Origin of the sequence: Maribacter aquimaris, assembly GCF_014596745.1 — a bacterium.
GTDB lineage: Bacteria > Bacteroidota > Bacteroidia > Flavobacteriales > Flavobacteriaceae > Maribacter_A > Maribacter_A aquimaris.
On sequence record NZ_JABTCF010000005.1, the window covers coordinates 230,685 to 288,355 of the forward strand.

The following is a 57,671-nucleotide window of genomic DNA, read 5'->3' on the forward strand; positions in this document are numbered from 1 at the left end:
TAATAAAAAAAGCATGAAAAATATATTTAAAATCAATCTGAAGAACCCCAGCCTGCTCATCGTAGTATTGGCGTCTTTACTGCTCTGCAATTGTAGTGACTATTTGGATGTAAATACAGATCCGAACAATCCAACGGTTGCTCCCTTGGACCAACTTTTGACGGACACACAGAGAAACTTCAACAGCATTACCGAATTTAGGTTGTATATGGCCGAGGTGCTTTCTACCTATGTACATCAACTTACATCCAGGGAGGAACAGGATCAATACGGCACTAAGCCAGACAATGCCAATATCCATAATTCATGGGACGATGCGTACTCTATAATAACCGAGGCAGATATCATCATTGAACAAGGTACCACTGAAAACGAAATGATCATTGTTGGTATGGCCAAGGTCCTCAAAGGATACACCGCAACCATTATTGCCGATATTTGGGGCGATGCCCCCTTTTCTGAAGCTTCCAAACTGGCCTCAGGAACAGTTAGTCCAGTATTCGATGACCAAAACTCCATTTATGCGAGTGCCCTTTCACTAATTGATGAAGGTCTCGCCAATATCAATAGTGGACAAGGATCGAATCCCGACACACAGGATTTATTTTATAACGGAAGTATCCCCCAGTGGAACAAATTCGTTAACACCCTAAAATTAAAATTGTATAATGAGATTCGGTTATCCCCGATGTTCGATGCAAGCAAACTAAATACCTTACTAGCGGCCAACAATTTCATGGAGAGCAGCAATGATGATTTTGAATTTCCTTATTCCACCACACAATCACCTGCAGAGGAAAGAAACCCACTTTTTAGGGCGTCTTATTTAACAGGACAAACCACCCACTATGCCAGTCCATGGTTCTACGAAATCCTAAAAGGATGGAACCCCAGCATACACAATGGCATTGAAGACCCCAGGCTTCCTTATTATTTCTTCAATCAACTAACCCCTGGCCAATTACCCCCCGATGCCGGAGACCCTGAAACAGGTGACCCAAAAGCCGATTACTGGGACAGAAGCACTGGTTTTCATTCCATTAGATTTGGAAGTGTGGGTCCAAACAGGGACTTTTCCAGTAGAAAATCATCTACCTACCCAGGAATATACCCTTGCGGGGGAAGATATGACGATGGTTTAGGTGGTGATGCCGATGTTGACGCTGGGACCGGTGCTGCCCCCCATAGATTGCTGACCTATCACGAATCTTTGTTTATCATGGCCGAATTAATACAAGCCGAGGTAATCCCAGGTGATGCTAGAGCCACTTTGGAAGAGGCTATGACCGCGGCATTCAAGAAAGTGGATGATGTAGTCGCAAATTCCGAAACCACGCAAACAGTACCTAAACTTATTGGGTCCACTGCCGTAGATGATTTTATCACAGGAATTCTGACAGAATTCGATGCTGCTTCCGCAACCAAGAAAATGGAGATTATCATGACCCAAAAATGGGTGTCTACTTTTGGCGACCCATTTGATCAGTACAATGATTACAGGAGAACAGGGTTTCCTATATTGGCAGACCCACTTGGCACCTCCCCGGAATACCAATTGGACAATGGGGACGACTGGCCCTTGATCGATAGTGAAACCACATTGACAAGACCCTTTCAGGCCTCCTTATTCTGGCCACAATCCGAATTGAACGTCAATGAAAACGCACCTGCCCAAAAAGATGCAACCGCCTATAAAATATTTTGGGACAATTAATCCATAAAAACCTCATAATGAAAAATCTATATATTTTAAGTCTCCTTTTAGCCCTATTTGCGCTCAACATATCCTGTGATGACGATGGGGGAACTTCATCGAAAAACTTAAGCAAAGGGGCATTAACCAATCTCACCTTGGCAAACGGGAGCCCTGAATTCATTATTAATAGCACTTTTGCCAATACCGAACTTAAGTTCAGCGTGGATTTAAGTTTCGGCGACCCAGAATCCTTTGATTTAAAAGCACTCTACAAAACTTTTGGTGGGGAGTTCTACGGGCCTGTAACCATCGATGCCAATGTAGGCAGTTTCCCAAAAGACTATGTGCTTACGGGATCCGAAGTCATAAGTGCCTTTACCGAGATCAATTCCGTATCCGATATGAATGCCGGGGATAACATATTTTTCTATGCCGCATTCACCATGAAAGATGGCACAGTCTTGGAAACCCTAAATACTAAAGGAGAACCGAATTACTACGCCGCTGATTTCAATCAAATTGGAGACAATAATTATTTCCTTGCCTATCCTGTGACTTGCGCACCACAACCTGGGGTCTATAGAATTGAAATGCATGATGCGTATGATGATGGATGGCAGACTAATGATGACAACGGTGGAAACGGAATCCAATTGATTTTGGATGGTGAACTTACAGCAGAAGTTGGACTGTGCAATCCGTATGTAGATAGCCCTTATAATTGTGTAGGGGATTATACCGATGGTATTGACACGGTAACTATCCCGGAAGGAACAGCCATAGCCATATGGCAATTCCCAGGGGACCAATATGGTGAAATCAGTTTTGAAATTTACGGCCCTAATGACGAGCTACTATTGGCATCCGGACCAGGTGAAGCCGTATCGGGCCCCTTAACGGTGATTTTATGCGCTGAATAACCAAATTACCTTTATTTTATTTACAAAAACCACCTTGGATAAGGTGGTTTTTTATTGCTTTTTACTTAAGGCCTAAGCAACCCGAATAAACCATTCTAAACAACCTTCAATAGCGTAAAAGAAGCTATAAATCTAAAAAAGCCAAGTTCCCAAATTAAGCGAAACCAATCATATTTCAAGTCCACAAAGATGTAATGAAAGAATGAATACCACTTTAAATAAAGCTTGATATCATCTAAAAGGCATTCTAGCAGGGCCAATTATTTTTCCTCAACTATAATCCCAACACTACTAATTACCTATTACATTTTGAATAAAACCCATCACAATAAAGGTTGCCATCAGGCCTTTTTAGAATCGAAAAGTCAGAATATTCGTATTAAAATCAAACTCGAATTATTAAAAAGGGAGATTTATAAATTATATGAGGCAATTCCAGTTACTTAAAACACAACCTCTCAAATTGATGACGATAACCGAAAAAACGATTTAAAATAAAAGAATCGCCCAATGGCGATTATAGGTCACAAATAAGTTTTAAGCCACTTAATTTTTGAATATCAACAACTTAGAATCGACTTAAAATCACGTTTAGATTTAAAAGGAAAAAACAAAAAAAATAGAACGTAACAAAAACCACTTGATATTGAATATTCCATGACCTTTGAATACCCGAATTCAATTTATTTCAACAACCATGCCACTATTGTAATTTTTCTGAACCCGAAAATCTATTTTATTGCTTTTTTTTAATGTTTTATGTTAAATCGCGCTATTTTTGTCATTTTTAACATTATCATATTCTTACTTTTTCGTCGATATAATTTAACATACTGTCCATATCCACAATTTATCATAGTATTTTTTTTATTATATTCACTGTTTTTAATTTTTAATAACAATACCGTAACACAAAACACATTCTACTGCAGTTGTTATAATTTTTACAACAATTCCTTAAAGTTTAGCTAACATTTATTGGATTATTAACATGAAATTGTGAATTTTGCCTTTGCTAAATCAAATAATTATAGAGAAATGAAAACAAAATTAAGTGGAATCTTCACGCTATTATTAGCGTTCGTTGTGCACATTTCGTTTGCACAGGAAAAATCGATTTCCGGTAATGTTACAGACCCGGATGGTCTTCCGTTGCCAGGAGTCAACATTTTAATTCAAAACACCACTCATGGTACCCAAACCGACTTTGATGGTAATTATGATCTTAAGGCAAGTGTAGGCCAAACATTGGTTTTTACCTACATTGGGTTCAAAGAAGCGACAAGAACGGTTGGCAGCTCCAATACCATCAATCTTCAAATGAAGGAAGATGCGCAAGCCTTGGATGAAGTCGTTGTAACGGCCTTAGGTATTTCCAGAGAAAAAAAATCGCTCGGTTATGCCACACAAGAATTGGACAACTCTGAAGTTCAGTCCTCATCCGATGCGAACTTCATAAACAACCTTTCTGGGAAGGTTTCCGGGTTAAGCATTAGAAAAAGTAACAATATGGGAGGGTCTTCGAATATCATAATTCGCGGCGCAACTTCTTTGACAGGAAACAACCAAGCGTTGTTCGTGGTTGACGGGGTACCAATTTCCAACAGTAATACAAACACAACTGATCAAAAGACAGGTGCTGGAGGTTATGATTTTGGTAACGCTGCTTCTGACATCAACCCGTCCGACATTGAATCGGTCACCGTTCTTAAAGGTGCAGCCGCAACTGCACTTTACGGTTCAAGGGCTAGTACCGGAGCTATCGTGATTACCACTAAAAAAGGTAAATCTGGAGATAAATTAGGCATTACAATCAATTCATCCGTAACCATTGGTAAATATGATAAATCAACCTTTGCCGAATACCAAAAAGAATATGGCCAGGGCTATTATGGAAACTATTTCACTAAAAATCTAGGCCGTGAAAATAACTTCCGCCAAGTTGATGTCGATGGTGACGGAGTACTGGATAACACCACATACACCCAACATGACGCCAGTATAGGGGAAGCATTCAATGGTCAACAAATCTACCAATGGGATGCTTACTACCCTCAGTTAAGCAACTACAAGACCTTAACGGAGTATAAATATGCAGATAATGATCCTTCTTATTTTTTCCAAAATTCGGCCACTTATGAAAACAACATTGCTGTTTCTGGTGGAGGTGAAGGATATAGTTTCAGAGGAGGGTTTGGAAACCTACAACAAGAAGGAATACTTCCCAATAGTTTGATCAGAAGGAATTCCATGTTCTTGAATTCCGACTTTGACCTATCAGATAAATTAAAAGCTTCATTTAGAGGAAACTTTATTAAAACTGATGGTACCGGTCGTTACGGTACTGGTTATAATGATAACAACCTTATGGGGAATTTTAGACAATGGTGGGCCACTAATGCAGATCTAAAAGACCTTAAAAATGCTTATTCCTCAACTGGAGAAAACATTACTTGGAATCTCAATGGCTATGACGCAGACACCGACGAAATGGATTTAACCCCAGCCTATTGGGACAACCCTTATTGGACAAGATATGAAAATGCTTCCAAAGACACAAGAAATCGCTTTATAGGAAGTGGCGCTTTAAGCTATGATGCTTATGACTGGTTAAATCTAACCGCTCGGGCCTCAGTAGACACCTATGCTTCTATTCAAGAAGAATTCGTTGCCGTAGGCAGTCACGATATACCTGCCTATGAAAGATATAATTACAATTTTTCAGAGTTTAATTACGATTTCCTTGCAACTGCCAATAAACATTTTGGCGATAATTTTAATATTACAGGTTTATTGGGCGCCAACTATAGACAGACTAAAATCAATAGCATACGGGCCATCACGAATGGAGGACTGGTAATCCCCAATGTCTATGCTTTATCCAATTCAGTGAACCTTATCGAGTCACCAGACGAAACTGAAACTACTGAAAAGGTCTATGGTATATTCGCCAGTGCCTCATTAGGATACAAAGACATGTTATATTTAGATGTTAGTGGTAGAAACGATGTCTCTTCAACTTTACCTGACGGAGACAACTCTTATTTCTATCCTTCCGTATCTACCAGTTTTTTATTCTCTAAATTAGTTGATAAAGATTGGATGAGCCTAGGTAAATTACGTTTGAACTATGCGGAAGTAGGATCTAGTGCCCCCACCTTAAGCCTTCAAAATGTCTATATTGCAGAAGCTCCTTTCGGTGGTTCTTCCTTATTCAGAAATCCGACGACGTACAACAATGCAGATTTAAAACCGGAAAGAACCCGTTCTTATGAAGCTGGTTTGGAAATGCGATTTTTACAAAACAGAGTTGGTTTTGACTTTTCGTACTATAACACCGAAAGTGACGACTTAATTGTGCCTGTTTCCATTTCTACTGCATCGGGTGGATATTACAAATACTTTAACACAGGTAAGATCACCAATGAAGGTTTTGAAGTTTCAGCCAACTTTGTTCCAATTCAAACCAATGACTTTAAATGGAATATGATTTTAAACTGGTCGAAAAACGAGAACACCGTCAACAGTTTATTTGAGGATAACACGAACTTGGTTATTGCTAGCCTACAGGGTGGTGTATCCATCAATGCCACAGTAGGTCAACCTTATGGAACAATTAGAGGCTCTGCGTATGATAGGGACGAGAATGGAAACAAACTTATTGATACGGATACAGGGGGCTACCAAATTGTAGACAACCAAGTAATCGGTGATGCCAATGCCGATTGGATGGGAGGAATCACCAACCAATTTACCTACAAGAACCTATCTTTTTCTTTCTTAATCGATATTAAGCAAGGGGGAGACGTATTTTCCTTGGATCAATGGTATGGACAGGGCTCTGGGCTTTATCCTAATACAGCAGGTCTAAATGATCTTGGAAACCCACAAAGAGCATCATTAGAAGAAGGTGGTGGTGTAATCTTACCAGGGGTAAAACCCGATGGGACCGAAAATGACATTAGATTGGATACCGGTGATGGCGCAACAAGTTTTGTCTACGGTTATTACCAAGGTGACTTCCCTAACGAGGAGTATGTCTACGATGCTTCCTATGTTAAATTGAGAGAAGCTACCTTAACTTATAAATTCCCTGAAAAGTTATTTAACAAACTTGATGTATCATGTAGTCTAATAGGCAGAAACTTATGGATTATCCACAAAAACCTACCTATGGCCGACCCAGAAGATGCTTTAAGTTCAGGAAATGTCCAAGCATATCAATCCGGAGCATATCCGTCGGTTAAGGAATATGGTTTCAACTTAAAAATTGATTTTTAAAAAAAACAACATGAAAAAAATATTTGTCCTATTAATGGTTTTTACAGGTCTAATGTCCTGTAATGACGATATTACCGATGTAAATGTTGACCTAAAGAATCCATCAGAGGTTCCCGGCGAATATACATTTACTTACGGCACAAAAGAGCTGTTCGATCAAATGGTCAACACAAATTCGAACCTCAACCCTTTTAGGCTTCTTTCCCAACAATGGACAGAGGTTCAGTATACCCAAGAGGCTAATTATCAATTTAGCGATAGGGATGTAATGGGAAACCATTGGAATTACCTATATGCAAGGGCTTTAGGAAATTTGAATTCTTCAATTCTTACACTGGAAGAATTAGGTGTCCAGGTTACTGATGAGGGTGAAGCCACACGACAAAACCAAATTGCCATGGCCATGACGCTAAAGGTTTACGCTTTTCAAGTTTTGGTAGACACCTTTGGTAATGTTCCCTTTTCTGAAGCTTTGGATACAGAAAATGTTACTCCTGTATATGATGATGCTGCCACAATTTATTCCAGTTTGCTTTCTCAAATAAATGAAGCCTTAGGAAAATTTGATTCTGCAAACGATATTTATGGAGGGGACCTTATCTATAGTGGTGATATCTCCAAATGGATTAAATTCGCCAATAGCCTTAAACTTAGAATGGCGATTAGGCTAGCGGATGTAGACCCTACAACATCCAAGTCCATGGCAGAAGCAGCCATAATCGATGGTGTAATGACCTCTAATGATGACAACGCTACCATTATGTACGAATCCGCTTCCCCAAACACCAATCCATTATGGGAAGACTTGGTTGAAAGTGGCCGTGATGATTTTGCACCGGCAAACACCATTGTTGATATTATGAATGATTTGGATGATCCACGAAGAACCGTATATTTCACAGATTTGGATGGGGAATACGTGGGTGGCGAATATGGATTGGTTTTGGATTATGGAACCGTTTCCCATATAGGTACGTTATTTTTAGACCCAGAACTACCAGGGGTAATCATGGATTATAGTGAGGTAGAGTTTCTTTTGGCCGAAGCTGCTGCCAGAGGCTATTCAACCACTTCCAATGCTTCGGTTCATTACGAAAATGCAATTAGAGCCTCTTTTGAATTTTGGGACCTGGCTGATGACGCTGATACCTATCTCCTAAATGCAGACGTGGCATATGATGCCTCTAATTGGAAAGAATCCATTGGAACCCAAAAATACTTGGCGCTTTACAATAGGGGCTTCGAGGCTTGGTCTTCATGGAGAGCTTTGGATTACCCCCAATTGAACCAAGCTGCTGGAACACCTTTAGCTGTACCAGTAAGATTGGTTTACCCATTGGACGAACCATTGGTCAATGGCGAAAATTATGACCAAGCAAGTTCAGCAATTGGTGGTAATGAATATGAAACCAAAATTTTCTGGGATGTAAACTAATTTCATCCTTTTGATATTATTAGAAGAAAACCACCTCAATTGAGGTGGTTTTTTTATTTACCTTTGCCCCATGGAAAAACCCACCCAAATTTACGGTATCAGAGCCATCATCGAAGCGATCAATGCCGGTGAGACCATTGATAAGATCTTTATACAAAAAGGACTTAAAGGTGATTTATCCAAGGAATTGGAAGGCTTGATTCGAAAAAACGGTATCAATGTATCCTATGTTCCGCCTGAGAAATTATACAGACTTACCAAAAACAACCACCAAGGGGTTATTGCAAACATTTCACCGATTACCTTCTACGAACTTGAAACCCTTGTAGAAAAGGTAATCGAAAACAAAGAAGCCCCTCTATTCCTATTGCTCGACCAACTTTCCGATGTTCGTAATTTCGGAGCCATTATCAGGACCGCTGAATGTACCGGTGTTGACGGCATCATTATCCAAAAGAAAGGTGCTGCGCCCGTGACTGCCGACACCATCAAAACATCTGCCGGTGCAGCCTTTAAAGTTCCTATTGCGAAAGTAGACCATATTAAGGATGCCGTCTATTATCTTCAAGCTTCCGGAGTCTCAGTAACGGTTGCCACTGAAAAAACCACCAACACCGTTTATGATGTTTCTTTTAAGGAGCCTACTGCCATTGTAATGGGTGCCGAAGACAAAGGTGTTTCCCCTTCTGTGATCAAAGCAGCCGACCAAACCGCCAAGCTTCCATTGCTGGGTGAAATAGGATCATTGAATGTTTCCGTGGCCTGCGGTGTATTCCTTTACGAAGTGGTTCGCCAAAGGATGGATTGATCAATCTTTTGTCACATCCCTTCCTTCTTCCGGCTTGTAATGATAGGTAACCCGAATGGGTTCATCTCCCTGGTCCATTATTTCGGGCTTTGTTTCAATAAAATTTCCGTCTTCATCAAAATGTTTTAAAAACTCGTCGGCCTCCTCATTATAATCCTCATGTTCCCAATCGAACTTTTTAGGCGAGGGTGTTTTGGCCTTCATGAAAAAAGCCAATAAAAGTCCGGCAATGAATCCGCCCAAATGTCCTTCCCAGGATATACCATCCTCAATAGGAAAAACATACCACAAAAGACTACCATAGATGAATACAACGACCAGTGAAAGTGCCACCAATCTGTAGTACTTTGAAAAAATACCCTTGAAAAATATAAAACTGGCCAATACGTAAATCATACCACTAGCCCCAATATGGTACGAAGACCGCCCAACAAACCACGTAAACAATCCCGAAAACAACAAACCATATACCAACACCCTAATAGCAATATCCTTGTAGAAATAAAACAAGGATGCCGTTAATATGGCCAGCGGTATGGTATTGTTGTACAAATGTTCGACCGAACCATGGATAAACGGACTTAGGAATATCCCCCTCAAGCCTTTCAAGGTTCTAGGATATACCCCAAATTCATTAAAATTGGTATGTAACTGTAGTTCTAACCAAAAAACGGCCCATATCAAAATGACCCCTACCAAAGGAGCAACTACGACCGAGTTGGTGAACTTAAAATATTTACTATCAGACATTCCTTCTATATAACCTCATCATATTCAAAAAACCTACCACAATCCACAAACATGTTAAATTGTCATTTATTCACTATCCAATCCTTAATTTGTTTACAATACCATATACTTAGAAACGGCTCAATCACAACTTTGTTTTAAATTTACCTTATGAATGAACCATTGGCAGAAAGGGTACGCCCAAAAACCTTAGAGGACTATATTAGCCAAAACCATTTGGTCGGTGAGCAGGGTTCTTTGACCCACCAAATTAAAAAAGGAATAATTCCATCCTTAATATTATGGGGGCCTCCAGGAACCGGAAAGACCACCTTGGCCAATATCATAGCCCATGAGAGCAAAAGACCGTTCTATACCCTGAGCGCCATCAATAGTGGCGTTAAGGATATTCGTGAGGTTATTGATAAGGCCAAACAAAGTGGTGGACTCTTCACGTCTAAGAATCCTATCTTATTTATTGACGAGATCCACAGATTCAGTAAGTCACAACAGGACTCCCTATTGGGCGCAGTTGAAAAAGGCTGGGTAACCCTCATTGGGGCCACTACGGAAAATCCGAGTTTTGAAGTAATTCCCGCCTTATTGTCCCGTTGCCAAGTGTATGTTCTGAACGCCTTTGGCAAAGAAGACCTAGAAGCCCTTCTGGCAAGAGCCATGCAACAGGATACCTTCCTGAAATCAAAGAAAATAAAGCTTAAGGAGACCGAGGCATTATTGCGATTATCAGGTGGTGATGGCCGAAAACTATTGAACATCTTTGAATTGGTGGTGAATTCAGAACAGTCCGACACCATTACCATAACAGACAAGTCGGTATTAAGTAAAGTGCAAAGTAATACCGTGCTTTACGACAAAACAGGGGAACAGCATTATGATATTATCTCAGCCTTTATCAAATCAATTCGGGGAAGCGACCCCAATGGTGCCGTGTATTGGTTGGCGCGAATGATTGAGGGCGGAGAGGACATCAAGTTCATTGCCCGAAGAATGTTGATTTCCGCCTCCGAAGATATAGGTCTTGCCAACCCTACTGCTTTGGTTATCGCGAATAACACCTTTCAGGCCGTAACGACCATTGGTTACCCAGAAGCACGGATAATCCTAAGCCAATGTGCCATTTATCTTGCTACTTCAGCAAAAAGCAATGCCAGTTATATGGCCATCAATACGGCCCAGCAGGCCGTTAAACAGACAGGCAACCTATCGGTTCCCCTACCCTTGCGTAACGCACCGACCAAATTGATGAAAGATTTGGGTTATGGCAAGGATTACAAGTACGCCCATGAATATGAAAACAATTTCGTGGATGAAGAGTTTTTACCAGAAGAGCTAAAAGGAACAAGCTTCTACAAACCGGGTAAAAACCCACGGGAAAATGCCATTGATGATTTTTTGAAAAAACGTTGGAAAGGCAAATATGATCTTTAGAATTTTATATTCAATGCCTCAGTTGTCATGGTACCGTTGGTATTATACTCCAAATACCATTTCCCTTCTTTTTTGAATACCATACCATTCTTTTCATTGGCCACTGTAAAAACATCGGGGATGGAAGTTCGATATATCTTTAAACGAATTTTAGGGGTACTATCTACCAGCTGAAAACCGTTTTCTATTTCCTGAGCGTACAATATGCCGGAATAATCTTCCTTTTCTGCCATTACCACCACTTCTACAGGCTCCGCTTGTTCAATATTTGACACTACAGGCTCCTTACTTCCATACGCTTGGTTTTCAGGGGTAGCAACCTGCTGAACAACCCCTACGTTAGGCTTGTTCTTAGGTTCAATTTGCTTTTCAACAACCTCCGTAACAACAACTGGCACGGAAACTTCCTCCGTTTCTGAAGGTGAATAGGTATAATTGGAGGCTTTGATCGTTGTAAAGGCCTCTGTCAATGCTTCCCTATATGAACTCTCATATTGTTTCTTCTTACTGGTTCCCATCATCGTCGTCAACACTTCCTTCGAAGCACAGTCCTTCAAGGTCAACGATGTTTTAGTGGTGAACATGGAGGACTCATCATTCAACAAGACCTGTAATCCCAAACAACGATTCCGTTCCAGATCAGGTGGTAAGGCATCATCATAAACAGCATCAAAACCATTCTGGGTGAATAAATATTTGATCAACGTACTGGTTTTATATTGGTTTTCCTTTTTGAAGGCATCGAATTTTTTAGGTACGATGATATATTTATAGGCATTTAAATTTTCTTGGGAATACCCATAGGATATACCAAAAACAACAAGTAATACGATAAGTTTTTTCATGAAATCCGTTCTATCATTTCTTACCCCAAGATATGATATTTAATCCGAATTGGAAAGATGTATAATTACTATCTGCTATATTCCTATAAGCGAGTAAATTATCCGCCATGAGATAGAAATTAACAGGTCCGGCCTGGATGCTTGCCCCTAAACCTATATTGGTGAACGTGAATTTATCGGCAGTATAGGTAGTCTTAATGGCCATAAAATTTCCAAACCTACGCTGATAAAATGCCGTAATGGCACTTTGGGGACCTCTGGGCCTATTGATGACATAAAGTTGGCCACCCACACTATTGCGATATTTGACCGTATTGGGGCCTTTGCCACTCGTACGATAATCACAATCACATTGTGCAGAACCCTGCATGGGTTCCCCAAAATTATAACGAATTGAACCGTATAACTTGGTAGGCCTAAAAGTGAGATAGCTTGTCGTTTCCTTCTCAAAAGGAATGAACCCTTCTACATCATCCACAAGATTTTGCCAAAAATCCTGATTGGGATCTGACAAGGCATCCGGCAATATAATTTCCATGCCTTCAATCGTTGCACTTCCTTGCAACGCAAAATTCTCAACATCGTTTGCATGATAAACGAACCCAAGATCCAATAGGCTACCGGTCAATACCGTCTGGGAATTTAAATAATAGGTGAAACCCAGGTCAACCCCCAAACCAAGATCACCTCCAAAAAGCCCCCTTTTGATCACTGTTGCAGGTATATTATCATCATCATGGGCATGATCAATGGCATTTACCCCGGAAGTCCTAAGCTCCAAATCAGCATTAAGCGTACTTGCAAAAGTATTGTTCTGACCTTCAGTGGTTACAAAATAGCCTTCATTATTGACCGAATTAAAATCGAATATACTGGAGTAAATCTTTCCCCTAGCCCCTAGAATCAGATCACTGCTTACTTTCTTGTTGACCCCAAAATGAAAAACATTGAGCATTTCACCACGTGTCTTCAAATGGCTCAGGTCAAATCGTTGATTAAGTCGATCTGCATTGCCTTCGTAACCTAAAATAGCATAATCCCGGAACCAATATCCTATGGCATCCCCTTCATTGTACAATCCAAAAGAATAAAAAACACTTGGATCCTTGCCCCGGAACCCCCCATTGAAGATTTCCACTTGATAGGTCCCACTCAACTCATCCTGAACGGACATTCCGTATATGGCCCTATCACGGACTTTATCATTGATATTGAGCCCATCATCCGCAAAAATATCATTGACCGAAATACCGCTGGATCCGGCTTGAAACGAAATTCCGGATAAAGCAGGAATCCCGGCATACCATGAAAAATCGGTTTCCATACCCGGATTGATCATCAAAGCTTGGGGCACTTCCGTGAAATCATATAATAATTGTTTGTTCTGGGCATGCACAAATAGTCCAGCCCATAACGCGGTTATGATAAAATATTTCCTTGCTATCATTCTTTTATTCGAACCTTGAATTTAGCGCTACTCTTAAGGGTAACCATAGGATTTGCCTGGGAGGATGTACTTAAAGTATCCCCAAGGTTCGTGGCAGTCACGAAAATACTGGAGGTATTTTTAATAATATTGATATCCTCACCATAAGGACCATAGTAGGTTTCATTGATCAAAACCGCAGTAGGCTCCGGACCCAAAACAAATTGTTCGGTATCCAAGACGGTTCCTGCCTCATCCAAAAACTGGATTTTCACCTCCAAAGGTTTGCTTGTCGTATTCTCGACCTCATACGTAAGCACGCCATCAATCACCCTTTTTGAAAAAACATCCTCTGAAAAAGCATCAAAATTAAAATCGCGGGAGTAGACATTCGTTCCGGTCAATTGGTTGATCGATCTTTCCGGAACCTCCAAATAAAGTATACTGGCCTCATAGGTCGGGGTCACACTAAGGTCTTCATATTGATCAAAATCCTGTTCCTCAACACATGACATAATCATTAGGGTTGCGAATACAACCCACAAATAAGTTCCAATCCTTTTCATTCCTTCATCCCTTTAGCGATAAAAAAGCTTATAATGTTATACTATGATAACTCTACAAATATCTTTTTATTTCACTTAAATCATGAATCATTTGACAAATTTCGTGCTCTGGTTCATTATGTGCGTTAAAGTGCAACGCATGAAAGCCAACTGCCTTGGCCCCAAGGATATCCGCCTCCAAACTATCCCCTATCATCATGGAACTTTCGGAGGTAGTATGCGCCCTATCCAATGCCAATTCAAAAATCCGGGGGTTCGGTTTTTTGACCCCGGCCATTTCAGAATTGACCACCTGATCAAAATAGTCCCGAATATTGGAATTTATCAACTTTTTCTCCTGTACTTCCTCAAAACCATTGGTAATGATATGAAGTTTGTATTTTGGCTTTAAATACTCCAACACCTCCAGAGCATGGGGGAAAAGATGGTTAAATGAAGACAGGTACTCGATATAATCAATGGCCAATTGATCTATAAGGGAATCCGGAAGCTTATAATCCAGGTCATCAAACACGGTTTTCAAACGTTGGTAACGCAATTCCGATTTCGATATTTTTTCTTCCCGATATAGCTTCCAATAGGCCAGATTTATGGGAATATAGACTTCGAGAAAATCATGCAAATCGACCTCAACATGATGTTCTTTCAGGATTTTCTCAAAAGTAAGTGCAGAGTTTTTCTCAAAATCCCAAAGGGTATGATCCAAATCAAAAAACACATCCGATATCTTTTTACTATACATGGTAATTCTTGATTATTGCCTCATAGGTCGCTTTCCAATCTATATGGTGCTCGGTTCCTAAAAGTTCGTTCGAAAAAACCGATATCAGGTTTCCATTTACTTTCTTCACTTCCCGGTATAACGATCTTACCTTATCCAAAATATCTTCGATGGAGTCCTCCCCATGAAGTGCATAATCATGAAAGGCAAAGGAATGTACCCTTATGGGCTGTTGCAACTCCATATTAATATCGTACAAATAAAATGGAAATGAGGTGCCTGCCCTAAATCCTATTTCATGGGTATACCCCATCGTAAAGTCGTCTGTAAATTCGGCATCGACCAAATTTCGATAGGTTTGGGGCACATCTACCCGATTATACCGCATTCTTGAATACTCCACTTGCCTATTGATTACTTCAGCAAGGTTTTTCTTCTCCCTACGCAACACTTCCACATCATTGAACGAGCTATAGGAGGCCGCCAGGGAAACCTTGCAATAATCCGCTATGGACTTAATCAAAAAACGAAAATTGTTATTATTGGGAGACACATTCTTATCATAAGTGGAATACATGGCAAACTGAAAAAAGAACATGCAATTGATATCGTATTCCTTCTTTTTTTCTATTAAAAATCCAAAATTATCATAGGGATCCTTTTGTGGGTTGAACCACACCACAACCCTTTCGAACAAACGTTTAAACTTGAGATTCACCAAATCGAGAAGAAAACCGGCAAGACTTCGTGTGAATCCCCGGTGTGCAAAACAATGTGATGTGTTCACATCAATGATCGAAGTGTACTTGTAAATAGGTTTCTTGACCTCCATATCGGGAAATCGCTCCAGTAATCTATCCAACAATTTATTGGCCCAGATATCGACTACCGGTAATGTCAAAAAATCATTCTGGTAAGCAACACTATCCTTTGGGGAAAATCTACCGTGTATATCCTTTACATGTGGAAGATATTCCTCATAACGGGAAAGCAAATAAAAACTCGCGGAAAAAATATCAAAAGGCAAGGCACTGTTTTCACTCGTAGTAAAAAAACAGGGCACGCCTTCCCAATCCGCCACATTGATTTGGATATCATTGATCCCCTGTTCAAAGAGCAAATCATTGCTTCTTACGAAGAACTCGTTCTGCAAAGGTTGTTTCGTATAGGTTATTTTTGCCCCGGTATGTTTTATGAAATCCTCGACCTTGGTCGTGTACGACACTTTTATCCCCAAGATCCGGGTAAACACCTGACGCATGATGTAACTAAACCTTGGTGTTATTCTATGGGTGTAGATCAGTAACATCTGTGCTTTATAAAAATTTATAGAATTGATTGATCAGCAAAACTAAAGTAATCCTTTTGGGTAATGATCAAATGATCCAAAATTTTTATATCCAAGGAAATACCCGCATTCTTAAGTTTTTGGGTCAATTGTTTATCCGCTTGACTTGGTTTTAAACCACCTGATGGGTGATTATGGGCCAAAATAAGGGCTACAGCCCCTAGTTCCAAGGCCTGTTTCATGACCAGACGAACATCTACCAAAGTACCTGTAATACCCCCTTTGCTCAATTGGGCAGTATGGATCACTTTGTTGGAATTATTGAGGTATACAATCCAGAATTCCTCATGGGGCAATTCGCCCATATTCGGTTGCAATAACTCAAAAGCATCCTTACTACTTGTAATCTTCGTTATTTTTTGGGCTTCTTCCCCCCTTCGCCTTCTCCCAATTTCCAAGGCCGCCGCAATTGTGACCGCCTTAGCCTCTCCAATACCCTTAAACTGCATCAATTGTTTAATGGAGAGTTTCCCGAGCTCATTCAGATTATTGTTCACTGAGGACAAAATGCGTTTCGATAATTCCACGGCACTTTCATTTCGACTCCCAGACCCGATCAAAATCGCGATCAATTCGGCATCGGACAAAATGGATTTTCCCTTATGGACCAACTTCTCCCTGGGCTTATCATCATCAGCCCAATGCTTTATAGAAAAAGAGCTTGATTTTTCTTGCATCCGTTAAAGATAATGAACAAATTTTTTCGATGCGAACAACTCCTTGATTTTCATGTTCAAAGTTATTCACCTGTGGGTATCATATGCTCGTTAAGGGAATAAAAACAATCGTTTGAATAAACCCCAAAACCAAAAAGGGTTTATATTTTACCCTTCAACCAATCGCTTCACCGCCTTAAGGTCAAGTCCCCCATAGTTTCCCGAACTCATAAGAAGCAAAACGGAATCATCATAATTTTGACCAAAAACGAATTCTTTGAAAGCCTCGGATTCCGTGAAAATCTTAAGGTCATCGCGTTCAAAGGCTTCCGAAATCTGGGCCGGGGTCACTTCCTTTAATTTTTTAATCTTCACTGATTCCGGCAAAAAGAAAACAACCGCCTCATCGGCTGCATCCAGCGCTCCTTTATATTCCTTCAAAAAATCGGCGTTAAAACTGCTGTACGTATGCAATTCCAAACAGGCAATCACTTTTCTATCCGGGTATTGTTCCTTGACAGCATTCGTAGTTGCCATTACCTTGCTTGGTGAATGGGCAAAATCTTTGTACACCACGCAGGATTTACTTTCCGCAATTTTTTCCAAGCGTTTTGAAGCACCTGAAAATGTCGCTATAGCTTCATAAAAGTCATCTTCATCAACACCCATGTTTTGGCAAATCCACTTGGCACCCGCCAAATTACTGAGGTTATGCTTTCCAAAAATCTCAATAGGCATAGGTCCTTCCGGGGTTTCCAAAAGGGTTTGTCCGTCTTCCACAGTATATTCAGGAGTTCTATACGGTAACTTTCGTATCGCATTTTCAGAAGCCTCTACAACCTTTTTTACCTCCAAATCCTCTTCATTATAGGTTATACTCCCTCCTTTAACGATACTATCGACGAAGATCCGGAATTGCCCTACATAGTTTTCAAAAGTTGGAAAAACATTGATATGATCCCAAGCTATGCCGCTCAACAGGGCGATATTGGGTTTGTAAAGATGGAATTTTGGACGCCGGTCTACAGGGGATGAAAGATACTCGTCCCCTTCGAGCACTATAAAATCATTTTCCTCGGTCAGATGAACCATTCGGTCAAATCCATCCAATTGGGCCCCTACCATATAATCGACCGCTATGTTATGGTAGTTGAGCACGTGTAAAATCATCGAAGTTATGGTCGTTTTCCCATGACTGCCCCCAATGACGACTCGGGTCTTATTTTTCGATTGTTCATAGAGAAACTCCGGATACGAATAAATGGTAACACCCAACTCTTGTGCCTTCAATAGTTCAGGATTATCCGGTTTTGCGTGCATCCCAAGTATGACGGCATCTAAACCCGTATGTATTTTCTCTGGATACCAACCAAATTCAGGAGGCAGTAGGCCTTTATCGGCCAAGCGCGTTTTTGAAGGTTCAAAAATAACATCATCACTCCCAGAAATGATATAGCCTTTATGGTGAAGCGCTAGAGCAAGATTGTGCATGGCACTACCCCCAATAGCGATAAAATGTATTTGCATGAAGATTGATTTATGCCACAAAGATAGGCATTGATCTCTCAGAAAAAAACATCAAAAACAGCTGCAGATCACCCATACACATCATCGATAAAATACCAAAATAATCGACGAAAAACAATATAATTATGATCTCGGCTACTCAATTCGTAAGATTCACCCTTCAAATCCATGCTTTGACAACATTTATTATCGTACCCTATCCCTCCGACTTACATTTGTTCAATGACAATATGCATCTTTCCAGTAATAAAATAAAATGACCGACCGAAATTATATAAGAACCATTATGCAATTGGCCCTGTCTTTTTGCCTTGTTCTTTTCTCCGTAAATACAATGGCACAATGTGCAGGTACCGATAAGACCGTTACCATTTGCACAAAAGACGCCGATGATGCCAATAAAACCTTTGACCTTTTCACCCAACTCGGTGGCACGCCTACCCCTGGCGGCACGTGGTCAACCAATGACCCAGCCAATTTTTATGCCCTTGACCGCATTAATGGCATTGTAAACCTTTGGGAAGTTAAAAATTCTGGGCTACATGAGTTCACCTACACCAATACTTGTGGTGGCGTGAATGAATCGGCCACTGTGACCATCAACCTGGGTGGATACCCTGGCGAAGATAATATTGATGGTTCCGCTGATGCCTGCGGTGACGACCCCAGAGTAAACCTGCATAGTTACATAGGTGATGAAACAGAAGGTAAATTCCAAGACTTCAATGGCTCTTGGGCCGCTGTCACACCGGAAGCGGCCCCATACTTGTCCCTAAATTTTTTCGATGCCGAATCGGCAGGTCCGGGCATTTACGAATTTACACACACCGTACCTGCTGTGGGTCCTTGTCCTAGTAGACAGGCTCGACTGCTTCTTGAAGTGCAAAGACCTGCCCATTCAGGTATAGGTTCCAATCTTACTGTCTGTACAACAGACGACCTATCGGGTTACACCGATTACGATTTAAATGATCTATTGGCCGATGAGGACATCAACGGTACTTGGTCCGAAGGATCTAATACCGACCAATTATCAGACCTTACCGACCACCTCATAGATATACAAGCTATTAGGGACCGCCACACCTTTGGTTCCTTCACTTTCACCTATACCGTGTACCCAGCGCACGCCGTTTGTGATATTCACAGAACCCAGGTGGAAATAACAATCCTCCCAACGTTTCGTGGCACCATGAATGCATCAAACTATTGCTCGGGCGCAACCAAATACCGAATCGATATCAGTGATTATGATGATACTTTGATTGCCGATGGCACCTATGATATCTCATATTTCCTTACCTCGGCCAGCGACACTGCCACCGGAGATAGCGAACTTGTGCTTTTAAATGACAAAACTGGCTTTTTTGAAATAGATGCGAACCTCATCACAGTGAATGAAAACACCACTTTGAGCATTACCTCATTGGGCGATGCTGTATGTGCGGATATTGAAGTCACCCCCATTTCACTTTTGGTGAGTGACCCTAAAGCTACTGTAACCGATACCTGTGAAAATGAAGACCTAACCGTCTCCCTAAGTACCATTTTCGACCCCTCTTTAAGTCCGGCAAACGGCCCATACGATATAAATTATACGATAACCGAACCAAGTGGCACCAAAACCACATATCAAGCCAGTGCTGTACCATTTAATTCGGGAAGTGCCAATTTCACCATACCTGCTTCCCAAATTTCAGAAACAGGGGAACATACTTTTAGTTTCGAAGTAGATAGCGGTTTTCCCTTGGATTGTGAACTAACGGATACGGCAATGATCACCCCCATACCCGAAGCCATTGATTTGAATCTTTTGGTCGATAATTCATGCGACGCCACCAGTATAGATGTAGTGATCAGCGCCCCAACATTAGCTGATGGCACGTATATGGTCACGTATGAGGTAGTTTCACAAGAGACCAATGCGGTACTTATAAACAACTCGATCAACTTTAACGGGGGTACGGCAGATTACGAAATAGATGTTGCCACCCTGGAACAAGGCAATTACACTGTCACGGTAAAAAGCACCCAAAACGACACCACTCCTTGTAGAACGGAATTTGATTTTGAGGTAAGCGAGAATTTTGCTGTCGAAGGTATTCCTGCAATGCCCGAAGCCGAAGCCCAACAGACGTTTTGCCTGGCGGCCTTCACACCTGAATCACCCACTTTGCAAGATATCGTAGTGAGCGCCAACGGTGAAATCTTATTCTATGAAACCGCAACGGACATGGATATACTGCCTTTGGATACCCAACTCATTGATGGTGAGGACTATTTTATATCGAACATAGACCCCAACAACAATTGTGAAGGTTCCGATAGGATTCAGGTTACGATTACCCTCTCCGACCCTGAGATGCCCACACTACTCGATGCAAATCCTGCCTTTTGTGGTTCGGAGAATCCCACGGTAACCGATTTGAACACCAGCCTAACCAGTAATGGTGAAATAGTGTGGTATGAATCAGCTTCTGACGGAACCGCCCTAGAAGACAATACATCCTTAATAGACGGAAAGAGTTATTATGCCGCAACGGAAATCAATGGACTATGCCAAAGTTCCGGACGCATCGAAATTATTCCTACGGTATATGCATTGGAACCGGCTTCCTTGGAATTCTCTACATTGGCCCTTTGTGGATTGGACAATCCTACCATAGGAAACTTACGGGATGCCGAAAGCAATAATGCCTATGATGTGCTTTGGTACGACACGGCCGAAAATGGCACTCCTTTGGATGAAAGTGAATTATTGATTACCGGAACCGTCTATTATGCGGAAAGCTACAACCCCGATACGGGCTGCATGAACCCAGATCGTATGGCCATTACTGTTGACCTTACCAACTGTAACCCGGAAGATTATGGATTTTTCATCCCTGATGGATTCTCCCCGAACGGCGATGGCAGAAACGATACTTTTTTTATACCGAACATCGAAGTCATATTTCCTGAATTTACCCTTGAGATCATAAATCGCTATGGTGCGACCTTATTCAAGGGAGACCGGAATAATCCTGCTTGGAACGGTAAAAACGGAAACAGCACAGCCCCAAACGGTGTGTACTTCTACATTATTGATTATAACAAAGAAGGTCATAACCCCGTACAGGGCAGATTATACCTCAACCGCTAAACCATGAAAGAAATAAAACAATATTTTATTTTCCTGATGCTGGTGTGTGCTGCGGCCCATGGGCAACAAGACCCTCAATATACACAGTACATGTATAACATGAGCGTCATAAACCCTGCCTACACCAACAATGAACTGGGTATGTTAAATTTTGGGGCACTCTATCGCTCACAATGGAAAAATGCTGTGGGCAGTCCTAAAACGTTAACCTTTTTTGCACATGCCCCCATGAGCGATAAAGTGGAGATGGGACTCTCATTCATAACCGACGATATTGGCGATGGCGCACTCAAGGAAAACAACATCTATGCTGATTTTGCCTATATCCTGAAGTTGGATGAAAAGAGCAACCTGTCCTTAGGATTAAAAGGTGGCATCACCACTTTCGAGACCAATTTTAACGGTTTTATGCTTCCTGAATTTCAGGATGACCCTGCTTTTAACGAAAACCTGAACAACACTTTTCCGAATGTAGGTGTAGGTGCTTTTTACCATCGACAACATTTTTATGCCGGAATTTCCGCTCCCAACTTATTGACATCAAAACATCTGGAAAACAAAGACGGAATCAATCGCATCGGTTCTGAAAAAATACATCTTTTTATGACTTCCGGCTATGTTTACGAACTGAACCCAGACCTTAAATTAAAACCTTCGGTGCTGGCAAAAATGGTTCAGGGCGCTCCATTGACTTTCGATGTTTCCCTTAACGCCCTCTTTCTAAATCGCTTTGAGGGCGGATTATCGTATCGTTTGGAGGATTCGGTAAGTGCCATGTTCAATATTGCGGCCACACCGGCCCTACGTATTGGCTATGCATACGATTACACCTTATCAAACCTAAGTACCTATAGCTCTGGCTCCCACGAAATATTCATTCTTTTTAATCTCGATTTACTGGGCCTCGGCAAAGGATACGACAAATCACCAAGATTCTACTAAACATGAAAAAAATACTATTCATACTGTTTACGCTGGGTCTTATGGTTCAAACCTTTGGCCAACAAGAACTCAAACGTGCAGACACCTATTTTGAACGCGCTTACTACAGTGACGCCATTCCCCTTTACGAGCAACTACTACCCCGTAATAAGAGCTCAAAACTTATAAAGAACCTGGCCGATTGTTATTACCACACCTTCAATATGAAGGCAGCCGCCCGTTGGTACGGCTATCTGGTTTCCAATTATGGCGAAAGCGTTGACGAGGACTATCGTTTTAAACTCAACCAATCCTTAAAAGCCATTGGCGAATACGAAAAGGCCCAAAAAATACGTATCGATTTCTATTCCGAACAAAAACAGGACGATAAGGTATCGCAGCTTACAAAGGATTTCACCTACATTGAAAATATACGTGCCATTGGAGATCGCTTTAAAATTGAAAACCTTAACATCAACACGGCTACCTCTGAATTCGGTGCAGCGCGGATAGACTCCAATTTGGTATATAGTGCTTCGCGAAAACATGCTCCGGCCTTACCCAAGCTATACCGGTGGAACAACGAAAACTACCTGGATATCTATTCCCATCCAATGGATAAAATCAACTTGGGAGATAGTTTGAGCACTTCATTAAGCAACAACATCAATTCTAAAATGCATGAAGGCACCTTTGCCATCACCAAGGATCGAAAAACCATTTATTTCACCAGAAACAGCAAAAAGAAGACCGAGGACGACAAAATCAGCAACCTAAAAATCTACCGTGCCGAATATATTGATGGTGCTTGGAAAAATATCATAGCCCTCCCCTTCAATAGTGACGATTTTTCTACGGAACACCCCGCTTTGAGTCCGGATGAAACGAAACTCTATTTTTCATCGGACCGTGAAGGCGGTTTCGGATCGTTCGACCTATATGCAGTCAGTATCCAAAAGGACGGTTTCTATGGCAATCCGATCAATTTAGGGAAGGAAATCAATACCGACAAAAAAGAGCAGTTTCCGTTTGTGGACAAAGAAGGTAACCTCTATTTTGCCTCTAATGGGCATCCCGGTTTCGGACTATTGGATATTTTTATTTCGAAAACGGAAAACGGAAATTTTGCAAAACCAGACAATCTCGGACTCCCCGTGAATAGCGGTTATGACGATTTCTCCCTGTCTATGGATCCCGATTCGAACACAGGCTACTTTTCATCGAACCGACCCGGAGGGAAAGGGAGCGACGACATCTATTCCTTCACAGAAACAAAACCACTGGTCATTGAGGATTGCAAACAGTTTATCGCCGGAATCCTAACGGACAAAACCACCAAACTACCTTTGTCCGATGCCAGTATTGTACTTGTTGACGCGAACGGAAACCGTATCGAAGAGATTACAACCTCAAAGGATGCTTCATTTAAGTTTCAGATCTCCTGCTCCAGCGAATATGGTATAAAGGCCCATAAGGAAGGGTATGAAGACAATTCAAGAAACATCGCTTCAGACATCGAAAGAAATGCCATAAAAGACGGCTCCCTTACGCTATACTCCATTGAGGAACGGGAAGCCCAAAAAGCAAAAACGCTATTAGCCAAGAAAGAAGCTGCGGAAAAAGCAGCCTTGGCCGAGATTAAAAGACAAAAAGAACAGGCAAAAATCGCAGCATTGGAACGCCTTCAAAAAGAGCAGGAAATAGCCCACCAACAAAAGGCCGACCAAGAAAAGGAAAAACGGGAACGCCTTAAAAAAATAGATGCGATCATTGCAAAGGAAGATGCCATTATTAAAGAAAAAGATCTCATCGTCATTAAAACCGAGGAAATCCATTTTGATTATAGTCTTTGGTATTTAAGACGGGAAGCACGTGAACGTTTGGCAAAGGTCATTGACATTATGAAACAAAACCCCGGTATGGTCATCGAAATCGGTACCCATACCGATATTCGTGGCAATGCGGAATACAACCGTAACCTCTCCCAAAAACGCGCCGATTCGGCCAAGGAATTTATGGTCAAAAACGGCATTGCCAAGGAACGGATCATTGCCAAAGGGTATGGCGAATCACAACCCATTGTCGAATGTGAGACCGTAGCGAGTTGTACTGAGGAAGACCATGAGTGGAACAGAAGATGTGAGCTCATCGTTGTAAAATGGGAGTGACCCTTACCAAGAATTGAACAATTCATAAAAAATTATATCCACCCCGGACTTTGCCCCAAACCAGACTTATGGTTTGGGGTTTTTTCTTTTCTGTCACTATTCTTTATATCTTCGTTAGCCAATACAAACACGATGAACCTATCCGATATTCCTTCCAAAGAAATTATGCCGGGCTACCACGGTAAACTGGTACATTCCGAAAATATGTCCATGGCCTTTTGGGAGGTAGAAAAAGATGCTGAAGTTCCCGAGCATTCCCATATGAACGAGCAGATCATGCATGTAATGGAAGGTGAATTTGAATTTACTTTGAACGGTAACACCAAGGTATATGGTCCAGGGGATGTGGTCTTAATTGGTTCGAATGTTCCACATAGTGGCAAAGCCCTTACACCCTGTAAACTAATGGATGTATTTAGTCCAACAAGAGAAGAATACAAATAAAGCGATATGAACATTTCACTCAAAGGTAAAAACGCATTGGTAGGTGGTAGTAGCCGAGGTATCGGAAAGGCCATTGCCGAACAACTGGCCGAAAGTGGGGCCAGTGTCACCCTAATGTCTCGCAGTGAGGAAAAACTTCAAAAAATAATAGCCGGCCTGCCTACCGATCGAGGTCAAAACCATGGGTATCTCGTGGTTGATTTCACAGACTTTCAAAGCTATAGCAAAACGATTAATTCCTTTTTCGAAAGCAATCATGTGGATATCCTGGTCAACAACACCCAAGGTCCTGAGGCCGGAAGTGCACTAGAAAAGAATATTTCCGATTATCAAGAGGCCTTCGATCTACTATTTAAAACAGTTGTCTATACCACCGAACTTGCCTTAAAACATATGAAGGCCAATTCATGGGGTCGGATCATAAACGTAGCTTCGGTATCCGTAAAGGAACCATTGTCCTATTTGGCCCTTTCAAATACCATCAGGGCCGCTGTAGTTACCTGGGGCAAGTCATTGGCCAACGATGTAGGTCCGTTCCAAATTACAGTGAACAGTATTCTTACCGGATATTTCAATACGGAACGCATTGAACAACTAAACGCAAAAAAAGCGGAACAGCTAGGTATTTCGGAGGATGACATTCTCGAAGATATGGAAGCCAAAGTACCCATAAGAAGAATCGGCGACCCCAGGGAATACGGGTATCTTGTTACCTTTTTGGCCTCTGACAACGCCGCATATATTACCGGTACCCAAATCCCCATTGACGGCGGGTTATTGAAGTCCCTATAGAACAAATGCCTTTTTAACCTGGGCGTGTGCGTGTTGAATGATAAAGCCGGAAAGTAGGCATAACTTTTTCATAGCACCCTTTAACTCATCCTACAAACCCGATTACTCATTTATTATTGTCGTTGGCATAGGTTTTGCACATCTTTGTTTACTAATTTTATGACTATGAAGCATCTCATTGTAATACTAACCGTAATCCTGTTTTCGCAAATGTCACATTCCCAAAAAAACGATGAATCGTATGAGGTGCTATGGAAAAATGTATCCCAATTTGAAAAGGAAGCCTTGACCAAGTCTGCCCTAGGAGTGGTACAAAAGATATCCAAGAAGGCAAAAAAAGAGCATAATTCCACCCAAATCGTCAAGTCGCTGCTTTATCGCTCGAAATATGCCATGACCTTGGAAGAGGATGCACAACTACAGATCATCAATGACTTTAAGTTAGCGATTGCCCAAGCGAAATCGCCAACCAAAAATATATTGGAGGGTTACTTGGCCAATCTATATTGGAAATACTTTCAACAAAACCGCTATCAATTTTACAACAGAACCAAAACCGAGACAAAGATTGATTCGGTCGACTTCAGGACTTGGGACCTGACGACCCTCTTTGAGGAAATCAACATCCATTTTGAAAACGCATTGGCCGACCCTAAAACATTACAACAAATCAAGGTCGGTTCCTTTAAGGAAATCCTAAACAAACAAGAAGGCTCGGAAACCTTCCGCCCTACCCTTTACGATTTGCTTGCCCATACCGCACTTCAGTTTTACAAAAGTAATGAAACCCATATAACGCGACCCGCCAACAAATACGAAATCAATGATCCGGAAACCCTATGTGAGGCCTATCAATTCGTTCATCAAAACCTTACCACGACCGACGAAACCTCTTTACAAGTCAAGGCACTCAATGTATATCAGGAGTTGACACGGTTCCATTTTGACGAACCCCGGTTAGAAGCTTTGGTCATGGCCGATATCGAGCGCATGGATTTCGTGTACCAGAACGCCACTTTCCCTAATAAGGAGACGTATTACGAGGAAACCTTAAAAAATTCGGCCGAACACCTAAAGCACCATAAGCTTTCAGCACTATACAACTATGAACTAGCCAAACTGTACAACATTCAGGGGCAAACTTATCAGTCTAACAGCAACAAGGAACACCGTTGGGAACAGAAAGAAGCACTTAGCTTATGTGACAAGGTTATTGCCGAGTTTCCCGATAGTATGGGAGCCGATAAATGTAAGGCGCTACGGTTACAGATTCTAGCCCCAAGCCTTTCTATTGTAACGGAAAGCCATATTCCGGTGAACCAGCCTTCAAAACTATTGGCAAACTATAAAAACCTAACGGAATTACAACTGACCGCCTATGTGGTCAACAACGACCAGATCAAGGAACTAAACAATCTTTATCCGCAAAAAAAGCAATTCGACTTTATTCAAAAACTGAAACCGGCAAAAACTTGGTCGGCCCCGTTGCAAAATGAAAAAGACTACCAACAGCACAGTATAGAGGTATTGCTTCCTCCGTTGGAAAACGGACAATACATCCTCTTAGCTTCGCCAGAAAAGAAAAGCGATAAGAATTTTGCCTTCAGTCAAGTCCAAGTGTCCAATATGGCCTTGACAGAAATCAGTAGCAGTTCGGAACAGCGCTACCAAATCATCGACAGAACTACGGGCCAACCCATTTCAAATGCAGAATTGACGTTTACCTATCTTAAAAATTACAACAAACCCTATCTCTCCAGGACAGAACATACCGATAAAACGGGATTTGTAACCATACCCCTAACCGATGAAAACTGGAACGATGTACATATAAAAGTGAACTATAATGGGGAGACCGCCTTCTTTGGGGAATATTATGTGAACAATAAACAAATAGAGCACAAAAACAACGATGTTCAGAACCGCATCTTTCTATTTACCGACCGAAGCATCTACAGACCAGGGCAACCGGTTTACTTTAAAGGGATCCTTATGGAAACTTTTAAGGAAAAATCAGAGGTCGTGGCGAATGAAACCGTATTTGCCAGCCTGCATGACGTGAATGGCCAAAAAGTATCGGACCTTGAGTTCACCACGAACGAATTCGGTTCTTTTAATGGGGAATTCATGTTACCGAGCTCAGGCCTTACTGGGGAATTTCATATCGAAACCACTGCCTTTTCAAAAACGGCCCGGTACACCCAACATTTCTCCGTAGAGGAATACAAGCGCCCCAAATTCGAAACCTCGTTCAAGCCGGTCACCGAAAGCTACAAAGTAAACGATAGCATCACCGTTACAGGTGTCGCTACGGCGTATGCCGGAAGTAAAATTACCGATGCCAAAGTGAGCTATCGCGTAAAACGAGCCGTATATTTTCCACGTTGGTTCTATTGGCGCATGCCCTCTTACAACAATTCCCCCCAGGAAATAGCCCATGGTGAAACAACTACGGATGCTTCAGGCAACTACGACATCATCTTTAAAGCCATTCCGGATAATAGTGTATCAAAAGAAAACCTGCCCACCTTCAATTATGAAATTACGGCCGACGTTACCGATATCAACGGAGAGACCCATAGCACCACCACCTTTGTATCGGTAGGTTACCATTCGGTAGTTGCCCATATCAACGCTCCCGAACATTGGGATAAAATCAAAAACGAAGATCAAATACACATTTCGACCACAAACCTAAACGGACAGCCTGTTCCTTCAAAAGGAACATTGAAAATGTACAAACTGCAAGCCCCCGAGCAAGTTTTGCGAGACAGGCCATGGCCAACGCCGGACTATAAAAACTGGAGCAAGGAGGAATACCGTACATTGTTTCCGCATGAAGCCTACGACAAAGAGGACAAAGCCGTAAACTGGAACAAAGGCAAACTGGTCTGGCAAACCGATTTTGATACTGAAAAATCTACGCAGTTCAGCATCAAGAACCTTAAAAACCAGACATCGGGGAAATATATCATAGAACTCGAAACCGAGGATAAATTCGGCCTGCTTGTTCAAGAAAAGACCATAACCACGCTTATTGATGAAGACGACAAGCAACTAGCGGACAACCGCTTATTCGATATCAAAACGGACAAAGAACGCTATAGTGCTGGTGACAAAGTAAAAGTCACACTTTACTCCAATTCAGAAGACCTGACCGTAACGGTTTTTGTTGAAAAAGGAAAAAAGGTTGTCGACATCCACAAAGTACATTTGAACCAAAACTCAAAGTCCATTAGCATACCCGTGACCGAAGACGATTTGGGCGGCTTTGCCATCACCTATATGTATTCTGCCTATAATTCATTTCAATCGGGCAATATTTCGGTGGTCGTGCCTTACCCTGAAAACCAACTTGAAATTGAAACCACCACTTTTAGGGACAAATTGCAACCCGGAACCAATGAAACATGGTCATTTAAAATAAAAGGGCCTCAAGGCGAAAAAACATCGGCAGAACTTTTGGCCAGTATGTACGACGCCTCCTTGGATGTTTATCGATATCATTCATGGAATTTCAATCCGCTTGCACGCCGTTCGTATTACGCTTCCCTTTATGCCAATGCACGTACCAGTTACGGAACAAGCTCATTTCGCACCTATCTTGACATACCTGGTCATAGCTATGCTCACCAAGGGTTTGACTCTTTTAACTGGTTTGGATTACAATTTGGTTACAACAATTACTCCCGTGACTTCTTATCAAGAAAAATGATGAAGAGCCGGGAAGCTCCCCTAGGTATAATGGCAGAGGATTCCGAATTCGAAGGAGTTGCCGAAATATCGGCCCAAGCTCCCCAAGGGAATGAAATGGATAAGGAGACCCCAAGTCCCGCACAGGCACAATCCAATTCAAAAAACGACCCGGAAGCTGTGCAAATCAGAAAAAACCTTCAGGAAACAGCCTTTTTCTTTCCTGAACTTCGCACGGACAAAGAGGGTAATGTTTCTTTTAACTTCACCACGCCCGAAGCCCTTACCAAATGGAAATTACAATTGTTGGCACATACCAAATCTTTGCAGAGTTCGGTAAGATCCCTTCAGACCGTGACCCAAAAAGAGTTGATGGTCATGCCCAACGCACCTCGCTTTCTGCGGGAAGGCGATAAGATTACCTTAAGCAGTAAAATTGCGAACCTAAGTGATAAAAAATTATCGGGACAAGCAAAGTTGGTTCTAGTCGATGGTATTTCGGGGAAGGATATTTCCGATCAACTTTTAAATGCAAGGACCGAATATGCCTTTACGGTGGATTCCTTAGGAAACACCCAGGTTTCATGGCAATTGCAAATACCTGAAAACCTACAGGCGGTCCAATATACCGTAATAGCCAAAGCAGGGGATTTTAGCGATGGCGAACAAAGTGTACTTCCTGTCTTGACCAACCGCATGTTAGTGACCGAGACCCTACCGCTATGGGTGCGAAGCAATCAGACCAAAACCTTTGTATTGGAAAAGTTAAGGGACAATACCTCAACCACCCTTAAAAACCACAAACTCACCCTTGAGGTGACTTCCAACCCAGCATGGTATGCCGTACAGGCGCTCCCCTATCTTATGGAGTACCCGTACGACTGTAACGAGCAGACCTTTGCCCGATACTACGCGAACAGTTTGGCAAGCCACATTGCAAATTCCAACAAAAGAATTAGGGAAGTGTTCGACCAATGGGCCAATTCCGATGCCCTGATCAGCAACCTTGAAAAGAACCCAGAGCTGAAATCACTCTTGATTCAAGAAACCCCATGGCTAAGGGATGCCCAATCGGAAACGGAACAGAAAAAACGCATTGCCCTATTGTTCGACCTCAACAAAATGAAGAACGAACAGGCCAATGCCTTGAACAAACTCCAACAAAACCAAATGTCCAATGGGGCCTGGCCATGGTTTAATGGTGGGCATGAAAACCGCTTTATCACCCAACATATCGTCACCGGACTGGGTCACTTGAAAAAACTTTCCGTCGTGCCCCAAGAAGAAGCCAAACAGAACGAAATGATTGTTAAGGCAGTTCGCTATTTGGATGATGCTTTTGTAAAGGAGTACGAACACATGAAGAAATATGCTTCCAACCTAAAGGATGACCATTTAAGTCAGACGCAAATCCATTATTTGTATATGCGCAGTTTCTTTAATGACATTGAAACCTCTAAGCAAGTCGATAAAATCGGATCTTATTACCTCAGTCAGGCCAAAAAATATTGGACAAAGAAAGGTCTCTATGCAAAAGGAATGTTGGCCTTAATACTGAATAGGACGGGCGATACTTCCACTTCCAATAAAATTTTAAGATCTTTAAAGGAGAACAGCATCGTTTCTGAGGAACTCGGTATGTATTGGAAGGAAAATACGGCTTCATGGCACTGGTACCAAGCTCCTATTGAAACACAGGCGCTCTTGATCGAGGCCTTTTCGGAAATAGAAAATGACACCACTGTGGTTGACAACCTTAAGGTTTGGTTGTTAAAGAACAAACAGACCAACCAATGGAAGACCACCAAAGCCACAAGTGACGCCGTGTATGCACTATTGTTGCAAGGCAGCGATTGGCTTTCGGTTACCGATGCCGTAGACGTTCGCTTGGGAGGTACCGAAATCCGCCCCGAAAAGTTGGAAAACACCAAAGTCGAAGCTGGAACGGGTTATTTTAAAACTTCATGGAACACCAATGAGATAGAGCCAAAAATGGCTGAGGTACAGCTTACCAAAAAAGGCGAAGGTATTGCCTGGGGTGCCCTATACTGGCAATATTTCGAGGACCTGGATAAAATAACTTCGGCTGAAACACCCTTACAACTCAAGAAAAAATTGTTCTTAAAAAGGAATACCGACACAGGAGAGGAAATTTCGGAAATCACCAAAAGCACTCCTTTGAAAGTGGGTGATCTGGTACGCGTACGAATCGAACTTCGTTCTGACCGAGATATGGAATTCGTTCATATGAAGGATATGCGCGCCGCCGGTTTTGAGCCTGTGAATGTAATTTCAAGGTATAAATGGCAGGATGGTTTAGGCTATTATGAAAGTACAAAAGACGCCAGTACCAACTTCTTTTTCGATTATTTACCCAAAGGGGTATTTGTTTTCGAATACGACCTCAGGGTAAACAACGCTGGGGAATTCAGTAACGGCATCACAACGATCCAAAGCATGTATGCTCCTGAGTTCTCAAGTCATTCCGAGGGGGTTCGTGTTAAAGTGAACAGTAATCAGTAGGCAGTTTACAGTGAACAGTGGACAGTAATCAGTGAACAGAGGGCAGTGGACAGTAATCAATTTACAGTGAACAATTAACAATGAGCAGTGAGCAGTGAGCGGTAACGGTAAAAACAATGATGATGATTCTTGAGGGATATTCCTTAATTTGGTCTGAACATCCTAGGATTTAAAATATAGTTTATCCAAATTACTGATTTTCATTACCTTTAAGCAGTAACAACTTAAACCCATGCATTATGAACCCGAAAGTTTTTATGGTCTTACGAATACTTCTTGGCTTATTTGTCCTGGTATTTGGACTCAATAAGTTTTTCAACTTTATCCCTATGGACAACAGTGCTATGAGTGAGGCTGCCATGGGGTATATGGGTGGTTTGGCAAGTTCGAAAACAGTGATATTGGTAGGCGTCGTGGAGATTTTGGCTGGTTTGGCCTTCCTATTGAACAAATACGGTGCTTTAATGGCCCTTATCTTGATGAGTGTTTCAATAAATGCCGTTCTTTTTCATGCCACCTTGGAACCAAGTACTATCATGGGGTCACTTATTCTTATTGTCCTAAACATTGCCATGCTTATAGGGTATAAGAATAAATACAGGGATTTGCTTAACGGATAAATCACAATTCTTTATTAAGTAGGGACTTATTAATTCTTTCAAAAAAACAGCTTGTTTACTTTCTGGATTTTGGAGGGTACTTCGACAATACCTTTTCCACAATTTCCTGAAGTTTAAGTTCCCGCTCGACCGGTGTGTTATTTTCATTGAAACTGCTACTACTTACAGCTTGCCAAAACAATTGTTCTTTTTGGCTATCGATAAAATCGAAAATGATTTCGCGTTGTACTTTTGCCTGTCCGATAGGAATGCCAACAGAAACACCCCCACCGACATTTCTTCCGGCTCCCCCTACCCCTAATCCAACCGTATTGTTGTTTGGGGCTTGAAAGATTTCACTTTGGATATTGATAAAAAAGTCGGGCTCTTCAGAAAGCAGTAGCCCTTTACCTTGCATGGCCGCATCCAGAACCTTGATCAATCGTTTTTCCTCCAATGCACCCAAACCTGTTTCCAGGTCGCCGTAATAATTGTATGTGGCATAATTGGAGAAATCGGTATCCTTTTCATAATCGGTCTGCACACGTACCGCTTGGCACGACGCAAACAAAAGGACTATTAGGAGGTAGTATATACTTTTCATCGCCTTTTAATTACCTAAATGTAAAGAAAAAACAACCTATATTTTAAGAAACAGCCTTTATTTCGATTAACTGTTGAGCATTTTCCAAAGTTTATCCTTCAACTCTTGGATCCCAAACTGGGCAACGGAGGAAATGAACATATATGGTACATTGGCAAAATCCTTGTCTAACTCAATCTTCATTTCATCCATCAATTCCGTATCGAGCATATCACATTTAGAGATGGCCACCAATCGTTCCTTATCCAAAAGTTCAGGATTGTACCGTCTTAACTCATCCAAAAGGATCTCATATTCCTTACTAATATCATTACTATCCGCGGGAATGAGGAATAGAAGCGTGGCATTTCGTTCTATATGCCTTAAAAAATAATGTCCAAGACCCTTCCCTTCCGCAGCACCTTCAATAATACCTGGAATATCGGCCATAACAAAACTTTGAAAATCGCGATACTCAACAATACCCAGATTGGGTTTTAACGTGGTAAACTCATAATCCGCTATTTTGGGTTTTGCGGATGTAATGACCGACAACAACGTAGATTTTCCTGCATTGGGAAATCCTACCAAGCCCACATCGGCCAATAACTTCAATTCCATGGTAACATCGACCTCTTGTCCTTTTACCCCTGGTTGTGCATAGCGTGGTGTTTGGTTTGTGGAGGTTTTAAAATGCCAATTGCCACGACCTCCCATACCTCCTTCGACAAGTATTCTTTCTTCCCCTTCCTCAGTGATTTCGAATAGGACCTCGTTGGTTTCACTGTTTTTAAAAACCGTACCTAGGGGAACATCCATATACACATCTTCCCCATCAGCTCCGGAACTTCGGTTTTTACTGCCATGTTCACCGTGACCGGCCTTAAAATGATGTTTGAACTTGAAATGCACCAAGGTCCACAGATTTTTATTACCCCGAACAATGACATGGCCTCCACGGCCTCCATCACCACCATCAGGACCACCCTTGGTAATATATTTCTCCCGATGCAAATGCACAGACCCCTTACCTCCATTACCAGAACTGGCATGGATCTTCACATAATCAACAAAATTGCCTTCGGTCATTATTTAATGTATTTGTCATTAGCGCGACATGTGTTGAAACTATTTCAGCACGTCAGCAATCTATCTTCATGAAGATCAAGGTTTTTGACGATGATAGAAGAACTTAAAACAAGGTTAGGTTGGCCTACAGCTCCTCGATTACCTTACCCAAACGACGGGTAATATCCTCGATAGCACCAATACCATTAACACTATGGTATTTCCCTTGGGTTTCATAATATGCCTGCAACGGTGCTGTTTTTTGGTTGTACTCCTCAAAACGATTCCTGATCTTGGACTCGTCCTGATCGTCTGTTCTACCGCTGACCTTACCACGCTCCAAAAGTCGTTGTATCAATACTTCGTCGTCCGCATCGAGGGCAAGGGTAGCGTCAATTCTCATTTCCTTGGTCTTCAAAAATTCATCCAAGGCTTTAGCTTGGGCTACGGTCCTTGGAAAACCATCAAAGATAAAACCACTGGCATCGGTATGTTTTTCAACCTCATCCTGCAACATTTTAATGGTTACCTCATCGGGTACCAAATCGCCTTTGTCCATATACGATTTGGCCAAATTCCCCAATTCTGTCCCGTTCTTTATATTGTAACGGAATACATCACCCGTTGAAATATGTTTTAAATTATACTGGTCTTTAAGAAATTCAGCTTGCGTACCTTTTCCGGCACCTGGTTTGCCGAAAAGAACTAGATTGATCATATGTTTTTCATTTAATTGGTAAACTTCTCTGAGGTTACGTCCCAACTCGTCATAATCGAGCCCGTATCCCACAATAAACTTATCGGGTATATCAATACCTATATAATCTATCGCATACTCCCCATTATACACTTCGGACTTGTAGAACAAACTAGCGATTTTATACTCCTTTACATTGGTATTGTTGAAAAGGTGTATCAATTCCTTGAGCGTTCGCCCCGAGTCGATGATATCTTCCAAGATAATCACGCTCTTTCCCTCTAAATTATCCGGTGGATCCAACAGTGTCTCAACAATTCCTGTTGAGGTCAGACCTTGGTATGAACTTAATTTTATGAACGACACTTCACAAGGATGCTGATATTCCTTTAAAAAATCCGCTACGAACATAAAGCAACCGTTCAATACCCCTACAAAAACAGGCGTCTCATCCTTATAATCCGCAGCCACCTTTTGGGCAACCGATTTTACAGCCGCAAGAATCTGCGCTTCACTTAAGAATGGCTTAAAATATTTATCGTGTAGTTTTATCAATGGTTTAGGCTTTTTAGGATTGCAAAGATACCATTTTGATTTCTCTTTTTGAATCACAACCATTCAGTTTTAAGAATTCGATGTATTTTTGTTACCGATATACAACGAACATTAACCCTAACCACACGAATCGATACACATGGATTTTTTCTCATCTGACTTTAAACTGGGGATATTAGGAGGTGGCCAATTGGGCAAAATGATGTTGTATGAAACCCGGAAATTCGACATACACACCAAAGTCATGGATGCCTCGAAAGATGCCCCGTCCAAAATAGGCTGTGACGAGTTTTTCATCGGGGACCTATTGGATTTTGATGCCGTCTACAATTTTGGAAAGAAGGTCGACGTACTTACCATCGAGATTGAGAATGTAAATACCGAGGCGCTCGAAAAGTTAGAACAAGAGGGCGTAAAAGTATATCCTCCAACATCGGCATTACGCATTATACAAAACAAGGCCAAACAAAAGTTGTTCTATATCGATAACGATATTCCAACAGCGCCTTTTTCGCGTTTTGCCTATGCCAGTGAAATGAAGGATAGCGTTGAATACGAAAGCCTTTCTTTTCCCTTTGTATGGAAAAGTGCCCAGTTCGGATATGACGGACAAGGGGTGAAAATCATACGCAACATTGGTGATTTAGAAGGATTACCCCCTGGGGAGTGTATTACCGAGGACATGATTCCCTTTAAGAACGAACTCGCTGTAATCGTCGCCCGGAATGCAAAAGGCGATGTGACTACCTATCCCGTTGTTGAAATGGAGTTCCATCCTGAAGCAAACCAAGTGGAATACGTTATCTGTCCGGCGCGGATTGATGACAAAGTTGCCCAAAAAGCCAAGGAAATCGCGTTAAAGGTTTCCAATAGCATACAACATGTTGGTCTATTGGCTGTCGAAATGTTTCAGACCGTAGAAGACAAGATCCTGGTCAACGAGGTTGCCCCAAGACCACACAATAGTGGCCATTACAGCATTGAAGCCAGCTACACCAATCAATTTGAACAGCATATTCGGGCCATTTTGAATCTTCCCTTGGGCAGTACCGAAAGTAAGGTAGCAGGGATAATGGTCAATCTAGTAGGTGCAGAAGGATATACCGGTGATGTAGTGTACCAAAACATTGAAGAGATTTTGAAGTTGGATGGGGTTACCCCCCACATTTATGGCAAAAGACAAACAAGACCCTTTCGAAAAATGGGACATGTGACCATTGTAAATGAGGACCTTCAGGAAGCCCGAAAAATAGCCCAACAAGTAAAAGAAACGATCAAAGTAATAGCGCGTTAAGTGCCATAATCAAATACCAAGCCCTTGCACAATGGGAATTTGGATTTAAAAATTTTGAACTTTATGAGCAAAGTAGCCATAGTTATGGGAAGCACCAGCGACCTGCCGGTAATGCAGGATGCCATTGACATCCTAAAAGGATTCGATATTGAGGTTGATGTCGATATAGTTTCGGCCCATCGCACCCCGGAAAAGCTGTTTGATTTTAGTAAAAACGCCCATAAAAACGGGATATCGGTGATTATCGCCGGTGCCGGCGGCGCGGCCCACCTACCGGGAATGGTGGCCTCTATGTCTCCCCTGCCCGTAATTGGCGTACCTGTTAAAAGCAGTAATTCGATAGATGGGTGGGATTCCGTTCTTTCGATCCTTCAGATGCCAGGAGGTGTCCCCGTAGCCACCGTAGCCTTGAACGGAGCCAAGAATGCAGGTATCCTCGCGGCACAAATCATTGGCAGCTCGGACAAATGCGTGCTCGATAAGATCATTCTTTACAAAGAAGGCCTGAAACAAAAGGTAATCGAAGGTGCGAAAGAAGTAAAGAAGATTAAATAAAAAAAGTATTAGACATTCAACGAAAAAAGAAAATAAAACCTGCTTTAAGAATGAACTTTCCAACCATAATTTGCAGTCTTTTTGCCCTTTTTTCACTCATAACCCTATTCGTTTACAAGAATAGTTTTAATACACCATACTTAACAAGCCTTTATAGAGGTGCATTTCTCTTTTTTACGGTTTACCTGATTATTCAGGTTTCTGTTTTTATCAGATGGGAGTTTTTTATAGAAGATGGAGCTTCGGACACCGCTCGTAATTATAGTTTTATAACTGGAGCCGTATTCGCTTTATTCTTCACTTTGCTCTTTCTTGTAATCGACCTATTCCGTACTTATTTTAAAAACAAAACATTAAACAACACTACAATACATTAATCTTTATGAGCAACCCACTTCTTCAATCTTTCGATACCGCACCCTTTTCCAAAATAAAAAACGAACATTTTAAACCTGCCTTTTTAGAAGCAATCGAGGATGCCCGGGCAGAAATTGATGCGATAACAGCGAATACCGCTGCACCAACTTTTGAAAATACCATTGAGGCATTGGAGTTTTCAGGACAGGAATTGGACAGGATCTCAAGTGTGTTCTTCAATTTGAATTCCGCTGAGACGAATGAGGAAATCCAAAAAATAGCCCAGGAAGTATCGCCCTTACTATCCGAATTCAGCAATGACATAACGTTAAACGAAGCACTTTTCAAGAGAATAAAGTCCGTTTACGAACAAAAAGACCAACTTGACCTCACGGTAGAACAAGATACGTTACTCGACAAAAAGTACAAAAGCTTTAGTCGTAATGGGGCCAATTTACCTGAAGACAAAAAACAACGCTTACGAGAGATAGATACCGAACTCTCCAAACTCAAATTAAAATTTGGAGAAAACGTTTTGGCCGAGACCAACTCCTTCGAAATGCATCTCACCGATGAAAATGACCTGGACGGATTACCGGAGGGCGAAAAGGAGGCCGCTGCACAAATGGCCAAGTCGAAAAACAAAGAAGGTTGGTTGGTAACCCTGGACTACCCCAGCTATATTCCATTTATGAAATATGCCAAGAACAGGGAACTCCGCAAAAAACTTTCCTTAGCCTTTGGCAGTAAGGCTTTTCACAATAACGAATTTGACAATCAGGAAAACGTACTCATGATCGCCAATCTTCGTCATGAAAGGGCTGTTCTCCTAGGCTACCCATCACACGCCCATTTTGTTTTGGAAGAACGTATGGCCGAAACACCTGATAAGGTTTATGATTTTTTAAATGAACTTTTGGTCAAGGCAAAACCCGCAGCTGAAAGGGAGTTTAAGCAATTGGAAGATTTCGCCAAGGAATTGGACGGCATAGATCGGTTGCAGAAATGGGATGGCTCTTACTATGCCGAAAAATTGAAACAGAAGCTTTTTAACCTTGATGACGAAAAATTAAAGCCCTATTTCAAGTTGGAAAATGTAATAGCCGGGGTTTTCAAGGTTGCCGAAAAATTGTTCGGATTGCATTTTACCGAAGTCTTTGACATAGACACGTACCACGACGAGGTAAAAACGTACCGCGTAACCGATGACAAGAATAACCTTATTTCCTTGTTTTATGCCGATTTCCACCCAAGGGCCGGCAAGCGTGGTGGCGCATGGATGACCTCCTTTAAGCCCCAATATGTAAAAGACGGAGAAAATGTTCGTCCACATATCTCCAACGTTTGTAATTTCACCCGTTCAACACCGAGCAAGCCTTCCTTATTGACCTTTAATGAAGTCACCACCTTACTCCACGAATTTGGCCATGGTCTACACGGTATGCTTGCCAACACGACATATCCAAGCCTTTCGGGCACTTCGGTATATTGGGATTTTGTAGAACTCCCAAGTCAGGTTATGGAAAATTGGTGTTATGAGAAAGAAGCCTTGGAGCTTTTCGCCACTCATTACGAAACCGGCGAAACCATCCCTATGGAATTGATAAACAAAATAAAGGAATCCGCTACTTTCCACGAAGGCATGGCCACTTTACGCCAATTGAGTTTTGGATTTTTGGATATGTCTTGGCACGGTGCCGACCCTTCGAACATCAAAGACGTAAAAGCCCATGAAAACAAGGCCTTCGAAGGTACCCAACTCTACCCTGATACTGTAGAAACCTGTATGAGCACAGCCTTTTCACATATTTTCCAAGGTGGTTACTCCTCTGGGTACTACAGCTATAAGTGGGCCGAGGTCTTAGATGCGGATGCCTTTGCCTATTTTAAGGAAAAAGGAATCTTCAATAAAGAGGTTGCCACAAAATTCAAGGAACATGTCCTATCCAAAGGGGGTACTGAAAAACCGATGGTTTTATACAAACGCTTTAGGGGTGCCGAACCAAAGGTTGAAGCCCTGTTAAAGAGAGCCGGATTATTATAACCCGGACCCAAATACGCACCGTTCCCCACGACATGGAAAACGAGCAGCGACATGTAGCGGGATAGCCTAAAAAAACTTGTCTGTAGTATGGAAGAAAGCCACAATCGGGAAAATCCTCGATTGTGGCTTTCTTCATTTTCCGATATCGTGCGATAAAAGGTTATTGCTGCGCTTCCTTATACGCTACGTAACCTCCTTTTAGACTATACACCTGCTTGTACCCTAATGAATCCAAATATCTTGTGGCACTAGCACTGCGTTTACCACTACGGCAATACAGGTAAATGGTTTTATCCTTATCGATTGTTTCGAACCCTAGCTTAAAATCATCGCTCTTCCAATCAATATTCATGGCATTTACCAAATGCCCATCATTATATTCCTTTGGTGTTCTAACATCTACCAATAAAATGGTATCCAATTCCGTCTGGGGAACTTCCGTTATATGCTTTTCCTTGATTTGTGAACAGCTTACGCTCACAAATAACACAATACCCATCAATAAAACTATTCTCATATTGGAATCTCTTTTTTTCAAAAATAGGTATAATCATTAAATTTAAATTATTTTTGATGGCAGCAATAAATTCATGACAGACCACCAATTACATCCCGAAACTTGGGTAGACAGATACGCTGACTATCTTTTCAACTATGCAGTGACCCGGGTCAGTGATGCGGAAATTGCAAAAGACCTGGTACAGGAAACCTTTTTTGCCGGTTTAAAATCAGCTACCAATTACAAAGGTACCGCTGCCGAACGCACTTGGCTTATTGCCATTCTCAAAAGAAAGGTAATCGATTATTATCGAAAGATCAATTCAAATAAAGGCAAAGCTGAAGTGCGCATGGGCTACAGCAGTCAAATGGATGCTGATGGTGATTGGCTCGAAGAACAGGTTGCCGACCCTTTAAGCATACTTGAAAACGATGATATCGAAAACGAGGAATTAGGCTTGGCCATCCAGGAGTGTATTTCAAAATTGCCCAAAAAACAATCCTTGGTATTCACCTTGAAAACAATTCAAGGTATGGATACGGAAGATATTTGTAAAGAACTGGACATAAACCCGTCTAATCTATGGGTGATGATCCATAGGGCTAGAACCGCTTTGATGGACTGTCTTAACAAAAATTGGTTTTAAATATGATATCGTGCGAAGAAGCAGCTATTATCTGCAACAAGGAACAATATAAGGAGGCAACTTTTACCGAAAAGTTCAAATTGATCATACATCTTTTCTTTTGTAAGACCTGCTCCAAATTCTCTAAAAAAAACTCCGAACTCACATCACTCTGCGACAAGGCCCATTTACACGCATTACCTGAAAGGGACAAGGTGAAAATGAAAAAGGAAATCAACGAAAAGATTTAGAACAAATATACCAATACCCAAATAAGTCCGCACCACAATAAAGGAATCGACTCCACCCAAAAGGAAGAAAAATATTTAGACTGATTCCGTTTGGTCACGAACATGAGTCCACCCAAGACCAAAAAAAGCACCCCTTTTGCAATCAGTTCACTTTCTGAGATCACATCCTTGAAATACGTTAAGATAAAAAACAAAAGTACCAGAAGGGCCCCAAAAACCTTCGTTCGCATCACCCCGACACGCTGAGGAATCGTCTTCAATCCAGGTTCGTCATAGGCCAAATCCCTAATCTCAAACGGAATCAGCAATACCAATACCAAAAGAATACGCTGCACCACCTCTACCCAAACGTCCCAAACCAAAACCTTTTGTGTCCCGACCATGGGTAAAACAACCGTAATTCCGGACCAAACCAAGGCGACTACCAATATCTTTAGTCCACCAAGACTTCTTAAATTGCGGGCCCTTGGCAATACCGGCAAAGCATAAAAACCGGTCAAGACAGCCAATATGGACAGAATCAACCAGGTATCCATACTTAAAAACCAACCGTGGTAACAGGTAAGGACAAAACAAATAAAACTGAAAAATTGGATGTTTTTATGGTATCTATTTCCTACCAATAAATACTTTTCGGCCTCAACCCCGTATTTGATGAAATTATAATTGACAATGGTACCAAAAAAAACAAAATACATGAGGTGACCATCCAATTCGACATTAAAAAAAAAGGTCGTGGCCTTTACCAATGATACTACAGCCAAAGCTACATGTATACTAGCATCCAGATAAAAATCGAACAGTCGCTTCATGAAGTTCATCGGGCAAAAATAACCAAACTGTTTATAACCCTTTGATTTCGTTAAAAACTTTAGTCCTTTAGACCAACAATACACTTAATTTAGAAGGATTAAATTCCTAAGTTTGCCCATCAAAATACTGCAGATTATGAGAACAGATTTGTTTGCTTCGCGCCATATTGGAATCAATGAAGGAGACCTTCAAGAAATGCTTAAAACCGTTAAGGCCGAAAGTTTAGATCAAATAATCGATGAAACCATTCCTTCGGATATCCGATTGACCCAACCCCTTCAGTTATCCAAGGCGATGAGCGAGCACGGATTCCTATCGCACATCAAAGCATTATCCTCAAAAAACAAACTATTCAAATCGTATATAGGCCTTGGTTATCATGAGTCCATCACTCCTTCCGTCATTCTGAGGAATATCTTGGAAAATCCAGGGTGGTACACGGCATACACCCCATATCAGGCCGAAATCGCACAAGGCAGGTTGGAAGCTCTTTTAAACTTTCAAACCGTCATTGCCGATCTCACCGGAATGGAACTGGCAAATGCATCACTTTTGGATGAAAGTACCGCTGCAGCCGAAGCCATGTCCATGTTATTCGACGTTCGTACCAGAGCACAAAAGAAAGACAATGTCGTTAAATTCTTTGTATCCGAGGAAGTCTTACCACAAACCATATCCTTGCTACAAACACGATCTAATCCGTTGGGCATCGAGTTGGTCATTGGAAATCATAGTCAATTTGAATTTGGATCGGACTTTTTTGGGGTATTATTACAATACCCAGGTAAATACGGACAGGTTTATGATTATTCCCCTTTTGTGGCAAAGGCCAAGGAGAACGAAATAAAAGTAGCGGTTGCCGCCGATATCCTAAGCTTGGTCCTTTTGACCCCTCCAGGGGAATTTGGGGTTGACGTGGTCGTAGGTACCACCCAACGTTTTGGGATCCCTTTGGGCTATGGTGGTCCACATGCAGCCTTTTTTGCCACCAAGGAGGCGTATAAAAGAAATATACCCGGACGGATCATTGGCGTGACCAAAGATGCCGATGGACAGCCTGCCTTGCGAATGGCGCTACAAACACGGGAACAACATATAAAACGCGATAAGGCAACCTCCAACATCTGTACCGCCCAGGTACTTTTGGCGGTCATGGCGGGAATGTACGCTGTATATCACGGTCCAAAGGGATTAAGATATATCGCAACCAAAGTGCACAACCAAGCAAAAATCCTACACCAAGGTCTTTTGGGATTAGGTTATGAAACCTTGAACACAGCGTTTTTCGATACACTTAAAATCAATGTTACCGATTCCGACAAGCTTCGGGCAATAACTGAAGACAAAGGCATCAATTTCAATTATATCGACAAGGGCACCGTATCCATTTCAATACATGAAGCAACGGATGAACAAGATCTGAATTCCATTTTCGCTTGTTTTGCACAACTGAAAAACCAACAGGAAAGCCTTTCTTTTTCCGAACCATTTAACGAAGTGATTCCCATCGCACTTTCGCGAAAAAGCGCTTTCTTAGAAAATGAGGTATTCAACAAGTATCATTCGGAGACAGAACTGATGCGCTACATCAAGAAATTGGAGCGCAAAGACCTATCGTTAAACCATTCTATGATTTCGTTGGGTTCCTGTACCATGAAATTGAATGCCGCCAGTGAAATGCTGCCCCTAAGCTGGGCAGAATGGGGCAATATACATCCTTTTGTTCCTTTGGAACAAGCCCAAGGCTACCAAGAAGTTCTTCACGAATTGGAAAAAGACCTGTCGACAATCACAGGTTTCGCAGCCACCTCGATACAACCTAATTCCGGTGCCCAAGGTGAATATACCGGATTAATGGTCATTCGGGCCTATCACAAGTCCCAAAAAGAAGACCACCGTAATATTTGCCTAATCCCTGCATCGGCCCACGGCACGAATCCAGCATCGGCTGTCATGGCAGGCATGAAAGTGGTCGTAACCAAAACCGATGAAAAAGGGAATATCGATATTGTAGATCTAGAGGAGAAAGCCAAATTGCATTCTGAAAACCTAGCCGCATTGATGGTCACCTATCCATCTACGCATGGGGTTTTCGAATCATCGATAAAACACATCACCAAGATCATTCATGACCATGGCGGGCAAGTATATATGGATGGCGCCAATATGAACGCCCAAGTAGGACTTACCAATCCGGCCACTATCGGTGCGGATGTATGCCACTTGAACCTTCACAAAACCTTTGCCATTCCCCATGGAGGTGGTGGTCCCGGCGTGGGCCCCATCTGTGTGGCCGAACAACTGGTGCCTTTCCTACCCGGCAACCCATTGGTCAAGACCGGAGGAAGCCATGCGATTACCGCCATCTCAGGAGCCCCCTGGGGCAGTTCGCTAGTGTGCTTGATTTCCTATGGATATATTAAAATGCTAGGGGAACAAGGGTTGACAAACAGCACTAAAATAGCCATACTTAACGCCAACTACATCAAAGAACGACTAAGCGGTAGGTTTGATGTTCTTTACACCGGGGAAAATGGTCGTGCAGCCCATGAGATGATCATTGACTGTCGTCCGTTCAAGCAAAACGGCATCGAAGTTACCGATATCGCCAAGCGTCTTATGGATTATGGATTTCATGCCCCCACCGTTTCCTTCCCGGTTGCAGGTACGCTGATGATCGAACCTACCGAGAGCGAAAGCAAAACCGAATTGGATCGTTTTTGTGATGCATTACTGGCCATTCGCAATGAAATAGATTTGGCCGTGGAAAACCCCGAAAACAACCCCTTAAAAAATGCCCCCCATACCATTGCGATGCTAACGAGTGAAGATTGGGCATTTCCATATAGCCGACAAGAAGCGGCTTTTCCGTTACCCTATGTTTCTGACAACAAGTTTTGGCCAACGGTAAGAAGGGTTGATGATGCCTATGGAGATCGTAATCTTATTTGCAGTTGCACACCCATTGAAGCCTATATTGAATCTGAATAACACTATAAACCCCCGTAAACAGATGCCATTTTATTAATCTTTAATACATTTGTTTAATAATTTATTTATATCAAATAATCTTGAACATCGTATTGTTACACCGTTTTATTTCCCTCTAAATTTAGGGATTGGGTAACTTGCGTAAAATTTTATCAATAATGAGCATAGCCATTACCGGAACAGGGTCTTTTAGACCATCCATCATCATTGAAAACTCATATTTCGAAAAAAACACTTTCTTGAATAGCGATGGGACCGTCATCGAGGGTCCGAACGACGTCATCATAGAAAAATTCAAATCAATTACGGGTATTGAGCAAAGACGCTACGCAAAAAAAGAGTTGAAAACCTCTGACTTAGGTCACTTAGCAGCAGCAAAAGCTATTGAAAATGCCGGTGTTGACAAAGAAACATTGGACTACATCATATTTGCCCATAATTTCGGTGACCTGTCCGTTGGCCAGATCCAAGGCGACACCCTTCCAAGTCTCGCCACACGTGTAAAGCATAAATTGGATATCAAAAATCCAAAATGCGTGGCTTATGATATGCTTTTTGGTTGTCCCGGATGGATTGAAGGCGTCATACAGGCCAACGCATTCATTAAAGCGGGAATGGCAAAAAAATGTTTGGTTATTGGTGCTGATACACTTTCAAGGGTGGTCGACGAATATGACCGTGACACAATGCTATACTCAGATGGTGCCGGTGCCGCAATTATTGAGGAGACTGAAGGCAAGGGACAATTCCTAAACTTTGAAACAGCTACTTATGCCAATGACGAGGCCTTTCATTTGTTTTTTGGGAAATCGTATAACAAGGACCTTAAAGAAGATAGACGTTACATAAAAATGTACGGTCGAAAAATTTATGAGTTTGCCATATCCCATGTACCACAAGCGATGAAAGAATGCTTGGATAAAACCGGAAGGGACATTTCCGAAGTCAAAAAAATATTCATCCATCAGGCCAACGAAAAAATGGATGAGGCCATTGTAAAAAGGTTCTATAGACAATACAAACTTAAACCCCCAACAGGTATTATGCCAATGACCATTGGCAGATTGGGAAACAGTTCCGTTGCCACGATACCCACCCTTTATGACAAAGTAAGAAAAGGGAACATTGAAGGCCACAGTATCCAAAAAGGTGATGTGGTACTATTTGCCAGTGTGGGTGCCGGCATGAACATCAATGCCATGGTATACGAAGTTTAAATTTCGCACACATCCTAAATAAAGAATTGCAGAGGTATATGGTTATGCCTCTGCATATTTTTTTAACTTCGTACCTACTATAGAATGACCAACCTTTTATTAGGGGCATCAAAATAACGCTTAGTTTAGATGTACGAAAAAACATTTCCCAATAAACGATTCGAGAAAACCCTGTCTTTTTTAGAAAAGCACATCACCACCCAAGAAACGATTTTGGACTTAGGGGTTGAAAATCCATTTTCCAAGATCATGAAAGAACATGGATATACGGTCAGCAATACACAAGGAGAGGATTTAGACCTGGATTTCGAGACAATAACCCATAGTAAGACCGATGTGGTCACGGCCTTTGAGATTTTTGAACATCTTATCGCCCCATTCAATGTGCTACGTGAAATAAAGGCCGACAAACTTATTGCCAGTATTCCATTGCGATTGTGGTTCTCCCCCGCCTACCAAAGCAAAACCGATCCTTGGGACAGGCATTATCACGAATTCGAGGATTGGCAATTCGATTGGCTATTGGAAAAGGCCGGATGGAAAATCATTGACAGGGACAAATGGACGAATCCCGTTAAAAAAATAGGATTTAGACCCCTTTTACGAAGCTTTACCCCAAGATATTATATCGTTTATGCCGAAAGGATAAGATAGGCAGCGCATAAAAACACTAATTTGAAGTATTACATTGTTATACCCGCACATAACGAAGAAGCCTTTTTAGAGGAAACCTTAAGGTCGTTGTCGGTACAAACCCTACAACCCAAAAAGGTTATCATCGTCAATGACAATTCCTCCGATGGCACTGAAAAGATCATTGACACTTTCTGCAACAAGTACAACACCTACCTAAAACTGAATACGAGCTCGTCTAAGGAACATCTTCCGGGCAGTAAGGTAATCAATGCTTTCCGCAAAGGATTGGCGCTCTTAGACGATGAATATGATTTTATCGTTAAGCTCGATGCCGATCTGATCCTTCCCAAAAACTACTTTGAAACCATTGCCTCGGTTTTCAACGAAAATAAAAATATCGGTTTAGCCGGTGGATTCGTGTATGAGCTCGATTCGAACAACGAATGGACCCTGAACCACCCCATGAACAAAAAGCACGTACGAGGTGCTTTTAAAGCCTATTCAAAGGCATGTTTCAAAAGTATCGATGGACTTAGAAATGCTATGGGTTGGGATACTGTGGATGAATTATTGGCACAATACCACGGTTTTGAGATCAAGACCTTGGATGAGTTAAGGGTAAAGCATTTGCGACCCACAGGAAAAGCCTATAATGCAAAAGCGAAGTTGATGCAAGGCGAAGCCATGTACGCCATGGATTATGGATTCTTACTGACATCCATAGCCTCTTTAAAAATGGCTTTGAAACAGAAAAACACAAAAACCTTTTACCATAACATGAAGGGCTTTTTCAAGGCCAAGGCAAACAAGCTTCAAAAAATGGTCTCCCCAGAGGAAGGAAAGTTCATTCGCAAGCTCCGATGGAAAGGTATTAAGGGAAAAATCATTGCCTAAAAAAAAAACATCCTAACAATAATGCTAGGATGTTTCTTTATTATTTTTTTTAAAGAATTAGAAGCCCAATTCCTTTTTAACTTCAGGAAGAAGGTCTTTACCTTTCGCCACTATCAATCCACCACCGGCTTGGGCATCGATCACGTAATCGAAACCTTGTGCTGCCGCTACCTTTTCAATAGCTGCTTTTGCTTTTTCGGAGATTGGAGCGAACAATTCGGCTTGCTTCTTTTGAAGTTCTTGTTGGGCATTTTGTTGTGCCTCACCAATGTTTTTCTCGAACACTTGCAATTCCTGTGCTCTTTTTTGGTTTTCCTCTTCAGATTTAGAGGCAGACTCATTTGAATACTGAGTGTATTTGTTTTTCAACTCTGTCATAGAGCTCTCGATATCTGCCCTATAGGTTTCTTGAAGCTTCTTTAATTCGGCTTCTGCTGATTTCATTTCAGGCATTTGGGACAAAAGTTGGGTTACATCAATATGGGCAACTTTACTTTGTGCTTGTACAAAACTTGTTGCCGCAACGAACAAAACCAAGGCAACTACTATTTTCTTTACTTCTTTCATGATTTCCAATTAAAATATTTGAGTATTAATTTAAGTTAATGATTCTTACTTGTTATTTGTATCTTCTTCTTCAATTTCCTTTTCCCGTTCTTCAATCTTGGCCTTCTTTTTGGCCTCCCTTTCCTCTAGGAGTTTCTTCCTTCTTTCGTCATAGGCCTTTTTACGCTCTTCCCGAATCTTCAATTGTTCCGCCCTTTTTTCCTCAGCGGTCTTTGTTCTGGCCTCTTCTGCCTGTTTGGCCATCGCTTTTCGCTCTAGCAAGGCATCACTCATCTCTTCTTCCTGCACGTCCCCATCTTCAAAATCGGACAACCTATTCTTGGCATTTGTTTTCCTAGGCTTACTTATTTTCCTGGTCCTAGCGATACCCCGCAATACCAGATCACTGATATCATGTCTTTTTTCGGAATACAACATTACAACATCCGCAGATTTATCAAAAATAAAATCATACTTTTTATTTGCCCCGATTTTTTGTACCTCATTAAAAACCTGATCTTGAATCGGCTGGATCAATTGTCGCTTTTGCAAGACCAAATCACCCTGAGGACCAAAACGATCTTGTTGGTATTCGATCATCTCCTTTTCAAGAATCTGTATCTCCTCTTCCCGTTCCGCGATCAACTCATTGGTCAACAGCACTTTTTCAGCCATTAGATCCTTCTTCATTTGCTCAACAACACTCTGTTTTTGCTCAATCTCAACTTTCCACTTTTGGACCTTATTTTCCAATTGGGCAGTCGCATCACGATATTCCTCAACATTTTCCAGTATGTACTCCATATCCACATAAGCCATTCGAACACCCCGCTGGGCAAACGAATGCAATGTGCAAAGCATCAAGAATACGATTATAAGAACTTTTGTTTTTGGTTTCATTTTGATTCCGTTTTAATACATAGAAAATATCGTGCCAAAAATACTAAAACTTTTAAAATGAATGGTTTAGCTTATGCCACGATTCTTAAATTAAAACTGTTGGCCAATAATGAAGTGTGTTTGCCATCCACTAGGTCCAGTTGAACCTGAGCTATAGTCTTCATCGAAGCCATAACCAAAGTCAATTCCCAGTAAACCGAATGCCGGCATAAATATACGTAGCCCCACTCCAGCCGAACGTTTTATTTCAAACGGATTAAACTCCTGAAAATTGTTGAAACCATTACCACCTTCCATAAAAGCCAAGCCATAAATCGATGCTGATGGCTTTAAGGTCAATGGATATCGTAGCTCCATAGAGAATTTATTGTACACTAAGGCACCATCCAGCTGGCCGGTATCCGGATTAAATGGGGTCAACGCTTGGTTATCATACCCTCGCAACTGCACTACATCCCTACCATCCAAGGTAAAATTACCCATACCATCACCACCAACATAAAAACGTTCAAAAGGCACATCGCCCACGGCACTGTTGTAACTACCCAAGAATCCTAACTCGGCATTGGTTCGTAGTACCAAATCACCAACAAGCGTCGTATACCAATCCCCTTTGAATTTTACCTTATAGTATTCCAACCACTTAAAACGTTCTTGATCCACTTCTTCCAATCGCGCCGTATCCTCGGCATCCAATCCACCTTCTTGGGCCCTTTGTATCGTAAGATCCGTACTCTCTTCTTTCAAGCCACTGTAATCCTTATTGCTAAACAAGGAGTAAGGGGGAGTGAATTTACCCGTAATCTCAAAATTGGAACCTCCCCTTGGGAATATCCTACCCCCAGCGGTGGCATTTCTTGAAATACCCAATGTATAGGTAAACGCATTGGATTTACCATTACCGAAGTTGAACAAGCCCAAACTATAATTGTTGAATTCATAGAGTTGATACCCCAAAGAATGTGAAATCACGAAGAAATCATCGGGCCATTGTACTTTTTTCGCCAACCCTGCTGAAATTCCCGTAATGGAAAACCCTTCGTCCTTATTTACATCTATACTACCTGAACTGGTATAACTGGCACGGAATTGCTTGGTTTGGGATAATGAGAGATTAAAACGTACCGGTTTTTTACCACCCAACCAAGGTTCCGAGAAGTTCAAACTGTACACCCTATAGGTCTTACTGGCCTGCAAACGTACCGCAAAACTCTGACCATCACCCATGGGCACGGGCTTATAAGCTTCCCCATTAAAAATATTCCGCAAAGAAAAATTACTGAAGGATAGCCCTAAGGTACCGATGAAACCACCGCCCCCATATCCCCCTTGGAGTTCGATCTGGCTCGATCCCGATTCAACAAGACCATAGTCCAAATCCACAGTACCCTCATTAGGTTTCGGATTGATAATATCCGGTTTGATCTGTTCCGCATCGAAGAAACCAAGTTGCCCCAATTCACGAATACTCCTTATAATATCTGACTTGTTATATTTTTGACCGGGACGGGTCCTTAATTCCCTAAAAATAACGTGGTCATTCGTTTTGTCGTTCCCATTGATCGTAACATGATCCAAGAAGGTTTCCTTACCCTCTACAATACGGATCTCAAAATTAATCGTGTCATTCTCAGCAGAAACCTCTACTGGGTTTATACTTGAAAACAAATAACCGTTATTTTGGTACAAGCTTGTGACATCATTGGCATCGGGCTTGGTATCATCGGCAATACGCTCGCGCAACAACACCCCATTATAGGTAGACCCTTTTTTAATGCCCAAAACACGGCTTAATACCTGATCCGAATAGACACTGTTACCCACGAAATCAATATCACCGAAATAATACTTGTTTCCTTCTTCAACATTGATCTTGATATTGATATTGTTCTCATCAACATTAATGATGGTATCTGAAAGAATCCTAGCATCCCGGTAACCGTTCTCCGCATATTTATCCATCAATAGCGTCAGATCGTTTTCATAATCATCCTCGATGAACTTGGACTTCTTCCAAAAGCGGCCCAATTTCTTTTTCTTGGTCTTCTTAAAGGCTTTTCGCAATTTTTTTGCAGGTAATTTTTCATTGCCTTCAAAAACAATATCCTTTATTTTAACCTTATCACCCTTATCAACATTTACGACCATACTCCTAGCATTGGTTTGCGAGGTATCCTTGACCGTAATAATATTGACCTTAGTATTAAGGTATCCCTTTTTCTTGTATTTGTTAGTGATATAGTTTTTACTATTCGCAATAAGACTTTCGGTTATCTTTTTCCCTTTCTTAAGATCCGTATCCTTTAAAATCTCATCGATCTTACCGTCTTTTACACCATTCATCTTCACCTTGGACAAGGTGGGACGCTCAATGATGTTCAATTCCAGGAATACATTCTCCCCTTGGACATCGGTAACATAGAATGCGATATCGGTAAAAAGTTCCAATCCCCACAGTTTGTTGATGATGGCACTGATCTGTTCCCCGGGAAGGGTAATCGGCTGCCCTACCCTCAAACCGGTATAGGTTTTTACTGTCTGCTCATTATAACTTTGTAGCCCCGTTACTTCGAGACCCCCAAGAATATACTTTTTGCCATCTTCATAAGAAGCTTCCTGTGCAGAGGCAATAGTGACAATAAAAAATAATAAGAAAGTAATAATGGGTTCAAGGGACATGAACCTTTTCATATCGCTAGTTGAGTTGTTCGCTAGTTTTTCCAAATCTTCGTTCTCTGTTCTGATAATCTATTATGGCACCTATTAAATGATGTTCTTTAAAATCGGGCCAAAATACATCTATGAAATATAATTCAGCATACGCAATTTGCCATAATAAAAAATTGCTTATCCGGTGTTCTCCACTGGTTCGGATGAGCAAGTCCACATCAGGTAAATTGTGCGTGTAAAGATGGTTATTTATAATGGTTTCATCAATATTTTCAGGAGAAATTATATTATTTTTAACTTTGATAGCAATCTGTTTCACAGCGTTCAACATTTCGTCCCGGGCCCCATAACTCAGTGCCAAGGTCAAGGTCATTCCTGTATTTCCCTTGGTTTTATCCATTACTTCAAGAAGTTCTTCATAGGCCGTTTTTGGCAACGCCTTAATATCCCCAATCGTATTCAACTTCACATTGTTCTTGTTGAATGTCTTAAGCTCTTTCTTGAGGGAAGACACCAAAAGCCGCATCAAAGTATCAATTTCAAATTTTGGTCGGTTCCAGTTTTCGGTGGAAAAAGTGTAGAGGGTAAGGTAATCCAAGCCGATTTTAACACAGCTCTCAACGGTTCTTCTTACGGTAGTAACGCCATTTTCATGGCCAAAAACCCGAAGTCTACCTTTCTGTTTGGCCCAACGACCGTTACCGTCCATAATAATGGCGATATGCCTTGGTAATTTTTGGTCGTCGATTTCTTCGATAGTATTCATGTAAGTATCACTCAAAACAATCGGAACAGGGTTTTCTGCCAAAGGTATACGTTAATGTAACCCCTGAGAAAACATACCAATCGTCACTAAAAATATTTCCAAAATCAACATCCAATTGTTGATTCACATTCGATTTTTCAGGATTACTGGCATCCAAATTGTCGGTAAAGGTATACCTTGCCCCAACTTCCGCACCAATAATCAAGAACTGATTCAATCTCTTTTTAAGTCCCACGACCATAGGAATGGCCAATGAACCATCCTTTTGATCGATACTCAATTGCTGACCTGCATCTATATAGTCGTAGTCATATCTAAAATAGGTAAACCCTGTATATATATATGGCGTAAAAGCAGTACCCAACCGATGTAAATTATAATCAATAAAATTAAACTCCAGACCTGCCGAAGCTTCAAAGATGGAATTATTAACCACATAACCCCTTTGTTGTCTAGCGGTCATACTCGATTTTGAATCGTCGGCTGTAAATTTACCATAAATTAAGCTAGCACGCCAAGCATAACGTTTACTTTTATTCCATTTGAACAATCCCCCAATGGCAATATCCGAGGGTGCTATGAAATTTGTCCTACCAACATCACCAATGTTATTGGCACCACCAACAAAAGCCCCTATCTCATAAGTCTGTGCATTCAACGAAACACAAAGCAAAAAAAGAATTGAAAAAAAATAATTCTTCATAAATTCAACATAGTTTGCAAATTAAACCCTAATAGGGACATACCCACATTAGCAATACATATATGTACCCACATGATAAACAGCTTTTGGGCACAAATATTGTTTTCTATGGCTCAATTGCGCTTATCTTCCCCCCATAATAATTTATTACGCAGTGTATTTAAAAAACTATCGGAAGTATATTCTATCATATTTATGGTAAAATGTGCCTTTCTAATTTCAATAACCGTACCGTTCTCCAATGTAGCAATCCGGGAATCCAAGGAAATAAGATGATGGTCTTCCCGTCCTAAAACCTTTAATCGAATGACCGTGTCATCGGAAATCACCAAAGGCCTAGCATTCAGGTTATGCGGGGCAATAGGGGTAAGCACCAAGGATTTTGCCGTAGGAACTATCACAGGCCCACCACAACTCAGGGAATACCCTGTGGAACCTGTCGGTGTGGAAACAATGAGTCCGTCTGCCCAATACGAGGTCAGATACTCCCCATTAAGATGGGTTTCTACCGTAATCATAGAGGTGGTATCCTTTCTACTTACGGCAATCTCATTCAATGCGAAATTCAGCGGCCCTATTTCATCGGACTGGGTTCCGGCATCGACCTCAACCAAACTTCTTTCCACTATCGTATAGGCCCCTTGCACAAACTCCCGCACAACTTTACGGACATCCTCTTTCTTGATCGTCGAAAGAAAACCCAAACGCCCGGTATTGACCCCAACAATGGGAATACCCAAATCGCGCACATAGGTTGTTGCCCTTAATATCGTACCATCACCCCCGAAGCTAACGAACATATCATAAGAACCATCCAACCCGGTGGTTTCATTAAACGACCTGCAATCACCAACATTCGATTTTTTGGACAAATGGTATTTAAATTGTTCTTCAATAGCTACTGTCGCCGATGCCTTTTTGAGCTCATCGAGCAACTCACCCACATAATCCATCGTTGAATCCTGGTATACTTGTCCGTATATAGCAACTTTCATCTATTGTTTTTCTTATTTCTTTCATCGACCAGACGCATGTAACCACGTACCGACCTATAAATATAATGGGGATTTATAAAAGCTCGCCCACACCGATGAAAGCCCCGATCAACATCAAGGACAATCACGGTTTTTCTCTAATTAAACGTTTAGGTATTTATCCAAGTAGTCAGACCTTTGTTTAAGGTCATCAATAAACTGATCTTCCACATTCCCAAAAAGGATCGTGTAATTATAGCGCCTGAAAGTATGTAGGACCTCATTCATACTCGTACCACTTATTTTAATCGTAATCTGTACTACCCCGTCCCGTATCTGGGAAATAAATCCTCCTATGAACTTACTATTGTTACTTTCAACAATCTGTACAATCTCACTAAAGGAATAATCCCGCTGTTCCTTGGCCACTACCAGAATGCCTCCTGGTTCCGTAAAAAAAGGCATATCGATAAAAACACTGACAATATCGGTAATATCATAATACCCGAGAACGTCATTACCCTCACTTATAACCGGTACCAAAGTAGCCTCATTTCTCGCAAAAGTCTCCAATACATCGAACCAACTGGTTTCTTCACGAACAAAAAACGATTCCAGATTGTATTTGAAATCCTCAATTTTCTTGTCCACGTCAAAATGCTCCAAATCATTTTCATTGAACACCCCCAAAAACTTCTTCCCATCTACAATGGCAATATGTGAGTAGGTGTTCTCCATGAAGAACTTAACCAAATTACCTAAAGGCTCATCGACCTCAAAGACAGGTATTGTGGTAATTATGTGTGTTTGAATCTGCATAGCTCAAAATTAAACGCAAAATACTAATTAAATATATCAAAAGGCATGCCTATTTCGTATTTTTGCCATGAAAACACTAGATATATCCCAATGACCAAGCTCAGTGTAAATGTCAACAAAATTGCAACCTTGAGGAATTCAAGGGGAGGCAATGTACCGAACCTATTAAAGGTAACCAAGGATATCGAATCTTTTGGTGCCCAAGGAATCACCATACATCCCAGGCCGGATGAAAGGCATATCAGATACCAAGATGCAAGGGATTTGAAAAAATTGGTGACCACGGAATTCAACATTGAAGGCAACCCTATCCAAAAATTCATGGATTTGGTTCTGGAAGTACAACCTACACAAGTCACCTTGGTTCCCGATGCCCTGAATGCCATTACCTCCAATGCGGGTTGGGACACCATTACCCATAGAGGTTTTTTAAAAGAAGTGATCACTACCTTTAAGCAAAACAACATAAGGACATCCATATTTGTTGACGCCGACCCCAAAATGGTAGTGGGGGCCGCTGAAACCGGTACAGATCGTATTGAACTCTACACGGAAAGTTTTGCAGAGGCTTTTGACAAAGGGGACATGAAAGGCATTGACCCTTTTATTAAGGCTGCCCAAACAGCAAATCAATTGGGATTGGGCATAAACGCCGGCCATGATTTAAGTTTGGACAATATCAAATACTTTAAGGACAACATCCCGAACTTGCTGGAAGTCTCCATTGGCCACGCATTGATTTGCGAATCGCTCTATATGGGATTGGAGAACGTTATAAACATGTATTTGAACAAACTAAAATGAACCCCGTATTACATTCAAATATTCTAGGAAGCGGCAAACCCCTATTGATATTACATGGTTTTTTGGGAATGTCCGATAATTGGAAAACCTTAGGGTCAAAATACAGCGAACATGGACTACAAGTTCATTTGATCGATCAACGCAACCATGGCCGAAGTTTTCATGCTGAAGAATTCAACTATGATATCCTAGCCGAGGACCTCAGAAACTATATTGAACAACACGAATTAAGGGATGTCATCATCCTCGGGCATTCCATGGGAGGAAAGACCGCCATGCAGTTTGCGGTACGCCATCCCGATCTAATCCAAAAATTGATCGTTGCCGATATCGCCCCTAAATACTATCCGCCCCACCATGAATACATCATCAACGGACTGAACCATCTTGATTTCGGGGCAATCAAATCCAGAGGGGAAGCCGATTCCGAATTAAGCAAATACATACAGGAAAAAGGCATACGCCAGTTTTTATTGAAAAACCTCTATTGGGTCGAAAAAGGAAAACTTGCCTTCCGGTTCAACTTAGAGGTCCTATCCCATAAAATGGAAGAAATAGGGGAAGGCCTCAGCACCATAGACCAATATAATGGTCCTACCTTATTCCTCCGTGGCGATAAATCAGAATACATTACCCCTTCAGATAGCGAGATCATTCGCAGACATTTTCCGAACGCGGTCATTGAGTCAATCGATCATGCCGGCCATTGGCTTCACGCGGAAAATCCTACCCAGTTTTTCAACAAGACCTTTGATTTCATAAAGTCGTAACAAATTCCTCTTTTTATTATGCGTGCATAATTTTTTTACCATAAATATTGCGAATCTCATAATTTTATTTAAATTTGGATTTATCGTAAAAAACTAATTAACTCAACGACATAATGAAAAAGATTCCCTTAATACTGGCTATTTTTGGCTTATTGATTATTTCCTGTAGCGATGATGACCCCGTAGTGGACCCCACACCAACTGACCCTGTTGAAGTAACATACACCAGTGGGTCAGCCGATTTCTCCAACTATGTAGCCGTAGGCAACTCTTTGACAGCAGGCTATTCCGATGCTGCCCTTTTTATAGACGGCCAAACCAATTCGTTCCCTACCATGCTAGCTTCCAATTTTGCTTTGGCAGGTGGGGGTGACTTCAACATTCCATTTATGGCCGACAACTTGGGTGGCGCCACCTTAGGGGGCACGCCGCTCCTAGGCAATAGACTGATTTTGTCTTTTGCATCAGGTTCCCCGACCCCTACCCCAGTATCAGGTACAGGCTCCACGGAAATAACAAACACCCTGTCGGGCACCTTTAACAATATGGGGGTCCCCGGAGCGAAAAGCTTTCACTTAGGAGCTCCCGGTTACGGAAATGCCGCCGGAGTCGAGGCCGGATTGGCCAATCCTTACTTTGCACGATTTGCCTCTAGTGCGACGGCCACCATCATTGGTGATGCTGTTGCCCAAAACCCAACATTCTTTTCCCTTTGGATAGGCAATAACGATATATTAAGTTACGCTACCGGTGGTGGCGTGGGCGTTGACCAAACAGGGAACTTGGATCCCTCTACCTATGGAGGTTCGGACATTACCGACCCCAATGTTTTTGCAAATGTCTATGACGGACTTTTACAGGCATTGACCGCCCAAGGTGCCAATGGTGTAGTGGCGAACATCCCCGATATCACCACCATACCTTATTTTACAACGGTACCACACAATCCTT

At 41.6% G+C, this 57,671-nt stretch carries 46 protein-coding genes (2 of these 46 cut by a window edge); 26 read left to right on the forward strand and 20 right to left on the reverse strand.

What is annotated here, in order from left to right; translation table 11 throughout:
• The 6 genes from HPE56_RS10285 to rlmB form a co-directional block, all read left to right on the forward strand.
• A protein-coding gene (locus HPE56_RS10285; RefSeq protein WP_188243674.1) for a SusC/RagA family TonB-linked outer membrane protein crosses the window boundary here: on the forward strand, positions 1-3 show its 3' end. The gene continues 3,153 nt to the left of window position 1, outside the view; the window shows 3 of its 3,156 coding nt (coding positions 3,154-3,156); the start codon falls outside the window, past its left edge; its stop codon occupies positions 1-3.
• Positions 4-13: 10 nt separating this feature from the next.
• Positions 14-1,714 carry a SusD/RagB family nutrient-binding outer membrane lipoprotein gene (locus tag HPE56_RS10290; protein ID WP_188243675.1) on the forward strand — a complete coding sequence of 567 codons (1,701 nt, stop codon included), beginning with the start codon at positions 14-16 and terminating at the stop codon, positions 1,712-1,714.
• 17 nt (positions 1,715-1,731) lie between these two features.
• Positions 1,732-2,616, forward strand: a complete 885-nt coding sequence (locus tag HPE56_RS10295) for a hypothetical protein (protein WP_188243676.1) — start codon at positions 1,732-1,734, stop codon at positions 2,614-2,616.
• Positions 2,617-3,654: 1,038 nt separating this feature from the next.
• Positions 3,655-6,897 (forward strand): SusC/RagA family TonB-linked outer membrane protein, encoded by a 3,243-nt coding sequence (locus tag HPE56_RS10300; RefSeq protein ID WP_188243677.1) that lies wholly within the window; start codon positions 3,655-3,657, stop codon positions 6,895-6,897.
• Between the two features lie 10 nt (positions 6,898-6,907).
• Positions 6,908-8,332 carry a SusD/RagB family nutrient-binding outer membrane lipoprotein gene (locus HPE56_RS10305; protein ID WP_188243678.1) on the forward strand — a complete coding sequence of 475 codons (1,425 nt, stop codon included), beginning with the start codon at positions 6,908-6,910 and terminating at the stop codon, positions 8,330-8,332.
• Positions 8,333-8,402: 70 nt separating this feature from the next.
• Positions 8,403-9,140, forward strand: coding sequence for a 23S rRNA (guanosine(2251)-2'-O)-methyltransferase RlmB (gene rlmB, locus HPE56_RS10310; RefSeq protein ID WP_188243679.1), 738 nt, complete (start codon positions 8,403-8,405; stop codon positions 9,138-9,140).
• On the opposite strand, the gene HPE56_RS10315 is transcribed toward rlmB, so the two are convergent.
• Entirely contained in the window at positions 9,141-9,890 is a 750-nt protein-coding gene (locus HPE56_RS10315; protein ID WP_188243680.1) for a rhomboid family intramembrane serine protease, read from the reverse strand.
• Between the two features lie 150 nt (positions 9,891-10,040).
• On the opposite strand from HPE56_RS10315, the gene HPE56_RS10320 reads away from it, so the two are divergent.
• A complete protein-coding gene (locus HPE56_RS10320; RefSeq protein ID WP_188243681.1) occupies positions 10,041-11,318 on the forward strand; it encodes a replication-associated recombination protein A in 1,278 nt (425 codons plus the stop codon).
• Here HPE56_RS10320 and HPE56_RS10325 read toward each other — a convergent pair.
• The 7 genes from HPE56_RS10325 to HPE56_RS10355 all read right to left on the reverse strand — a co-directional run bounded on the left by HPE56_RS10325 (position 11,315) and on the right by HPE56_RS10355 (position 18,407).
• Complete coding sequence (locus HPE56_RS10325; protein WP_188243682.1) at positions 11,315-12,163, reverse strand: hypothetical protein; 849 nt, start codon at positions 12,161-12,163, stop codon at positions 11,315-11,317. The genes HPE56_RS10320 and HPE56_RS10325 overlap by 4 nt on opposite strands.
• Before the next feature lie 13 nt (positions 12,164-12,176).
• Complete coding sequence (locus HPE56_RS10330) at positions 12,177-13,610, reverse strand: DUF5723 family protein (protein ID WP_188243683.1); 1,434 nt, start codon at positions 13,608-13,610, stop codon at positions 12,177-12,179.
• Positions 13,607-14,155, reverse strand: coding sequence for a hypothetical protein (locus HPE56_RS10335; protein ID WP_188243684.1), 549 nt, complete (start codon positions 14,153-14,155; stop codon positions 13,607-13,609). Before HPE56_RS10335 ends, HPE56_RS10330 begins: the two co-directional genes overlap by 4 nt.
• A gap of 52 nt (positions 14,156-14,207) precedes the next feature.
• Positions 14,208-14,897, reverse strand: a complete 690-nt coding sequence (locus HPE56_RS10340) for a YjjG family noncanonical pyrimidine nucleotidase (protein ID WP_188243685.1) — start codon at positions 14,895-14,897, stop codon at positions 14,208-14,210.
• Positions 14,890-16,185: a polysaccharide deacetylase family protein gene (locus HPE56_RS10345; protein ID WP_188243686.1), complete on the reverse strand. Its 1,296-nt coding sequence runs from the start codon at positions 16,183-16,185 to the stop codon at positions 14,890-14,892. The genes HPE56_RS10340 and HPE56_RS10345 overlap by 8 nt, the downstream gene beginning before the upstream one ends.
• A gap of 17 nt (positions 16,186-16,202) precedes the next feature.
• A complete protein-coding gene (gene radC, locus HPE56_RS10350; protein ID WP_109649584.1) occupies positions 16,203-16,901 on the reverse strand; it encodes a RadC family protein in 699 nt (232 codons plus the stop codon).
• A 147-nt stretch (positions 16,902-17,048) separates the two neighbouring features.
• Positions 17,049-18,407: a UDP-N-acetylmuramate--L-alanine ligase gene (locus HPE56_RS10355; protein WP_188243687.1), complete on the reverse strand. Its 1,359-nt coding sequence runs from the start codon at positions 18,405-18,407 to the stop codon at positions 17,049-17,051.
• Between the two features lie 256 nt (positions 18,408-18,663).
• Between HPE56_RS10355 and HPE56_RS10360 the strand changes: the two genes are divergently transcribed.
• From HPE56_RS10360 to HPE56_RS10390, 7 genes are all read left to right on the forward strand, one after another.
• Positions 18,664-21,549, forward strand: coding sequence for a gliding motility-associated C-terminal domain-containing protein (locus HPE56_RS10360; protein WP_188243688.1), 2,886 nt, complete (start codon positions 18,664-18,666; stop codon positions 21,547-21,549).
• Between the two features lie 3 nt (positions 21,550-21,552).
• Positions 21,553-22,491, forward strand: a complete 939-nt coding sequence (locus tag HPE56_RS10365) for a PorP/SprF family type IX secretion system membrane protein (RefSeq protein WP_188243689.1) — start codon at positions 21,553-21,555, stop codon at positions 22,489-22,491.
• 2 nt (positions 22,492-22,493) lie between these two features.
• The gene (locus tag HPE56_RS10370; RefSeq protein WP_188243690.1) at positions 22,494-24,638 is read left to right on the forward strand and encodes an OmpA family protein; all 2,145 of its coding nucleotides are present in this window, start codon (positions 22,494-22,496) and stop codon (positions 24,636-24,638) included.
• 132 nt (positions 24,639-24,770) lie between these two features.
• Complete coding sequence (locus HPE56_RS10375) at positions 24,771-25,082, forward strand: cupin domain-containing protein (protein ID WP_188243691.1); 312 nt, start codon at positions 24,771-24,773, stop codon at positions 25,080-25,082.
• 6 nt (positions 25,083-25,088) lie between these two features.
• Positions 25,089-25,874 carry an SDR family oxidoreductase gene (locus HPE56_RS10380; protein WP_188243692.1) on the forward strand — a complete coding sequence of 262 codons (786 nt, stop codon included), beginning with the start codon at positions 25,089-25,091 and terminating at the stop codon, positions 25,872-25,874.
• A 165-nt stretch (positions 25,875-26,039) separates the two neighbouring features.
• Positions 26,040-32,090, forward strand: coding sequence for an alpha-2-macroglobulin family protein (locus HPE56_RS10385; RefSeq protein ID WP_188243693.1), 6,051 nt, complete (start codon positions 26,040-26,042; stop codon positions 32,088-32,090).
• A 239-nt stretch (positions 32,091-32,329) separates the two neighbouring features.
• Positions 32,330-32,710: a DoxX family membrane protein gene (locus HPE56_RS10390; RefSeq protein ID WP_188243694.1), complete on the forward strand. Its 381-nt coding sequence runs from the start codon at positions 32,330-32,332 to the stop codon at positions 32,708-32,710.
• A 55-nt stretch (positions 32,711-32,765) separates the two neighbouring features.
• Here HPE56_RS10390 and HPE56_RS10395 read toward each other — a convergent pair whose 3' ends face one another.
• The 3 genes from HPE56_RS10395 to HPE56_RS10405 all read right to left on the reverse strand — a co-directional run bounded on the left by HPE56_RS10395 (position 32,766) and on the right by HPE56_RS10405 (position 35,592).
• Positions 32,766-33,293, reverse strand: a complete 528-nt coding sequence (locus HPE56_RS10395; RefSeq protein ID WP_188243695.1) for a DUF4136 domain-containing protein — start codon at positions 33,291-33,293, stop codon at positions 32,766-32,768.
• A 66-nt stretch (positions 33,294-33,359) separates the two neighbouring features.
• On the reverse strand, positions 33,360-34,361 hold the full coding sequence (gene obgE / locus HPE56_RS10400; protein ID WP_188243696.1) for a GTPase ObgE: 1,002 nt from the start codon (positions 34,359-34,361) through the stop codon (positions 33,360-33,362).
• A gap of 124 nt (positions 34,362-34,485) precedes the next feature.
• Complete coding sequence (locus tag HPE56_RS10405; RefSeq protein WP_188243740.1) at positions 34,486-35,592, reverse strand: adenylate kinase; 1,107 nt, start codon at positions 35,590-35,592, stop codon at positions 34,486-34,488.
• Between the two features lie 139 nt (positions 35,593-35,731).
• On the opposite strand from HPE56_RS10405, the gene HPE56_RS10410 reads away from it, so the two are divergent.
• The 3 genes from HPE56_RS10410 to HPE56_RS10420 all read left to right on the forward strand — a co-directional run bounded on the left by HPE56_RS10410 (position 35,732) and on the right by HPE56_RS10420 (position 39,842).
• A complete protein-coding gene (locus HPE56_RS10410) occupies positions 35,732-36,886 on the forward strand; it encodes a 5-(carboxyamino)imidazole ribonucleotide synthase (protein WP_188243697.1) in 1,155 nt (384 codons plus the stop codon).
• Positions 36,887-36,949: 63 nt separating this feature from the next.
• Positions 36,950-37,441, forward strand: coding sequence for a 5-(carboxyamino)imidazole ribonucleotide mutase (gene purE, locus HPE56_RS10415; protein ID WP_109649596.1), 492 nt, complete (start codon positions 36,950-36,952; stop codon positions 37,439-37,441).
• Positions 37,442-37,823: 382 nt separating this feature from the next.
• On the forward strand, positions 37,824-39,842 hold the full coding sequence (locus tag HPE56_RS10420) for a M3 family metallopeptidase (protein ID WP_188243698.1): 2,019 nt from the start codon (positions 37,824-37,826) through the stop codon (positions 39,840-39,842).
• A gap of 160 nt (positions 39,843-40,002) precedes the next feature.
• On the opposite strand, the gene HPE56_RS10425 is transcribed toward HPE56_RS10420, so the two are convergent.
• Entirely contained in the window at positions 40,003-40,359 is a 357-nt protein-coding gene (locus HPE56_RS10425; RefSeq protein ID WP_188243699.1) for a rhodanese-like domain-containing protein, read from the reverse strand.
• A gap of 73 nt (positions 40,360-40,432) precedes the next feature.
• Here HPE56_RS10425 and HPE56_RS10430 point away from each other — a divergent pair, with 73 nt between their 5' ends.
• Positions 40,433-40,987, forward strand: a complete 555-nt coding sequence (locus tag HPE56_RS10430) for a sigma-70 family RNA polymerase sigma factor (protein WP_109649598.1) — start codon at positions 40,433-40,435, stop codon at positions 40,985-40,987.
• 2 nt (positions 40,988-40,989) lie between these two features.
• On the forward strand, positions 40,990-41,217 hold the full coding sequence (locus HPE56_RS10435; RefSeq protein WP_188243700.1) for a hypothetical protein: 228 nt from the start codon (positions 40,990-40,992) through the stop codon (positions 41,215-41,217).
• Here the strand turns inward: HPE56_RS10435 and HPE56_RS10440 are convergent.
• Entirely contained in the window at positions 41,214-42,029 is an 816-nt protein-coding gene (locus tag HPE56_RS10440) for a UbiA prenyltransferase family protein (RefSeq protein ID WP_223170271.1), read from the reverse strand. The two genes, HPE56_RS10435 and HPE56_RS10440, sit on opposite strands and share 4 nt — an antisense overlap.
• A 136-nt stretch (positions 42,030-42,165) precedes the next feature.
• On the opposite strand from HPE56_RS10440, the gene gcvP reads away from it, so the two are divergent.
• The 4 genes from gcvP to HPE56_RS10460 all read left to right on the forward strand — a co-directional run bounded on the left by gcvP (position 42,166) and on the right by HPE56_RS10460 (position 47,768).
• Positions 42,166-45,021, forward strand: coding sequence for an aminomethyl-transferring glycine dehydrogenase (gcvP, locus tag HPE56_RS10445; protein ID WP_188243702.1), 2,856 nt, complete (start codon positions 42,166-42,168; stop codon positions 45,019-45,021).
• A gap of 158 nt (positions 45,022-45,179) precedes the next feature.
• On the forward strand, positions 45,180-46,238 hold the full coding sequence (locus tag HPE56_RS10450; RefSeq protein WP_188243703.1) for a 3-oxoacyl-ACP synthase III family protein: 1,059 nt from the start codon (positions 45,180-45,182) through the stop codon (positions 46,236-46,238).
• A gap of 129 nt (positions 46,239-46,367) precedes the next feature.
• The gene (locus HPE56_RS10455) at positions 46,368-46,892 is read left to right on the forward strand and encodes a methyltransferase domain-containing protein (RefSeq protein WP_188243704.1); all 525 of its coding nucleotides are present in this window, start codon (positions 46,368-46,370) and stop codon (positions 46,890-46,892) included.
• Positions 46,893-46,913: 21 nt separating this feature from the next.
• A complete protein-coding gene (locus HPE56_RS10460) occupies positions 46,914-47,768 on the forward strand; it encodes a glycosyltransferase family 2 protein (RefSeq protein ID WP_188243705.1) in 855 nt (284 codons plus the stop codon).
• A 57-nt stretch (positions 47,769-47,825) separates the two neighbouring features.
• Here the strand turns inward: HPE56_RS10460 and HPE56_RS10465 are convergent, their stop codons facing one another.
• The 7 genes from HPE56_RS10465 to HPE56_RS10495 all read right to left on the reverse strand — a co-directional run bounded on the left by HPE56_RS10465 (position 47,826) and on the right by HPE56_RS10495 (position 55,146).
• Positions 47,826-48,335 carry an OmpH family outer membrane protein gene (locus HPE56_RS10465; protein ID WP_109649605.1) on the reverse strand — a complete coding sequence of 170 codons (510 nt, stop codon included), beginning with the start codon at positions 48,333-48,335 and terminating at the stop codon, positions 47,826-47,828.
• Positions 48,336-48,380: 45 nt separating this feature from the next.
• Positions 48,381-49,214, reverse strand: coding sequence for an OmpH family outer membrane protein (locus tag HPE56_RS10470; protein WP_188243706.1), 834 nt, complete (start codon positions 49,212-49,214; stop codon positions 48,381-48,383).
• A gap of 90 nt (positions 49,215-49,304) precedes the next feature.
• The gene (locus tag HPE56_RS10475) at positions 49,305-51,905 is read right to left on the reverse strand and encodes a BamA/OMP85 family outer membrane protein (RefSeq protein WP_188243707.1); all 2,601 of its coding nucleotides are present in this window, start codon (positions 51,903-51,905) and stop codon (positions 49,305-49,307) included.
• A 4-nt stretch (positions 51,906-51,909) separates the two neighbouring features.
• On the reverse strand, positions 51,910-52,650 hold the full coding sequence (locus HPE56_RS10480; RefSeq protein WP_188243708.1) for an isoprenyl transferase: 741 nt from the start codon (positions 52,648-52,650) through the stop codon (positions 51,910-51,912).
• A gap of 7 nt (positions 52,651-52,657) precedes the next feature.
• A complete protein-coding gene (gene porG / locus HPE56_RS10485) occupies positions 52,658-53,353 on the reverse strand; it encodes a type IX secretion system protein PorG (protein WP_188243709.1) in 696 nt (231 codons plus the stop codon).
• Between the two features lie 113 nt (positions 53,354-53,466).
• The gene (locus HPE56_RS10490) at positions 53,467-54,348 is read right to left on the reverse strand and encodes an NAD kinase (RefSeq protein WP_188243710.1); all 882 of its coding nucleotides are present in this window, start codon (positions 54,346-54,348) and stop codon (positions 53,467-53,469) included.
• A 141-nt stretch (positions 54,349-54,489) separates the two neighbouring features.
• The gene (locus tag HPE56_RS10495; RefSeq protein WP_188243711.1) at positions 54,490-55,146 is read right to left on the reverse strand and encodes a CBS domain-containing protein; all 657 of its coding nucleotides are present in this window, start codon (positions 55,144-55,146) and stop codon (positions 54,490-54,492) included.
• A gap of 90 nt (positions 55,147-55,236) precedes the next feature.
• Here HPE56_RS10495 and HPE56_RS10500 point away from each other — a divergent pair, with 90 nt between their 5' ends.
• The 3 genes from HPE56_RS10500 to HPE56_RS10510 form a co-directional block, all read left to right on the forward strand.
• Positions 55,237-55,950: a pyridoxine 5'-phosphate synthase gene (locus HPE56_RS10500; RefSeq protein ID WP_188243712.1), complete on the forward strand. Its 714-nt coding sequence runs from the start codon at positions 55,237-55,239 to the stop codon at positions 55,948-55,950.
• Positions 55,947-56,720: an alpha/beta fold hydrolase gene (locus HPE56_RS10505; RefSeq protein ID WP_188243713.1), complete on the forward strand. Its 774-nt coding sequence runs from the start codon at positions 55,947-55,949 to the stop codon at positions 56,718-56,720. Before HPE56_RS10500 ends, HPE56_RS10505 begins: the two co-directional genes overlap by 4 nt.
• A 113-nt stretch (positions 56,721-56,833) precedes the next feature.
• Positions 56,834-57,671: the 5' portion of an SGNH/GDSL hydrolase family protein gene (locus HPE56_RS10510; RefSeq protein ID WP_188243714.1), read on the forward strand. 746 nt of this gene lie beyond the right edge of the window; the window shows 838 of its 1,584 coding nt (coding positions 1-838); its start codon is at positions 56,834-56,836; its stop codon lies off the right edge, out of view.

Bases quoted from the DNA above. Each gene is read 5' to 3' on its own strand.
- HPE56_RS10290 (WP_188243675.1), top strand. From the start codon at position 14: ATGAAAAATATATTTAAAATCAATCTGAAGAACCCCAGCCTGCTCATC.
- HPE56_RS10295 (WP_188243676.1), top strand. From the start codon at position 1,732: ATGAAAAATCTATATATTTTAAGTCTCCTTTTAGCCCTATTTGCGCTC.
- HPE56_RS10300 (WP_188243677.1), top strand. From the start codon at position 3,655: ATGAAAACAAAATTAAGTGGAATCTTCACGCTATTATTAGCGTTCGTT.
- HPE56_RS10305 (WP_188243678.1), top strand. From the start codon at position 6,908: ATGAAAAAAATATTTGTCCTATTAATGGTTTTTACAGGTCTAATGTCC.
- rlmB (WP_188243679.1), top strand. From the start codon at position 8,403: ATGGAAAAACCCACCCAAATTTACGGTATCAGAGCCATCATCGAAGCG.
- HPE56_RS10315 (WP_188243680.1), bottom strand. From the start codon at position 9,890: ATGTCTGATAGTAAATATTTTAAGTTCACCAACTCGGTCGTAGTTGCT.
- HPE56_RS10320 (WP_188243681.1), top strand. From the start codon at position 10,041: ATGAATGAACCATTGGCAGAAAGGGTACGCCCAAAAACCTTAGAGGAC.
- HPE56_RS10325 (WP_188243682.1), bottom strand. From the start codon at position 12,163: ATGAAAAAACTTATCGTATTACTTGTTGTTTTTGGTATATCCTATGGG.
- HPE56_RS10330 (WP_188243683.1), bottom strand. From the start codon at position 13,610: ATGATAGCAAGGAAATATTTTATCATAACCGCGTTATGGGCTGGACTA.
- HPE56_RS10335 (WP_188243684.1), bottom strand. From the start codon at position 14,155: ATGAAAAGGATTGGAACTTATTTGTGGGTTGTATTCGCAACCCTAATG.
- HPE56_RS10340 (WP_188243685.1), bottom strand. From the start codon at position 14,897: ATGTATAGTAAAAAGATATCGGATGTGTTTTTTGATTTGGATCATACC.
- HPE56_RS10345 (WP_188243686.1), bottom strand. From the start codon at position 16,185: ATGTTACTGATCTACACCCATAGAATAACACCAAGGTTTAGTTACATC.
- radC (WP_109649584.1), bottom strand. From the start codon at position 16,901: ATGCAAGAAAAATCAAGCTCTTTTTCTATAAAGCATTGGGCTGATGAT.
- HPE56_RS10355 (WP_188243687.1), bottom strand. From the start codon at position 18,407: ATGCAAATACATTTTATCGCTATTGGGGGTAGTGCCATGCACAATCTT.
- HPE56_RS10360 (WP_188243688.1), top strand. From the start codon at position 18,664: ATGACCGACCGAAATTATATAAGAACCATTATGCAATTGGCCCTGTCT.
- HPE56_RS10365 (WP_188243689.1), top strand. From the start codon at position 21,553: ATGAAAGAAATAAAACAATATTTTATTTTCCTGATGCTGGTGTGTGCT.
- HPE56_RS10370 (WP_188243690.1), top strand. From the start codon at position 22,494: ATGAAAAAAATACTATTCATACTGTTTACGCTGGGTCTTATGGTTCAA.
- HPE56_RS10375 (WP_188243691.1), top strand. From the start codon at position 24,771: ATGAACCTATCCGATATTCCTTCCAAAGAAATTATGCCGGGCTACCAC.
- HPE56_RS10380 (WP_188243692.1), top strand. From the start codon at position 25,089: ATGAACATTTCACTCAAAGGTAAAAACGCATTGGTAGGTGGTAGTAGC.
- HPE56_RS10385 (WP_188243693.1), top strand. From the start codon at position 26,040: ATGAAGCATCTCATTGTAATACTAACCGTAATCCTGTTTTCGCAAATG.
- HPE56_RS10390 (WP_188243694.1), top strand. From the start codon at position 32,330: ATGAACCCGAAAGTTTTTATGGTCTTACGAATACTTCTTGGCTTATTT.
- HPE56_RS10395 (WP_188243695.1), bottom strand. From the start codon at position 33,293: ATGAAAAGTATATACTACCTCCTAATAGTCCTTTTGTTTGCGTCGTGC.
- obgE (WP_188243696.1), bottom strand. From the start codon at position 34,361: ATGACCGAAGGCAATTTTGTTGATTATGTGAAGATCCATGCCAGTTCT.
- HPE56_RS10410 (WP_188243697.1), top strand. From the start codon at position 35,732: ATGGATTTTTTCTCATCTGACTTTAAACTGGGGATATTAGGAGGTGGC.
- purE (WP_109649596.1), top strand. From the start codon at position 36,950: ATGAGCAAAGTAGCCATAGTTATGGGAAGCACCAGCGACCTGCCGGTA.
- HPE56_RS10420 (WP_188243698.1), top strand. From the start codon at position 37,824: ATGAGCAACCCACTTCTTCAATCTTTCGATACCGCACCCTTTTCCAAA.
- HPE56_RS10425 (WP_188243699.1), bottom strand. From the start codon at position 40,359: ATGAGAATAGTTTTATTGATGGGTATTGTGTTATTTGTGAGCGTAAGC.
- HPE56_RS10430 (WP_109649598.1), top strand. From the start codon at position 40,433: ATGACAGACCACCAATTACATCCCGAAACTTGGGTAGACAGATACGCT.
- HPE56_RS10435 (WP_188243700.1), top strand. From the start codon at position 40,990: ATGATATCGTGCGAAGAAGCAGCTATTATCTGCAACAAGGAACAATAT.
- HPE56_RS10440 (WP_223170271.1), bottom strand. From the start codon at position 42,029: ATGAAGCGACTGTTCGATTTTTATCTGGATGCTAGTATACATGTAGCT.
- gcvP (WP_188243702.1), top strand. From the start codon at position 42,166: ATGAGAACAGATTTGTTTGCTTCGCGCCATATTGGAATCAATGAAGGA.
- HPE56_RS10450 (WP_188243703.1), top strand. From the start codon at position 45,180: ATGAGCATAGCCATTACCGGAACAGGGTCTTTTAGACCATCCATCATC.
- HPE56_RS10455 (WP_188243704.1), top strand. From the start codon at position 46,368: ATGTACGAAAAAACATTTCCCAATAAACGATTCGAGAAAACCCTGTCT.
- HPE56_RS10465 (WP_109649605.1), bottom strand. From the start codon at position 48,335: ATGAAAGAAGTAAAGAAAATAGTAGTTGCCTTGGTTTTGTTCGTTGCG.
- HPE56_RS10470 (WP_188243706.1), bottom strand. From the start codon at position 49,214: ATGAAACCAAAAACAAAAGTTCTTATAATCGTATTCTTGATGCTTTGC.
- HPE56_RS10475 (WP_188243707.1), bottom strand. From the start codon at position 51,905: ATGAAAAGGTTCATGTCCCTTGAACCCATTATTACTTTCTTATTATTT.
- HPE56_RS10480 (WP_188243708.1), bottom strand. From the start codon at position 52,650: ATGAATACTATCGAAGAAATCGACGACCAAAAATTACCAAGGCATATC.
- porG (WP_188243709.1), bottom strand. From the start codon at position 53,353: ATGAAGAATTATTTTTTTTCAATTCTTTTTTTGCTTTGTGTTTCGTTG.
- HPE56_RS10490 (WP_188243710.1), bottom strand. From the start codon at position 54,348: ATGAAAGTTGCTATATACGGACAAGTATACCAGGATTCAACGATGGAT.
- HPE56_RS10495 (WP_188243711.1), bottom strand. From the start codon at position 55,146: ATGCAGATTCAAACACACATAATTACCACAATACCTGTCTTTGAGGTC.
- HPE56_RS10500 (WP_188243712.1), top strand. From the start codon at position 55,237: ATGACCAAGCTCAGTGTAAATGTCAACAAAATTGCAACCTTGAGGAAT.
- HPE56_RS10505 (WP_188243713.1), top strand. From the start codon at position 55,947: ATGAACCCCGTATTACATTCAAATATTCTAGGAAGCGGCAAACCCCTA.